The 45,150-nt window shown below is 65.0% G+C and carries 38 protein-coding genes; 22 read left to right on the forward strand and 16 right to left on the reverse strand.

From position 1 onward, the window contains the following. Window positions 1-435: 435 nt before the first annotated feature. From B1C78_RS10730 to B1C78_RS10745, 4 genes are all read left to right on the forward strand, one after another. Entirely contained in the window at window positions 436-1,182 is a 747-nt protein-coding gene (locus B1C78_RS10730; protein WP_245795400.1) for an outer membrane lipoprotein-sorting protein, read from the forward strand. Further along, entirely contained in the window at window positions 1,179-2,450 is a 1,272-nt protein-coding gene (locus tag B1C78_RS10735) for a hypothetical protein (RefSeq protein WP_077279163.1), read from the forward strand. The genes B1C78_RS10730 and B1C78_RS10735 overlap by 4 nt, the downstream gene beginning before the upstream one ends. A gap of 187 nt (window positions 2,451-2,637) precedes the next feature. Next, window positions 2,638-3,222: a LemA family protein gene (locus tag B1C78_RS10740; RefSeq protein ID WP_077279164.1), complete on the forward strand. Its 585-nt coding sequence runs from the start codon at window positions 2,638-2,640 to the stop codon at window positions 3,220-3,222. Window positions 3,223-3,228: 6 nt separating this feature from the next. Next, window positions 3,229-5,184, forward strand: a complete 1,956-nt coding sequence (locus B1C78_RS10745) for a M48 family metallopeptidase (RefSeq protein ID WP_077279165.1) — start codon at window positions 3,229-3,231, stop codon at window positions 5,182-5,184. Window positions 5,185-5,383: 199 nt separating this feature from the next. On the opposite strand, the gene B1C78_RS10750 is transcribed toward B1C78_RS10745, so the two are convergent. Genes B1C78_RS10750 through B1C78_RS10760 form a run of 3 tightly spaced genes read right to left on the reverse strand, consistent with a single transcriptional unit; the run spans window position 5,384 to window position 9,154 of the window. After that, entirely contained in the window at window positions 5,384-6,133 is a 750-nt protein-coding gene (locus B1C78_RS10750; RefSeq protein WP_077279166.1) for a sulfite exporter TauE/SafE family protein, read from the reverse strand. A 1-nt stretch (window position 6,134) separates the two neighbouring features. Continuing rightward, window positions 6,135-8,093: a TRAP transporter permease gene (locus B1C78_RS10755; protein WP_077279167.1), complete on the reverse strand. Its 1,959-nt coding sequence runs from the start codon at window positions 8,091-8,093 to the stop codon at window positions 6,135-6,137. 20 nt (window positions 8,094-8,113) lie between these two features. Next, on the reverse strand, window positions 8,114-9,154 hold the full coding sequence (locus B1C78_RS10760) for a TAXI family TRAP transporter solute-binding subunit (protein WP_077279168.1): 1,041 nt from the start codon (window positions 9,152-9,154) through the stop codon (window positions 8,114-8,116). Between the two features lie 256 nt (window positions 9,155-9,410). On the opposite strand from B1C78_RS10760, the gene B1C78_RS10765 reads away from it, so the two are divergent. From B1C78_RS10765 to B1C78_RS10790, 6 genes are all read left to right on the forward strand, one after another. Continuing rightward, window positions 9,411-10,157: a TetR/AcrR family transcriptional regulator gene (locus B1C78_RS10765; protein ID WP_077279169.1), complete on the forward strand. Its 747-nt coding sequence runs from the start codon at window positions 9,411-9,413 to the stop codon at window positions 10,155-10,157. After that, window positions 10,154-11,272, forward strand: coding sequence for an efflux RND transporter periplasmic adaptor subunit (locus tag B1C78_RS10770; protein ID WP_077279170.1), 1,119 nt, complete (start codon window positions 10,154-10,156; stop codon window positions 11,270-11,272). Before B1C78_RS10765 ends, B1C78_RS10770 begins: the two co-directional genes overlap by 4 nt. Window positions 11,273-11,283: 11 nt before the next feature. Next, complete coding sequence (locus B1C78_RS10775) at window positions 11,284-14,370, forward strand: efflux RND transporter permease subunit (protein ID WP_077279171.1); 3,087 nt, start codon at window positions 11,284-11,286, stop codon at window positions 14,368-14,370. A gap of 258 nt (window positions 14,371-14,628) precedes the next feature. Next, window positions 14,629-15,768: an acyl-CoA desaturase gene (locus tag B1C78_RS10780; RefSeq protein ID WP_077279172.1), complete on the forward strand. Its 1,140-nt coding sequence runs from the start codon at window positions 14,629-14,631 to the stop codon at window positions 15,766-15,768. Window positions 15,769-15,839: 71 nt separating this feature from the next. Then, window positions 15,840-16,862: a serine/threonine protein kinase gene (locus B1C78_RS10785; RefSeq protein ID WP_077279173.1), complete on the forward strand. Its 1,023-nt coding sequence runs from the start codon at window positions 15,840-15,842 to the stop codon at window positions 16,860-16,862. Window positions 16,863-17,161: 299 nt separating this feature from the next. Next, on the forward strand, window positions 17,162-18,139 hold the full coding sequence (locus B1C78_RS10790) for a quinone oxidoreductase family protein (RefSeq protein ID WP_077279174.1): 978 nt from the start codon (window positions 17,162-17,164) through the stop codon (window positions 18,137-18,139). 86 nt (window positions 18,140-18,225) lie between these two features. Here the strand turns inward: B1C78_RS10790 and B1C78_RS10795 are convergent, their stop codons facing one another. After that, entirely contained in the window at window positions 18,226-18,942 is a 717-nt protein-coding gene (locus tag B1C78_RS10795) for a hypothetical protein (RefSeq protein WP_077279175.1), read from the reverse strand. A 219-nt stretch (window positions 18,943-19,161) separates the two neighbouring features. On the opposite strand from B1C78_RS10795, the gene B1C78_RS10800 reads away from it, so the two are divergent. Together B1C78_RS10800 and B1C78_RS10805 are read left to right on the forward strand one after the other, a co-directional pair. Beyond that, window positions 19,162-20,058, forward strand: a complete 897-nt coding sequence (locus tag B1C78_RS10800; protein WP_077279176.1) for an alpha/beta fold hydrolase — start codon at window positions 19,162-19,164, stop codon at window positions 20,056-20,058. 114 nt (window positions 20,059-20,172) lie between these two features. Continuing rightward, the gene (locus B1C78_RS10805) at window positions 20,173-21,804 is read left to right on the forward strand and encodes a methyl-accepting chemotaxis protein (protein ID WP_077279177.1); all 1,632 of its coding nucleotides are present in this window, start codon (window positions 20,173-20,175) and stop codon (window positions 21,802-21,804) included. Here the strand turns inward: B1C78_RS10805 and B1C78_RS10810 are convergent, their stop codons facing one another. From B1C78_RS10810 to dnaE, 3 genes are all read right to left on the reverse strand, one after another. Next, the gene (locus B1C78_RS10810) at window positions 21,805-22,578 is read right to left on the reverse strand and encodes a DUF3750 domain-containing protein (protein ID WP_077279178.1); all 774 of its coding nucleotides are present in this window, start codon (window positions 22,576-22,578) and stop codon (window positions 21,805-21,807) included. A gap of 147 nt (window positions 22,579-22,725) precedes the next feature. Next, window positions 22,726-23,424: a helix-hairpin-helix domain-containing protein gene (locus B1C78_RS18005; RefSeq protein WP_342745162.1), complete on the reverse strand. Its 699-nt coding sequence runs from the start codon at window positions 23,422-23,424 to the stop codon at window positions 22,726-22,728. Next, the gene (gene dnaE, locus B1C78_RS10820) at window positions 23,327-26,167 is read right to left on the reverse strand and encodes a DNA polymerase III subunit alpha (RefSeq protein WP_077279180.1); all 2,841 of its coding nucleotides are present in this window, start codon (window positions 26,165-26,167) and stop codon (window positions 23,327-23,329) included. The genes B1C78_RS18005 and dnaE overlap by 98 nt, the downstream gene beginning before the upstream one ends. A 353-nt stretch (window positions 26,168-26,520) precedes the next feature. Between dnaE and B1C78_RS10825 the strand changes: the two genes are divergently transcribed. The 7 genes from B1C78_RS10825 to B1C78_RS10855 all read left to right on the forward strand — a co-directional run bounded on the left by B1C78_RS10825 (window position 26,521) and on the right by B1C78_RS10855 (window position 33,212). Further along, a complete protein-coding gene (locus tag B1C78_RS10825) occupies window positions 26,521-26,970 on the forward strand; it encodes a YaiI/YqxD family protein (protein ID WP_077279181.1) in 450 nt (149 codons plus the stop codon). A 294-nt stretch (window positions 26,971-27,264) separates the two neighbouring features. Next, the gene (locus B1C78_RS10830) at window positions 27,265-28,851 is read left to right on the forward strand and encodes a diguanylate cyclase domain-containing protein (protein WP_077279182.1); all 1,587 of its coding nucleotides are present in this window, start codon (window positions 27,265-27,267) and stop codon (window positions 28,849-28,851) included. A gap of 66 nt (window positions 28,852-28,917) precedes the next feature. Next, complete coding sequence (locus B1C78_RS10835; protein ID WP_077279183.1) at window positions 28,918-29,682, forward strand: sulfite exporter TauE/SafE family protein; 765 nt, start codon at window positions 28,918-28,920, stop codon at window positions 29,680-29,682. Between the two features lie 21 nt (window positions 29,683-29,703). Next, window positions 29,704-30,120 carry a DUF1499 domain-containing protein gene (locus tag B1C78_RS10840; RefSeq protein WP_077279184.1) on the forward strand — a complete coding sequence of 139 codons (417 nt, stop codon included), beginning with the start codon at window positions 29,704-29,706 and terminating at the stop codon, window positions 30,118-30,120. A gap of 370 nt (window positions 30,121-30,490) precedes the next feature. Continuing rightward, window positions 30,491-31,825, forward strand: a complete 1,335-nt coding sequence (locus tag B1C78_RS10845; RefSeq protein ID WP_077279185.1) for a DEAD/DEAH box helicase — start codon at window positions 30,491-30,493, stop codon at window positions 31,823-31,825. A 151-nt stretch (window positions 31,826-31,976) separates the two neighbouring features. Further along, window positions 31,977-32,390, forward strand: a complete 414-nt coding sequence (gene rnk, locus B1C78_RS10850; protein WP_077279186.1) for a nucleoside diphosphate kinase regulator — start codon at window positions 31,977-31,979, stop codon at window positions 32,388-32,390. 198 nt (window positions 32,391-32,588) lie between these two features. Further along, complete coding sequence (locus B1C78_RS10855) at window positions 32,589-33,212, forward strand: DJ-1/PfpI family protein (protein WP_077279187.1); 624 nt, start codon at window positions 32,589-32,591, stop codon at window positions 33,210-33,212. Between the two features lie 241 nt (window positions 33,213-33,453). On the opposite strand, the gene B1C78_RS10860 is transcribed toward B1C78_RS10855, so the two are convergent. From B1C78_RS10860 to B1C78_RS10880, 5 genes are all read right to left on the reverse strand, one after another. Next, the gene (locus B1C78_RS10860) at window positions 33,454-34,986 is read right to left on the reverse strand and encodes a Y-family DNA polymerase (protein WP_077279188.1); all 1,533 of its coding nucleotides are present in this window, start codon (window positions 34,984-34,986) and stop codon (window positions 33,454-33,456) included. Between the two features lie 253 nt (window positions 34,987-35,239). Beyond that, complete coding sequence (imuA, locus tag B1C78_RS10865) at window positions 35,240-35,905, reverse strand: translesion DNA synthesis-associated protein ImuA (RefSeq protein WP_077279189.1); 666 nt, start codon at window positions 35,903-35,905, stop codon at window positions 35,240-35,242. A gap of 6 nt (window positions 35,906-35,911) precedes the next feature. Then, entirely contained in the window at window positions 35,912-36,511 is a 600-nt protein-coding gene (lexA, locus tag B1C78_RS10870; protein ID WP_077279190.1) for a transcriptional repressor LexA, read from the reverse strand. Window positions 36,512-36,754: 243 nt separating this feature from the next. After that, window positions 36,755-37,489 carry a DUF4197 domain-containing protein gene (locus tag B1C78_RS10875; protein WP_245795401.1) on the reverse strand — a complete coding sequence of 245 codons (735 nt, stop codon included), beginning with the start codon at window positions 37,487-37,489 and terminating at the stop codon, window positions 36,755-36,757. A 186-nt stretch (window positions 37,490-37,675) separates the two neighbouring features. Beyond that, window positions 37,676-38,584 carry a LysR family transcriptional regulator gene (locus B1C78_RS10880; RefSeq protein WP_077279192.1) on the reverse strand — a complete coding sequence of 303 codons (909 nt, stop codon included), beginning with the start codon at window positions 38,582-38,584 and terminating at the stop codon, window positions 37,676-37,678. A 113-nt stretch (window positions 38,585-38,697) separates the two neighbouring features. Between B1C78_RS10880 and wrbA the strand changes: the two genes are divergently transcribed. From wrbA to B1C78_RS10895, 3 genes are all read left to right on the forward strand, one after another. Further along, window positions 38,698-39,321, forward strand: coding sequence for an NAD(P)H:quinone oxidoreductase (wrbA, locus tag B1C78_RS10885; RefSeq protein ID WP_077279193.1), 624 nt, complete (start codon window positions 38,698-38,700; stop codon window positions 39,319-39,321). A gap of 427 nt (window positions 39,322-39,748) precedes the next feature. Next, window positions 39,749-40,165 carry an alternative ribosome rescue aminoacyl-tRNA hydrolase ArfB gene (arfB, locus tag B1C78_RS10890; protein WP_077279194.1) on the forward strand — a complete coding sequence of 139 codons (417 nt, stop codon included), beginning with the start codon at window positions 39,749-39,751 and terminating at the stop codon, window positions 40,163-40,165. After that, window positions 40,162-41,964, forward strand: a complete 1,803-nt coding sequence (locus tag B1C78_RS10895; protein WP_077279195.1) for an ABCB family ABC transporter ATP-binding protein/permease — start codon at window positions 40,162-40,164, stop codon at window positions 41,962-41,964. Before arfB ends, B1C78_RS10895 begins: the two co-directional genes overlap by 4 nt. Window positions 41,965-41,996: 32 nt before the next feature. Here the strand turns inward: B1C78_RS10895 and B1C78_RS10900 are convergent, their stop codons facing one another. The 4 genes from B1C78_RS10900 to B1C78_RS17960 form a co-directional block, all read right to left on the reverse strand. Continuing rightward, on the reverse strand, window positions 41,997-42,767 hold the full coding sequence (locus B1C78_RS10900; RefSeq protein WP_077279196.1) for a hypothetical protein: 771 nt from the start codon (window positions 42,765-42,767) through the stop codon (window positions 41,997-41,999). A gap of 94 nt (window positions 42,768-42,861) precedes the next feature. Beyond that, on the reverse strand, window positions 42,862-43,188 hold the full coding sequence (locus tag B1C78_RS10905; RefSeq protein ID WP_077279197.1) for a high-potential iron-sulfur protein: 327 nt from the start codon (window positions 43,186-43,188) through the stop codon (window positions 42,862-42,864). Between the two features lie 208 nt (window positions 43,189-43,396). Next, entirely contained in the window at window positions 43,397-44,827 is a 1,431-nt protein-coding gene (locus B1C78_RS10910) for an RtcB family protein (RefSeq protein WP_077279198.1), read from the reverse strand. Window positions 44,828-45,000: 173 nt separating this feature from the next. Beyond that, window positions 45,001-45,150: archease (locus tag B1C78_RS17960; RefSeq protein WP_139349894.1), on the reverse strand; the 150-nt coding region annotated here is incomplete at its 5' end.

A 45,150-nucleotide genomic window follows, 5' to 3' on the forward strand; every position in this document is an offset into this window, starting at 1 on the left:
GCCTACGGACGCGAATCCTTCGCCTGCTCCCGCGATCCCGGGGAGACATGCGGGCTAGTGGGTGCCGCGGCGTGCTTCTTGAGGATCAGCCACAGAGGTCACAGAGGGCACAGAGAAAGAACAAGCGCCTTTTATCTCTGTGACCTCTGTGGCCAAATGCATTTGCCTTGCCGGCGGCGGGTCGATTCGGGAGTTGCAGATCCCCTAGGCCGGATAAGGCGCAGCCGCATCCGGCACATCATCGGCCGGGGGGCGGCTGCCCCTCGCTTATCCGCCCTACGAGGCGAATGGGGGCGCGGCGTGTTTCTTGAGGATCAGCCACAGAGGGCACAGAGGGCACAGAGAAAGAACAAGCGCCTTTTATCTCTGTGACCTCTGTGTCCTCTGTGGCCAAAGGCATTATTTCCTGACGGCCAGGACCAGTTCGGAGTGATCATGAAATCGATGTTCAGCGTTGCGTGGTTTCTTGTGCTGTGGATGCTCAGCGCCACACTGGCTGCGCAGGAGACGGAAGGGGACCAACTGCTGCGCGAGGTGGATCGGCGCATGCAGCCGGATTCCTTCGAGATGTATCGCAAGATCATCAACATCGAACCCGACGGGCGGCAGCGTGAGTTCGTGCTCTACAGTGTACGCAAGGGCGAGGACAAGATGGCGGCGGTGTTTCTGGACCCGCCCGGTGAGCGGGGCCGCAGCACCCTGCGCCTGGACGAGAACATGTGGCTGTACATCCCGGAGGTGGGACGGCCCATCCGCATCACCAGCCTGCAGTCGGTCACCGGCGGGGTGTTCAGCAATGCCGATATCCTGCGCCTGGACTTCAGCACCGAATACACGGCCACGCTTGAGGAGGAGGACGAAGAAGGCTACGTGCTGGACCTGAAGGCCCGCGGTCCGGCGGTGGCCTACGACCGGCTGCGCATGGAGGTGGACAGGGCCTCGCTCACGCCGGTCACCATCGAGGCCTACGCGGCGGGCGGGCTGCTCATCAAGACCCTGCGCTACAGCAACATCACCGATTTCGGTCACGGCATCGTACGTCCCGCGGTGCTGGAGACCGACAGTCCGCTGCGTCGGGGCTACCGTTCGGTGATGCTGTTCTCGGGCATCACCCCGCGGGAACTGCCGGACGAGGTGTTCACCCTGAGCTACATGCCCCGGATCGGGGAGTTGCGCCGGTGATCCATCGGTTCCTCCGGGTGCTGCTGCTCGCGGCACCCGCCGCGGCAACCGCGGAGTTCACCTTCGACTTCGACATCGCGCGCTACGAACGCCCGGCCTACGAGTTCAGCGGATATCTTCAGGGGACGGTGGAGCACCTGCGCCTGGACAGGGATTCCGCTCTGTATGCCCTGAACTTTCCCGACCGTGATCCGGGCAGCTTCGAACGCTACCGGGGCCTGGGCGAACTCTCGGCGCTGTACCGCCACGAGGACAGCACCCTGCGGGCCCGCATCCAGGCCGAGGCGGTGGATGACATCTTCGGAACCAGCAGCGACCTGAACGTCCACGAACTCTACGTGTCCACCCCGGCCGGGGAGCGCACCAGTCTCGAGATCGGCAAGCGCAGCCTGCGTTGGGGCACCGGCTACGCGTGGAGCCCCATCGGCTTTCTGGAACGCCCCAGGGATCCCACCGATCCGGAGCTGAGCCGCGAGGGCTTCTTTCTCGGCTCGGTGGAATACGTGCGCAGCTTCCCGCAGGGGCAACTGCGCACCGTCTCCTTCACGCCGGTCATTCTCCCGGTGACCGCGGACGTGAACGGCGATTTCGGCGAACGCGAGACCGTCAACGTCGCCGCCCGGCTGTACCTGCTCTACCGGGACACGGATATCCACGTGACCGCCCGCAGTGACGGCAGCCGACCGGGTGCGCTGGGCATCGGGTTCTCGCGCAACCCGGTGCCTCACATGGAGATCCACGGCGAACTGGCCTGGTACGACGGACGCACGCGCGCGCTGATCAGCGACGGGGGTCTCGAAACCGACGACACCCGCCCCGTGGACCTGTTGCTCGGCATGCGCTACCTGACCCGCGGGGAGACCACCTGGATCGTCGAGTACTACCGCAACGGCGCCGGTTACAGCCGGGACGAGATGCGGCGTTTTTTCGATCTGGCCAGCGCCTCTCGAGACGACCCGGCCCTGCGGCCCCGGGCCATAGCCGCCCGCCGCGAGGGTTACGGTGCGCCCCAGGCGATGCGCGACTACCTCTTCCTGCGGGTGCGCAAGAGCGAGCCCTGGGATGCCCTCTACTGGAGCCTGGGGGTCAACGCCATCGTCAATCTGCACGACGGCAGCGCCTCGACCATCCCCGAGGTGATGTACACGGGCTTTCGCAACACCGAGCTGCGGGGCCGGCTGGCCGTGCTTTCCGGAGGGCGCGATACCGAGTTCGGTGAGCGCCTCAACGACTGGCGGCTGGAGTTGCGCGCCCGCTATTTCTTCTGAGTCTCGAACACGGCAGCGGCTGTCGCTTCTCCGGAAGCGACACGCGCTGTGGTGGGTAGAGGTCCGGTCATCGCCGTATGTGTTTCGTCTGTCCGGCCCGGATCGCCGTGAAGTCAGGGAAACGAGACAGGGCGGGGTGCTTTATGTATCTTGTATGCGCCCTCAACTGCCCCCGGGGATAACAATAATGGAATGGGTCCTTCTGATTCTTGTCATCCTGCTGGTGATCTTCGTGGTGGTGATCTACAACCGCCTGGTCACCGCGCGCAACCGCTACAAGAATGCGTTTGCCCAGATCGACGTTCAACTCACCCGCCGTTACGACCTGATCCCGAACCTCGTCGAGGTGGCCGAGCGGTACATGAGTCATGAGAAGGACACGCTGGAGGCGGTGATCAAGGCCCGCAACCAGGCCCTGGGCAGTCTGAAGGAGGTGGCCGCGGACCCCGGCAATGCCGAGGCCATGCAGCGGCTGTCCTCGTCCGAGCAGGGGCTGTCCGGCGTGCTGGGCAGACTGTTCGCGCTGTCCGAGAACTACCCGGACCTGAAGGCGAATCAGAACATGATGCAGCTTTCGGAAGAACTGGTCAGCACCGAGAACCGGGTGGCATTTGCGCGTCAGGCCTTCAACGACGCGGTGATGAGTTACAACATCACGCGCGAGGTCTTCCCCAACAACCTCGTCGCCAACAACTTCGGCTTCCGCCCGGCGGCCCTGCTGGAGATCGATGCACCCGAGAAGCGCGAGGCGGTTCGGGTCGCCTTCCGGTAAGGGCGGATGAACTTCTTCGAGTACCAGGATCGTGCCCGGCGCCGGTCCCGATGGCTGCTGGTGCTGTTCCTGCTGGCCGTTGTGGCCATTCTCGTGGTGGTCAACCTCGCGGTGCTGTTGGCCCTGGGCGGTGCGGATCAGCTTCGCGAGCCCGCCACCCCCGGCCAGTTCCTTGCCCGGCATCTAGACGTCATCCTTTGGACAAGCCTGCTCACCGGCGGTGTGATCGGGCTTGCCAGCCTGTACCGCACCATGAGCCTTCGCCACGGCGGCGCGGTAATTGCCTGGGAGCTGGGCGGCACTCTGGTGGAGCCGGACACCAACGATCCCCTGCGCAGACGCCTGCGCAACGTGGTGGAGGAGATGGCCATCGCTTCCGGTGTGCCCGTGCCGGACATCTTCGTGCTGGAAAACGAGGGCGGGATCAATGCCTTTGCCGCGGGCTATTCCACCGGGGATGCCGCCATTGCCGTGACACAGGGTGCGCTCGAGACCCTGGACCGGCGGGAACTGCAGGGTGTCGTCGCCCACGAGTTCAGTCACATCCTCAACGGCGACATGCGGCTGAATATCCGCCTCATGGGCATCCTGTTCGGCATCCTGGTCATGGGCGTGATCGGCCGACAGTTCATGTACTACACCCATCATGTGTCCGTACGGCGCACCCGGGCCAATCAGGGCGCCGCCGCATTTCTGCTCATCGGCCTGGCGCTCATGCTGGTGGGCTACGTAGGACTGTTCTTCGGACGCTGGATCAAGGCCATGGTGTCACGCCAGCGGGAGTTCCTGGCGGACGCCTCGGCAGTGCAGTTCACCCGCGAACCGGAGGGCATTGCCGGCGCCCTGAAGAAGATCGGCGCCGCGGGCGGCTCGGTGCTTCGGGCCAATCCGGAGGAGGTGGCCCACATGCTCTTTGCCAATGGCGCCCTCGGCCAGCTGTTTGCCACGCATCCTCCGCTGCTGGACCGGATTCGCGCCATCGAACCGGGATTCGACCCGGACGAATACGGGGCCATCCGGGAGAAGCTGCGTCGTCACAGGGAAGCGCAACGGGCGGCCGCCGAGGAAGCGGCCCGGGAGGTCGCCGCCGGGGCCCCCGCACCCGGTGGCCTGGCCCTGGATGCCGACACCCTGATCGAGCAGATGGGTCATCCCGGGCTGGGCCAGGTGCTCGCCGCGGCGCTGCTGGTGGCGGCCATTCCCAGACCGCTGGAGCGCGCCGCCCATTCGCCCGAATGGGCGCCGGAACTGGTCTGTTACCTGCTGCTGGCGCCGCCGGGCGAAGTGCGCGAGCAACAGTTGCTCATGGTGGCCGAGGCACGGGGCGCCGACAGCGAGGCCCAGGTGCGCAAGCTCCTGGATATGGAGCCGCGGCTGGCACCGGAGTTGCGCATCCCGCTGCTGGAGATGGCCTTCCCCGCGCTCAAGCGGCGTCCGGATGGAGAAGTCGCGGAACTGCTCGCTCTGGTGGAGCGGCTGATCCACGCCGACGGCCGTGTCGAGGTGTTCGAGTATGCCCTGGCGCGCATGCTGGTCCGGCACCTGGAGGACGCCCGGGATCCGGTACGGGCCGCGACCACGGGCCGGCGGCGTCTGTCAGACGTACAGGCTCCGGCCCTGGCCCTGCTGGGTAGTTTCGCCCACCACGGTCACCCCGACGATCCGGAAGCAGCCCGCGCGGCGCTCAATGCCGGCCTTGGTGTGCTGGGGATGTCGCCGGTGTCACGTCTGCCCGAGGCAGAAGGCTGGCACGAGCGCATGGATGCCGCTCTGGAGCGCCTGGACACCCTCGACGGTATGGGCAAGCAGCAGCTGCTGCGGGCCCTGGTGGTGACTGTCACCCACGGCGGCAAGACGGTACCCGCCGAAGCCGAGCTGCTTCGGGCCGTGTGCGCGGTGTTACATATGCCCCTTCCTGTGTTGGATGCCGTACAGCAGAACGAGGCGATGGAAGAGAACTGATCGTCCTGGTTCATGTTGGGGTTGGTGGAACAGTGGCGAGTGGCAAGTCTCAAGTGGCAAGGGAAACCACCCCCACCCTGACCCTCCCCCATGAGGGGGAGGGGAACAAAAGAACATTCGTAGTTCGTTCCCCCTCCCCCGTGAAGCGGGGGAGGGCGGGGGTGGGGGCCTTCCCACTTCCCAATTCACCCTTCGCACTTCATTCCAGTATCAGCCGCACGATGATCGCCGCGATGATGAGCAGCGTGATGCGCTGGATCCAGACGGCGCCGCCGGGGCCGAGGGTCATGTGGGCGCCGATCCAGGCGCCGGCCATGCTGCCCACCGCCAGCACCAGGCCGAATCCCCAGTGCACGTTGCCGGTGGCGACGAAGATGCCGAGCGCCGGGATCATGTAGACCAGTACCACCAGCACCTTGAGGATGTTCACCTGCACCAGGTCGATGCCCAGCACCCGGTACAGCAATACGATGAACAGGATGCCGACGGCCACCTGGATGAACCCGCCGTAGAAACCGATCACGACCATGGCGACGATCACCGGCCAGCGCAGGTGGGAATCGTCCAGTTGCACCGTGTCACGACGGGCAGGCATGGGCATGAGCATCAGGATGGACGAACCCACCATCACCAGGATCAGGATCCAGCGGAACAGGTCATCGCCCACCAGCGTCGCCGTCCACGCGCCGACCAGTGCGCCGGCCACCGCCGGCACCGAGAGCTTGAGGCCCAGGCGCAGGTGGCGGTGGCCGGCGCTGCGGTATTTCCAGGTGGCGGTGATGTTCTGCAGGACGATGCCGACGCGGTTGGAGCCGTTGGCGGTGGTGCTGTCCAGGCCCATGAACATGAGCACCGGCAGGGTGATCATGGAGCCGCCCGCGGACATCACGTTCAGGAAGCCCGACAGGGCCCCCGCCGCCAGCAGCAGGACCACCTGTTCGAGTGTCATCTCAGGCCACGTGCCGGCGGTAACGCCAGAGACCGAAGGTCATCATCAGCAGAGTGATCGCAGCGTAAATGCCGGCGGTGGCGGTATCGGGATGGAATACGGCGGTACCCGCGAGCCCGGTCAGCACGATGCGAAGGGCCATGTCCACGGGGCGGGCAAAGATGAAACTGCCCTGCAGGGCGAAGCTGATGGCCAGGGTGCCGATCAGCACCAGTGCGAAGGCGGGCAGTTGCGCCATGCCCGGCTGCACCACCAGATCGGGGCGCGCAAAGACCGCACCCATCATGAGCATCAATGGCATGCAGATCAGCACGGCCACCAGCATGGTTTGGATGAACGATGCCTCGGCGATGCGTGATGTCACCGCCGCGGTCACCGACGTGGGCGGCGAAAGTTCACCGAAGACCGCTACGAAAAATGCGAAGAAATGCACCACCCAGGGATCGACTCCCGCACGGATCATGAACGGCGAGATGACGATGGCCAGGATGATGTAGGTGGGCGCCACCGGCAGGCCCATGCCGATGATGTAGCCGAATCCGAAGCCCACCAGCACCATGACGGCGAGGTTGATGCCCGCCCCCTCCATGAGCAGGATGCCCACCTTGGTGGGCACGCCGGTAATGGTGAAGGTGGCCGTCAGGATGCCCAGCGTGGCCAGCAGGATGGTCAGCTCCGCCGTGATGGTGGCGTAGGACTCGATCATGCGCAGGAACGGACGGGTCAGCCATTCGAGCGTGAAACGGCGCGCCATGAAGGTCCGTATCAGGAATGCGGCGGCCAGGAATACCAAGAGGTAGGTGAACACCGTCTGGGCCGCACTCATCGCGGGCTTGCGTTCCACGCCCATGAAGTAGATGAGCCCCGCCACCGCAATGAAGTAGGCGGCCACGTTGGCCCAGTCCATGAAGCGCATGGGTTCCGCCTTCGGCGTGACGGCGCGCTTGTAGTAACGTCCCGCCAGCAGCCAGACGGCAAAGGCCACCCCCAGGTAGTAGATGATGGCCGGGGCGAAACCCCGCGCCACCACGTCGAAGTAACTGGTGCCCAGGTAGTCGGCCATCAGAAAGGCGGCAATGCCCATGAGCGGGGGCATGAGCTGGCCGCCCAGCGACGAGGATGTCTCCACGGCCGCCGCCGTGACCCTGGGGAAGCCGGCCTTGATGAGCACCGGAATGGTCGCCGTGCCGGTGGTGGCCGCGTTGGCGGCGCCCGACCCGGAGACCGCCGCCACGCCGAAAGACCCGAGCACCGCCGCCTGTGGAAGCAGGCGGGGGGATTTCACGGCGACGCGTGTTGAACCCAGGAGGATGGAATCGATGCAGCCGAAGGCGCGCAGCACCGCCAGCACGAGGATGAATGAGCCGATGAGCGTCAGCCCGAGCTGCGGCAGGCGCTCGAACACCCCCGTGGACATTTCCACGCTGACGGAGCTGGCCACGCGGGTCCATGTCATGCCGGGGTGGTTGAACATCCCGGGCACCATGTAGCCGTAGACCGTGTAGAGGATCAGCAGGATGTTGAGAACGAACAGGACGAAGTACCGGCGTCGCGTGTATTCCATCACCAGCGCCGCCACCAGCCCCCCCACGACCAGGTCATGCATGTTCCAGGTGCCGAGACGATAGATGCGGATCTCGTCGAATTCCCTCACCAGGTAATGGATGGCGTACAGGCAGATGCCGCAGTACACCAGCGCAATGATGAAGGGGGCCACATGGCCGAGCTTCGGATAAAGCTCGCCTCTCCTGAGGTCGTTGAGAATGACGATGCAGATGGTGAGCGGAACACCCACCACGGCGAGCAGCGTGGGACCGCCCGCGCCGGTGATGTAATACCGCGAGAGGTGGAAAAAGAAGACCACCCCCGCGAGGTAGAAAAGGATCTCCGCCGCCAGCCTGAGCCGACGGGCCAGGGGCGACAGGTGCGGCTCAGCTATGCCGGCGGCGGGATCGCTCATGGGCCGGGGTCAACCGGCCTTTATCGGGATGCGATGCGGTCGTCCCAGGCGTCGTCCCAGGCACCCTTCTCTCGCAGATAGCGGGCAAGACCCGGGTGCACCTTCACGGAGTCCACAGAGGCGGCCACGCCGCGCTGCTGGATGTTCACCATGTCCTCGCTGATCTGGCGGAATGCCGAATCCGTGCGGGCCAGTTCCTCGGCATGCTCCTCGATGATGGTCAGCATCCGGTAGACGTCTTCCTCGGGGACCTCCAGGCCTACGTGAAAGCCGTAGAAGAAGGGCACCAGCAGCACCGTATCCGTACGCACGTCGCCGCGGAACACGTCGCCCGGCACCTCGACCACATCAAGGCCGGCCGCGCGCAGCTTTTCCACCTCTGCATCGCTGGGATTCAGGGCCGCCACGTCGGTGGCGATCATCGCCTCGTTGACCCAGGGTGCGGGGCTCGCCTCGCCGGTGCTGTAGATGATGAACGCATCGATGGAGCGCTCGGAGAGCGAGGAGGCCGACAGCCCGAGGTCCAGTTCAACATAGTTATGGCCCACCTCGAGGGTCTGCATGGCCCGCTCCAGCTGGGCACGCACATCCCAGGGGGCAGGGCCCGTGAAGACCGGCCGACCGCTCAGGTCGCCCCAACCGGCATACCGGTCGCGATCACCGGCGCGTACGCCGAGACCCACCTCCATGGTGTAGGCCCAGAAGGACTGGACCGGTTCACGCTGCATCTGGTCGCGGAAACCGCGGAATCGGCCGGTGTCGCCAGCGAGTTCCCGGAAGGCGATATCCGCCCCGTAGTAACCATCGAACTGGTTGGTGGCGTAGCCGCGCACGGTGGCCAGCGCACCCGGGGTGGGCAGCACGGTGATGGAGTAGTCGGGCATCTCCCGGTTGAGCATGGCCATCAGCGCGACCTTGGCGCGATGACCGGCGGAGCCCACGGCGGAGGTGGCCCAGCGGAGCTGGGTGACCTGCTGGGCATCGGCAGTACGGATTTCGGACAGGCCCAGCGGCACGGCAACCAGCAGGGCGGCGGCCAGCGCGGAGAGATAGCGTTTCATGGGTCTTTTCCTCTTTTTTGGCGGTTCATCCCGGAAGATGACCGGGACCGGCCGGATCGGGCCTGATGCGTCCCTGGCCGACCCGATGAGGCCGCGTTATGGGGTTTCTTATCCCAAGCATTAACTTAGCGCACCAGAGCCATTTTGTCCGCCGAAGACGGATCCCGGGAGCCCGGAGGTCGAGTGACGGTTGATTATGTTTTGAATCAGGTTCAAAATCCGACCTCTTTTCATTCTTCTCAAGTGGGTCAGCCTGATGGGTACCCGGGAACGCAAGCAGAAGGAATTCAGCCTTCGGGAGGCCCTTTTCCTGGAGGCCGCCGAGGCCATGGTGAGCGAGGAGGGCTTTCTGCATCTCCAGATGGCGCGTCTGGCGGAGGCCTGCGACTACGCCACCGGAACGCTCTATCAGCATTTCTCCTCCAAGGAGGACCTGCTGCTGGCCCTGGCGAACCGCCGCATGGAGGCCTTTGTGGACATCTTCCGCAAGGTGGGAGCGTGGCAGGGCGGCACGCCGCGGGAACGCATGTTCGCCATTGCCGTGGGCGATCTGGACTTCTCACGGCACCATCCCGAACACGCGAAACTGACCCAGTATGTCCACGCCGAGGCGGTATGGGAGAACACCTCCCCGGAGCGCCGCGAGCAGGCCATGTGCTGCACCGGGCCGGTGGGCGAGGTGGTGGCCGGCATCGTCCAGGAGGCCATTGATCGCGGCGATCTGGATGCGCAGGGTCTCTCCCCCCTTGAACTGGCCTGCGGCCCGTGGAGCGTCTGCGAGGGGATGCGGGCGCTGAGTCACGTGCAGGGCCTGTTCGAGTCCCTGAATATCCGTTCGCCGGAGCGGTTGTTCTTTCGCCAGGTCCAGGTCCACCTTAACGGCCTGAACTGGGCGCCGTTGGCGGATCCGGCGGACCACGCCGCCACGGATGCGCTGGTCGCTCGCGTGCGCCGGGAGGTGTTCGACGTGTCGGGCCCGGACGCCCGGGAGGTTCGGTCATGAACAGACGCATGATCGTCATGCTCATCGGCGTGAGCATCCTGTTCGGCGGCATCTTCGGTTACAAGGCGTTCGTCAGCGCCATGATCGATGAGTATTTCGACAGCACGCCGCCGCCCACCGCCACCATTACCGCGGCCGAGGTGAGCCGGATGACCTGGACGCCGAGGCTTGAGGCGGTGGGCAGTTTCTCCCCGGTGCAGGGCGCCATGCTCACCACCGAGGCCGCCGGCATCGTGCGGGAGATCCGCTTCGCCAGCGGTGATCGGGTCGAGGCAGGGGCGGAGCTTGTGGTGCTGGATTCCGAAACGGACCGCGCGCGCCTGCGCAGCCTGGAGGCCGCGAAACGCCTGGCCGACCTTGAACTGGAACGGGCCCGGCGTCTGGCGGCGCAGAACAGCATTTCCGAGGCGGAACTGACCCGGCGCGAAAGCGAGGCGGAGCAGGCCACGGCCGCCGTCAACGAGCAACGTGCCCGCATCGCGCAGAAGACCGTGCGTGCGCCGTTTGCCGGCGAACTGGGCATCCGGCAGGTGAACGTGGGTCAGTATCTCTCGCCGGGCGATCCGGTCGTGTCCCTGCAGTCGGTGGATCCCGTCTACGTGAACTTCAATCTGGCGGAGCGTTACGTGGCCGATGTGCGGCGCGGGCAGGCGCTGCGCGTGCGGGTGGATGCCCGGGACGCGGAGTTTCGCGGCACCATCAATGCCGTCGAGCCCTCGGTGCGCGACAGCACGCGGACGTTTGCCGTTCAGGCCACCGTGGACAATCCGGACGGGCTGCTGCGCGCCGGCATGTTCGGCCGTGTCAGCCTTGACATCGGCGAAGCCGAGGATGTGGTGGTGGCGCCCCTGTCCGCCATCAGCTTCAGCCCCTATGGCAACTCCGTGTTCGTGGTCAGCGAAGACGACGACGGACAGCTCAGGGTCAGCCGCCGCTTTGTCCAGACCGGCAGCCGTCGCGGCGACCTGATCCGTATCACGCAAGGTCTTGAACCCGGCGACAGGGTGGCCACCAGCGGCCTCCTGAAACTGCGCAATGACGCGGTGGTCAAGATCAGCGACGACGAGGCCGTGCAGCCGCGACAGGACCCCGACCCGCGTCCGGACAACACCTGAGGCCGGCCGGCATGCGATTCACAGACGTCTTCGTCCGCAAGCCCGTGCTGGCCACGGTGGTCAGCCTGTTCATTCTGCTGCTGGGCATTCGCGCCGGCTTCGACCTAAACGTGCGCCAGTTCCCGGAAGTCAAGAACGCCGTGGTCACCGTGTCCACCGCCTATATCGGCGCCGACGCCGACCTGGTGCAGGGCTTCATCACCACACCGCTGGAACGCGAGATCGCGGCGGCCGAGGGCATCGACTACATCGTCTCCACGAGCGTGGCGGGCGTCAGCAACATCCAGGCGCACCTGCGCCTGGACTACGACCCCAACGAGGCGCTGACCCAGATCTCGGCACAGGTGAACAAGGTACGCTCGGACCTCCCCGAGGAGGCCGAGGAGCCGGTGATCGAGCTGTCGGTCGGCCAGACCATCGCCGCCATGTACATGAGCTTCTATTCGGAGCTCCTGGACAACAACCAGATCACAGATTACCTGGTGCGGGTGGTGGAGCCGCAACTGTCCACCATCCCGGGCGTGCAGCGCGCGCAGATACTGGGCGACCGCACGTTTGCCATGCGCATCTGGCTGGACGCCGATCGCATGGCGGCCCTGGACGTGACCGGCGCCGACGTCAATCGCGCGCTGAGGGCCAACAACGTGCTCTCCGCCGTGGGCCGCACCAAGGGCCAGACGGTCACCATCGACCTGAAGGCGGCTACCGACCTGCACACGCCGGAGGAGTTCGAGCAGCTGGTGGTGCGTTCCGAGAACGGGGCCATCGTGCGCCTGGCCGATATCGCCGAGGTGGAACTGGGCTCCGAGAACTACGACATTTCGGTCAGCTTCAACGGACAGTCCGCCACCTTCATCGGCATCGAGGTGGCACCGGATGCCAACGCCCTGGACGTGATCGCCGAGGTGCGTCGCGTATGGGCAGCGGATATTGAGCCGCAGTTCCCCCAGGGCCTCAACGGAGACATCGTCTACGACTCCACGCTGTACATCGAGAGCGCCATCAACGAGGTGATTGTCACCATCTTCCTGGCGCTGGTCATCGTGGTGGGCGTGATCTACCTCTTCCTGGGTTCCGTGCGCAGCGTGATCATCCCGGCGCTGGCCGTGCCGCTGTCACTGATTGGCACCCTGTTCCTGATGCTGGTCATGGGCTTCACCATCAACCTGCTGACCCTGCTGGCGATGGTGCTGGCCATCGGCATCGTGGTGGACGACGCGATCATCATGGTGGAGAACATCCACCGCCACATCGAGGAGGGCATGAAGCCCCTGGCCGCGGCGATTCAGGGGGCCCGGGAACTGGCCTGGCCCATCGTCGCCATGTCCACCACCCTCGTGGCCGTATTCCTGCCCATCGGCTTTGTCGGCGGCATCACGGGGACGCTGTTCATCGAGTTCGCGTTCACACTGGCGGCGTCGGTCATCATCTCCGGCGTGGTGGCGCTCACCCTGTCCCCGATGCTCAGCTCACGTCTGCTCAAGGCGTCTTCCGAGGGCGGCAAGGGGAGGCTGGAGGCATGGCTGGATCGGCGCTTCGACGGTCTCAAGGGGCGCTACCAGCGCCGCCTGCACGGTGCGCTCAACGACCGGCACGTGGTGCTCACGTTCGGTCTGATCGTGCTCGTGTCCTGTTATTTCCTGTTCGTGACCAGCCCGGCGGAACTGGAACCGCCCGAGGACCAGGGCTTCGTGTTCTCCATTGCCGAAGCCGATGCGCCGACGACCCTGGATCAGCTGGAGCGGAATACAGGGGTGATGAACCGTTACCTGGACGAGATCCCGGAGGTGGAGAACATCTTCATCGTCAACGGCTTCGGGGGCGCCGGTATCGGCGCCGCCAATGCCGCCATTGCCGGATTCGTGCTGTCGCCCTGGGAGCAACGCACGCGTTCCACGCAGCAGGTGCTGGAAAATGATCTGCAGCCGCGTCTGGAGCAGATCCCCGGGCTGAACGTATTCGCCCTGGTGCCGCCGTCGCTCCCGGGCGGCGGGGGCGGGGCGCCCATCGAGTTCGTGATCCGTTCCACGGAGCCCGCCGCGAACATGCAGGAAGTGGCGCAGGAGATCGTCGGCCGGGCCATGGCCAGCGGACGTTTCATCTTTATCGATGGTGACCTGAAACTGGACAAGCCGCGCACCGAGATCCGCATCGACCGGGAGAAGGCGGCGCTCATGGGCGTGGACATGCAGACCCTGTCGCTGGACCTGGCGTCGCTGTTCTCCGGTGGACCTGCCGGGCGGTTCTCCCTGGAGAACCGGTCCTATCGCGTCATCCCCCAGCTGCAGCGCGTCGAGCGCCTGAACCCGGACCAGATCGAGGACCTGTACACGCGCAACCGGGCCGGGGAACTGGTCCCGCTGGCGACCCTGATCACCCTGGAGGATTCTGTCCAGCCGCAGCAGCTCAAGCGCTTTCAGCAGCTCAACAGCGTGACGCTCTCCGGTGTGCCGCGACCCGGCGTCACCCTGGGCGAGGCGCTGGACCTGCTGGACGGCATCAGCGCCGAGGTGCTGCCCCCCGGCTACAGCGTGGACTACGCGGGGCAGGCGCGTCAGTTCGTCACCGAGGGCGAGCAGCTGATCATCACGTTCTTCTTTGCGCTCATCGTGATCTATCTGGTCCTGGCGGCCCAGTTCGAGTCTTTCCGCAACTCGCTCATCATCATGATGACCGTGCCCATGTCCATTGCCGGCGCGCTGATCTTCGTGAGCCTGGGCTTGACGACGCTCAACATCTACACCCAGGTCGGCCTGCTGACGCTGATCGGTCTGATCGCCAAGCACGGCATCCTGATCGTGGAGTTCGCCAACAAGCTGCAGGAACAGGGTCGTTCCGTGCGCGAGGCCGTGGAGGAGGCCGCCGCCATTCGCCTGCGCCCCATTCTCATGACCACCGCGGCCACCGTCCTGGCGATGGTCCCGCTGCTGGTCTCCACCGGTCCCGGCGCCGGTGCGCGCTTTGCCATGGGCCTGGTGATCGCGTCCGGAATGACCCTCGGCACCCTGTTCACCCTGTTCGTGGTGCCGGCGGTCTACACCTACCTCGCCCGGGAGCGGTCCGCCGAGAGTCCCGTCGGTCAGCAGGCCGAGGCCTGACGGCACGGGTCAGGGCCCGTCGGTGGACGCAGAGGTCGCAGAGACGCGGAGCACGCAGAGCGCCAATGAGCTTTCTTCCTCAAGACTTCGCGTTCTCTGGGTCTGTGGGCCTTCGGCGCCCGGTCCCGAATCCCGCAAGACTCGCATGAACTGAGATGGCAACGATCCAGTACCGATTGGCGGCCGGGCATCGGCAGGGGCCTTGCCTCCCTGCTAGAATGTGACCCATTACCATCTACCGTACGCGAGCAGCCCCCCATGAGTACTTCTGAATCCGGGAAGACACGCCCCCGCCTGATCTGGACCACCACCCTGATGTTCAGCCTCACTGCCCTGGGGGCGGTCACCCTGGTCCCCTGGTACGGGCTGACCCACGGCTACAGCGCCAGTGCCTGGGTGGCCTTCGCCCTGTTCATGGTCTTTGCCAGCATGTCCATCACGGCGGGATACCACAGGCTCTGGGCGCATCGCACCTACGAGGCCCATCGGTCAGTGCGCCTGTTCATGGCGTTGTGGGGCGCGGCGGCCCTGCAGAACAGCATCCTGGTATGGGCGTCCGGACACCGCACCCATCACCGCCATGTGGACGACAACGATCGCGATCCCTATTCGGCAGGACGGGGCTTCTGGTTCTCCCACATCGGCTGGATGCTTCGGGATCATCCCAGCGGACAGGAGAACTTCAGCAACGCCCCGGACCTGCTGCGCGATCCCATCGTCATGTGGCAGCACCGCTGGTACGTGCCCATCGCCCTTGGTATGAACATCGTTCCGGCGGCGCTGCTGGGGCTCGTGTTTGGCAACGTGATCGAGATGCTGCTCCTGGCCGGTCTGTTGCGCTTGGTGCTGGGACATCATTTCACCTTTTTCATCAACTCCCTGGCCCACACCTGGGGACGGCGGCCATATACCGACGAGAACAGTGCCCGTGACAACGATGTCCTTGCCGTGCTGACCTTCGGAGAGGGCTACCACAACTTTCACCATAAGTTTCAGTACGACTATCGCAACGGCGTGCGCTGGTGGCAGTACGACCCGACCAAGTGGCTGATCGCGACCCTGAGCTGGCTGGGGCTCGCCGAGAACCTGAAGCGCGCCAGCAATTTCCAGATCCAGCAGGCCATGATCGCGATGCAGTTCCGCAAGGCGCGCGAGAAGCTGGCCCGGGCCGGTGGAAACGTGGAGAAGTGGAAAGCGCTGCTGGAACATGAGTACCAGCATTTCCTGTCGGTCCTCGAACAATGGAAGGCGCTCAAGAGCAGCCTGTACGCGGAGACGCGCCGCCATCTGGCCTACCACTGGGAACATGCCCTGGTGCGTACCCGGATCCGCGAGTTCGAATACCGGCTCAAGATGCAGCGCAAGCGGCTGGCCCTGCTGACGCTGCAGTTGTCCTGACGGATCGGGGTTGCGGCGCCGTGTCCTTCGCCGCGCAGACACATGGCCACTCGGGCTAGGGAGCACCGACGGTGAATACGGGTTTCCGGCCGCATGACACGGGTGAGGCAATCGAGGCGCCGGCGGCGCCTTTCGAGGGTCTGACACCCGATCGTATCCTCAATGTGCTGGAATCCGCCGGCCTCGCTTGTGACGGCCGATTGCTTGCACTCAACAGTTACGAGAATCGTGTCTACCAGGTCGGGCTGGAAGACGCGCCGCCGTGCGTGGTGAAGTTCTATCGGCCGGGGCGCTGGAGTGATGCCGCCATCCTCGAGGAACATCGCCTGGTGATGCAGCTGGCGGCGCGGGAGATTCCCGCGGTCCCGCCCGTGGATTTCCCCGGTCGTGGCACGCTCCTGACTGAAGGCAGGGAGCGCTTCTCTGTGTTCCCGCGTCGCGGAGGGCATGCGCCGGAACTCGATGACCCGCAGACGCTGACGAGACTCGGCAGCTACATCGGCCGGATTCACGCCGTCGGTGCCGTGGAGGACTATCGCCACAGGCCGGTCATCGATCTGGACACCTTCGGTGTGCAGGCACGCAACTACCTGCTGGATTACCGGATCGTGCCCGCCGAACTGGAGCCGGTGTATCGCGGCGTGGTGGACCAGGCCCTGGAGTCCGTCGCCCTGTGTTACCGTCGGGCCGGTCAGGTTCAGGGATTGCGTCTGCACGGGGACTGCCACGTCGGCAACATCCTCTGGACCGATGAAGGCGCGCATTTCGTCGATTTCGACGACAGCCGCATGGGCCCGGCCGTGCAGGACCTGTGGATGCTGCTGTCGGGCGATCCGGAGAGCATGGCGCTGCAGTGGGCCGCGATCCGCGAGGGCTATGAGGCATTCCGTGATTTCGAGCCACGGGAGCTGCACCTGGTCGAGGCCCTGCGCACCCTGCGCCTGATCCATTACTCGGCCTGGATCGCGCGCCGCTGGCACGATCCTGCATTTCCTCCGGCCTTTCCGTTCTTCGACAGTCCGCGCTACTGGGAAGACCGGGTACTGGAACTGCGCGAACAGATCGCGGCCATGGCGGAGCCGCCGTTGCTTTGAGCGGTTTTGCCACGAACGACAGGAGCAAAGGCAAAGGCATTACTCTCGCGAAGCCGCGAAGCACGCGAAGAAGAACGAAGATCATTGGACTTAAAGAAACGATCGCCAACATGCGGTGCATGAGTCTGGCCACTGGTGTCAGGGTTGGCAGTGTTCACGCCGACCTACCCGTTTCTTGAATTTCTTGGCGTGCTTCGCGGCTTTGCGAGAGATATTTTTCTTGTGCCGTTCCACTGCCCGTGCTTCGTGATTAAGCTAAGGATCTTGCACATACAACCCACCCGGAGGAGAAACAGCCCATGACCCATGCGATACGAGTCCATGAAACCGGTGGTCCGGAGGTGATGCGCTGGGAGTCCATTGAGGTGGGAGACCCCGGCCCGGGCGAGGTGCGTCTGCGCCAGACGGCGGTGGGGCTCAATTTCATCGACGTCTATTTCCGTACCGGCCTCTACCCGTTTCCGTCGCTGCCCGGGACGCCGGGCATGGAGGCGGCCGGGGTCGTGGAGGCCGTGGGGGAGGGCGTGACCACGCTGGCGGAAGGAGACCGGGTGGCCTATGCCACGCCGCCGCCGGGCGCCTACGCCGAGGCTCGCATCATGGCCGCCGAGCGGCTGGTGAAGCTGCCCGACAACATCGAGGAAAGGACCGCCGCCGCCATGATGCTTCGGGGCATGACGGCCCATTATCTCCTTCGGCGCATCCACCGCGTGGAGGCCGGTGACCGGATCCTCATCCACGCGGCAGCCGGCGGGGTGGGGCTGATCGTCTGCCAATGGGCGAAGCACCTGGGGGCGACCGTCATCGGCACCGTCGGCAGTGACGAGAAGGCGGAGATCGCCCGGGCGCATGGCTGCGACCATCCGATCGTCTACACCCGGGAGGACTTCGCTGCCCGGGTGCGCGAGATTACCGGTGGCGAGGGCGTGGCGGCCGTCTACGACTCGGTGGGCAAGGAGACCTTCATGGGTTCACTGGACTGCCTGCGTCCCAGGGGCATGATGGTCACCTTCGGCAATGCCTCGGGCCCCGTGCCGCCGTTCGAGCCGATCCTGCTGGCAAAGAAGGGATCGCTGTTCCTGACGCGCCCGACGCTGTTCCATTACACCTCCACCCCCGAGGATCTGGCCTGGGCCTCAGGCGACCTGTTCGAGGTGGTCGGCAGCGGCGCCGTGCGCATCGAGATCAACCAGACCTACGCCCTCAAAGACGCCGCACAGGCGCACAAGGATCTGGAGGGAAGAAAGACGACGGGCTCGTCGGTTCTGCTGCCCTGAGGGCAGCAGCACCGAAGGCTGAAGGATGAAGGTTGAAGGATGAATGGTTTCGTTCAACCTTCATCCTTCATCCTTCAACCTTTTCTTCACATAACCCCTTCGTTGCTCAGACAGCCCCGGAAAGCGGCGACCGACCCGTCGCCCTGCCGGTCCCAGCAGGTGACGATGCGATCGAAGCAGGCGTCGCGTTGGGCAGGATTGCCATTGGCGTTGCGACGGCATTGCAGGGCGGCTTCCTCGGACAGGGTGTCCACGGTGTGGTATGTGGCAGTCATGGGCCCTTCCTGGAGAATCCAGGGGATGGCGCGGTCGGCTCCCCGCAGGGAAAAGCGGGTCTTCTGCAGTTCACCGTCACCATCACGAAACTCGACCTCAAGGTTGCCGCCTGCGCGCATCTCGTCGAGCAGGCTGGGCGGCTCACCGCCGGCACTCTTTTCCCAGACCGGCCATTCCACGCGGTTGGCAAGCTCCGGCTCATGGCCGTTACGGGCGCTGGCAGGGATGCGAAGATCTCCGATCCGGTGTTCGCCCTTGTCCGCCACGCTCAGGCGCAGGGCGTGCCCCGCATGGGCCGCGGCGCCGGTGCGTTCGTTGAGGATCAGCACCCCTTCAATGGGCCCGTTGCCCTGCTGACCGAAGGCCAGCAGATGCCCTTCCTGGTTCCGGGTGTAGGCCGCGATCAGAACTTTACTGGAGTCGGGGTCCGCCTGGGACATGACGGTCCAGTGGCCGAACGGTATGGTTTCGGCCGCGTGAAGGGGTGCGGCCATAGCGAGCGCAAGCAGTGCGAGCAGATACTTCATCAGAAACCTCCCTTGGGTCGGCACTGAATCCTCTACAGTATAGATGAGATGTCGCCGAGACCGGTGACAGCCGCCCGACAATCGGCATTCAAGCCGGGATACGCGGGGCTGGAACCCACCCCGTGGCGCGACAGGACGCACGCGATCCGTTGTACCTTTCGAACGAGACGCCAGGAATTGGTTCATTATTGACCGCACACCGGTCGATACACATGAGCTATGGACGAAATCGATCACGGACCTTTGCGTTATTGCCCCGCCGACGACGGCGTCAGGCTGGCCTATCGCGCACAGCCGGGCCACGGAGCGGATGCCCCGGCCCTGGTGTTGGTGCACGGGCTTGCCAGCAACAGCACCCGGTTCAGCGAGTTTGCCGCCACCACCCGCTTGAGGGGCCGATGGACCCTGTTGCGCCCGGACCTGCGGGGACATGGAGGTTCCATGCATCGCGGCAGCCTCACCCGCGAACGGTGGTGTGCGGATCTTGTCGCCATCCTGGATGCCGAGGGACTGAAACGGGCGGTCTTCCTCGGGCACAGCTTGGGCGCCCAGGTGGTCATGGAACTCGCGGTGGCACACCCGGGCCGGGTTCAGGGCCTCATACTCATCGACCCGGTCTTCCCGGAGGCGCTGGGCGGCGTGATGGGGCGGGTGCGGCGGTTTGCCTTTCTGAACCGTATCGCCATTGTGGTGACCCGGGCCCTGGAGACTCTGGGGGTCGGCCGGAGGCAGTTTCCATACCGGGACCTGCACGCGCTGGACGTTCGCACCCGCGCCGCGCTGCGGGATAACCCTGCCGATGACATCTCCCGGCTGTACATGAAGCCCCGGGCGGACCTGCGTTTCCTGCCCCTGACGAACTACCTGCAGGACCTTCGGGAGGTGGTGCGTCCCGTTCCCGATCCCGCCCGCATCGGCACCCCGGTGCTCGTGCTTCGCTCGGGCGGAGCCACGGTCAGCGACCAGGATCGGATGCGCGACTGGATCGCCCGCTTTCCCCATGGGCAACAGGTGACCATCGACGCGGACCACTGGCTGCTGACCGAACATCCCCGGGCGGCCCGGGAGGCCATAGATGACTGGTGCGAGTCCCTCGTGAGGGAGAGGCGGGAATGATCCGATTCAAGAGATCCGGTTGGGTGCCGATACAGGCGTAACACATCGGCGGGTGATGCACAGTCGCTTGCGCGGGTGGCTCCAAAAAAACCGATAATCGGAGACGCTGGTCCCATGAAACTCAGGCTCACTGTCCGTACGAAACTCATTGCAACCGTGTTGCTGCCGGTCCTCGTCCTGCTGGCGCTGGCCTTCGTGTCCGTGCGCATGATGAGCAACATCGAGGCGGGCGTCGAAACCATCTACGAGGACAGGGTGGTGCCCCTGCAGCAGCTCAAGACCATCGCGGATGCCTACGCGGTGTTTGTGATCGATGCGGTGAACAAGGCCAACGAGGGGATGATGAGCGCTGAAGAGGCCCTGCAGGGCGTGCGCGAGGCCCGCAGGGAGATCCGGTTGCAGTGGGAATCCTACCTGTCCACGGAGCTGACGCAGGAAGAGTCGCGGTTGGTGGATGAGGCACGCACGCTGTTCCGGCCCGCCAATGCGGACCTCGATCGGCTGGAAGCTGCACTGTCCGGCCTGTCCGGCAACGTCCGGGGGCAGCTCGGTGACTTCAACGGTCCCCTGTACGACAGCATCGATCCCATCAGTTCCAAGATCACCGAGCTGGTGGATCTGCAGCTCAGGGTGGCCGGAGAGGAGCGGGCGCTGGCAGGTGCTATGTATCAGCGTTCGGTACGGCTGTTCAGCGGTGTCACGCTGATCGTGGTGCTGCTGGTCGCGCTGGCCGGCTGGTACACGTATCGGTCCGTGGCCGTGCCCATCGGCCGCATGCGAGAGACCATGATGCAGATGGCTGCTGATCATGACCTGTCCAGACGGGTCACGGTCAGCAACGATGACGAGATCGGTGCGAGCGCACACGCCCTGAACAGCATGCTGGACCAGTTCTCCACCACGCTTTCGGAATTGCGGGGCATGACCGAGCAACTGGCCTCCGCCGCAGAACAGCTGTCCGCGGTCAGCACCCAGAACAACACCAACCTGGACAACCAGCGTTCCCAGACCGAGCAGGTCGCGACGGCTATGAACGAGATGACGGCCACCGTACAGGAAGTGGCACGCAGCGCGGGCGACGCTGCGCAGTCCAGCCAGGAAGCGGATTCACAATCGCGCACCGGTGGCGACGTGGTGGCCTCGGTGGTGCGCTCCATCGGTCAGCTCTCCGGGGAAGTCAGCCGGGTCGCCGAGTCCGTGCAGGCCCTCGATCAGCAGAGCCAGCAGATCGGTTCGGTGCTCGACGTGATCCGGGGCATCGCCGAACAGACCAACCTGCTGGCACTGAACGCCGCCATCGAGGCCGCCAGGGCCGGTGAGCAGGGCAGGGGATTTGCCGTGGTGGCGGACGAGGTGCGTACACTGGCTTCGCGCACCCAGGCTTCGACGGCTGACATTCAGGCCATGATCGAAGCGCTGCAGGACGGCACGCGTGGCGCGGTGGCCGCCATGAACCAGGGGCGTGAGATGGCGGAATCCACGGCCGCGGACGCCCAGCGGGCAGGAGAGGCCCTGGAGAGTATCGTGGACGCGGTGGCCCGCATTCGCGACATGACCAGCCAGATTGCCAGCGCCGCGGAACAGCAGAACGCCGTAGCCGAGGAGATCAACCGCAACGTCACCACCATCAACGAGATCACCGGCGAGAGCGTTGCCGGTGCCAACCAGACCGCCGGCACAAGCCAGGAACTGGCCGGCATCGCGTCCCGCGCCAGGGAACTCGTGGCGGTATTCCGGCTGGCCTGATCACTCCCCGGCAGTGGCTTCGCGCAGGGAGTGCGCGGAGCGGCCGAAATGCACGTGTCCGATGCCCGGCAGCTTGATGCCGGGCGGGCGCGTCTCCAGGCCCAGCACCAGTCCCAGTAGGTTCACCTCGATGCCCTCCTCGGGTGCGGCCAGCACGCCGAGCAGCCCGTTGAGGGAAAGCTGCAAACCGGTCCCGCTCGGTGCCGCGCCGATCCCCGCGGGTCCCAGGTAATCCTTGCCCACCGCGATGGCCGGCAGGCGTGCCCGCAGCTCCGGCACCTGGCGCGTGATCCATGCGGTAAAGGTGTTGCTGTTGGGTCCGGGCCAGGCACGGTAGTGATCGGCCCAGGGATACTCGGGAACGAGTGCCTCAATGCGGGCGATGGCCTGTTCCGCCTGCGGTCCGCGCAGCTCGGCCAGCACGTAGGGGGTATTGCCGAACCAGTTGGCGTCCGGCACGCCGGGCCCCGAGCGCAGCCCGCTCCAGCGGGTTACCTGATGCAGGGTATAGGTGTCCGCGCCGGCTGGTTTGAGTGCGATCCAGGTATGTGCGGCGAATACGCCGCGCCAGTCAAACGCACGGGCCCCGTATACCTGTACCACCGCCTCGGGAGTCATGGCGGGGTCGGGTGCGAGGCCGGCACTGGAGCGATCGGCATGACGCCAGGAGCCCCCCAGGGGCACCTGATCGGACAGTGCCATGATGGCAGGTCCCGTGAGCAGCAGGACCAGCAGAAGCAGGGTCCCGGCGAACCATTTCAATGCGGATTTCATGGGTTTCAGATGCTTATAATCATTTTAAGAAGATACCCTATCTTACGGGATATAAATAAAAAAGATCTCTTGTATGCATTGACGTGGGGCGATCCATGAAGTTATGGACCCCGGGAGGGTCGAAGCGGTTCTCGCCGGGCGTCGTCCTCAGCAGAAATCCCGGGACGGCGTCATCAGCCGCCCCAGCCAGCCGCTGCGATCCACCAGCCGGCGGGCCACCAGATGCATCACGCCCTCCACCCGCTGCAATTCGCCGCGAATCTCCAGCAATCGTCCCTGGATCACCTCCCGGCGATAGCGTTGCACCAGTGTCGGCCAGACGATGGCGTTTACGGTGCCGGTCTCGTCTTCCAGGGTGAGGAACACGGTACCCCGGGCGGAGGCCGGGTGCTGGCGGGTGATGACCAGGCCGATGTGGCGCACGTGCCGGCCGTGGGGATGTGCCAGCAGATCCTGCGCGGTGACGCCGCCCGCACGGCGCAGCCGGGTGCGCAGCAGGGCCAGGGGATGTTCGCCCAGGGTCAGGCCGGTGGCGCGGTAATCGGCCACGCAGTCCTCGCCGGGCGCGGGGGCCGTCAGCAGCGGATCGGCCTCCACCGGATCGGCGTCGGCGAGCAGGGGCAGGGGGGACTCCACGCCCAGGGCCGCCCAGCGGGCCCGGTGGCGATGCCCGGTAAGCGTCTTCAGGGCACCGGCCTCCGCCAGAGCATCCAGTTGCCGGGTGTCCAGCGTCGCACGCCGGGCCAGATCATCCACGCTTCGGAAGGGGCGTTCTTGCCGGGCGGCGACAATGCGCTGTGCCGGCGCCTCGCCCAGGCCCTGGACCAGGCGCAGACCGAGACGCAGGGCGGGGGACCTTTGGGTTTTCTGCCACGCCTGGCCCCCTCCCCGGCCCTCCACGGGGGAGGGCCGGGGAGGGGGCCGCGGCAGGTGAATTGACCACCAGCGTGCAGTCCCGGTCGCTCTCGCACACATCCACCGGCAGCACGGTCACCCCGTGACGCTGCGCATCCTGCACCAGTTGCGAGGGACCGTAGAATCCCATGGGCTGGCTGTTGAGCAACGCGGCGGTGAAGGCGGCCGGTTCGTGGCGCTTGAGCCAGGCGGAGACGTAGGCAATGAGCGCAAAGCTGGCGGAATGGGACTCCGGGAAGCCGTATTCGCCGAAGCCCAGGATCTGCTGGTAGATCTGCTCGGCGAAAGTCTCCGGATAGCCCCGCTCGGCCATGCCCCGGAGCAGCCGTTCCCGGAAAAGATGCAGGGTGCCCTTGCGCCGCCAGGCGCCAATGGCCCGGCGCAGGCCGTCCGCCTCACCGGCGGAAAAGCCCGCTGCCACCATGGCCAGCTTGATCACCTGTTCCTGGAAGATGGGTATGCCCAGGGTGCGTTCCAGGACGCCACGCACGGCCTCGCTGGGATATTCCACCGGTTCCAGCCCCTGCCGGCGGCGCAGATAGGGATGCACCATCTGCCCCTGGATGGGGCCCGGGCGCACGATGGCGATCTCGATGACCAGGTCGTAAAAACAGCGGGGCTTGAGACGCGGCAGCATGCTCATCTGCGCCCGGGACTCGATCTGGAACACGCCCACCGTGTCGCCCCGGGCGATCATTTCGTAGGTGGCCGGATCCTCGGCGGGCACCGTGGCCATGTCCAGAGACATACCCCGGTAGCTGCGAATGAGATTGAAGGCCCGCCGCACAGCGGAGAGCATGCCGAGCGCCAGCACGTCGATCTTGAGCAGACCGAGGGCATCCAGGTCGTCCTTGTCCCACTGGATCACGGTGCGCTCGGCCATGGCGGCGTTCTCGATGGGCACCAGCTTCGAAAGCACGTCCCGGGCGATGACGAAGCCGCCCACGTGCTGGGACAGGTGCCGGGGGAAACCCACCAGTTGCTCCACCAGTGCCACCAGGCGCCTCAGCACCGGGCTGTCCGGATCCAGGCCCGCCTCGCGGATGCGCTCGGCGGCCATGCTTAGCCCGCATTTCTCACCACCGTTCGTAGCGAGGGCGTCGAGGTGCCGCTGTGGGGGGGTGCACGCAGTGGAAGACGGCGCAGGCGTAGCCGACACTACGTCAAGCCGGCTGGAGCGAGTACGCCCCCCCACAGCGCGCAGATCGGCGGCCGCAGTAGAAGGGTGGTGAGATATGCGGGCTATTTCCCACCAGGCGAGGTTTCCCGAGAGCCTCGTCACCTGATCCACAGACAGCCCCAGGGCCTTGCCCACGTCGCGGATGGCGCTGCGTCGGCGGTAGGTGATGAGTGTCGCGGCCAGTGCGGCCCGGTGGCGGCCGTATTTTTCATAGATGTACTGCATCACCTCCTCACGCCGCTCGTGTTCGAAATCCACGTCGATGTCCGGCGGCTCGTTGCGTTCCTTCGAGACGAAGCGCTCGAACAGCATCTCCGAGCGGGCGGGATCCACGGCGGTGATGCCGAGGCAATAGCACACGGCGGAATTGGCGGCGGAACCGCGGCCCTGGCAGAGGATCCCCCGGCCGCGGGCGAAGCGCACGATGTCGTACACAGTCAGGAAGTAAGGGGCGTAGTCCATCTCGCCGATGATGGCCAGTTCATGGGCCACCAGCTCCCGGATCTTCTGCGGCGCGCCGTTCGGCCAGCGCGCGGCCATGCCCTCGCGGGTGAGGCGTTCCAGATATGCCGTGGCCGACTCCCCGGGCGGCACGTCGTCCACCGGGTAGGTGTAGCGCAGTTCGTCCAGGGAAAACCGGCAGCGTCCTGCGACGGCCGCGGACTCGGCCATCCACTCGGGCCGGTACAGCCGCGCCAGGTCCTCCCGGGGGCGCAGGTGCCGCTCGCCGTTGGCGAACAGCCGCGACCCCGCCTCGCAAAGCGGCACCCGATGGCGGATGGCAGTGAGCACGTCCTGCAGGGCGCGGCGCTCGCGCAGGTGCATGTGCACCTCGCCGCTGGCGACAAGCGGCAGGCCGGTGCGGGCCGAGAGGGACTCCAGTTCGGTTCTGCGGGCGGCATCCGTGCCGTCACGATGCAGGCTGATGGCGATCCATGTGCGATCCGGGAAGACGGCCTTCAGAAAGGATGAAGGAGGAAGGATGAAGGATGAATGGCGGGGAGGGGACCACAGGGCCAGCAGGCCGGTTGCGTGGCGGGTCAGGTTGTCGCGGGTCAGGTGATATCGGCCCTTGGCGGCGTTGCGGCGACCCGCGGTGATCAGTTGCGAGAGGTTCTCGTAGCCCTCGAGGTTTTCCGCCAGCAGCACCAGATGCAGCGCATCCTCGGCGCATCCTTCCGGCACCCGTAGGTTGGGGTGAGCGCAGCGAACCCCAACAGGCCCATGCGGGGTCTGCCGCGAATGTTGGGGTTCGCTGCGCTCACCCCAACCTACGGTGGACAGGCGCACCTCGGTGCCGATGATCAGGTGCAGGCCGTGTTCCTTCGCCGCCTGGTGGGCGCGCACTGCGCCGGCCAGCGAGCACTCGTCGGTAATCGCCAGCGCCCGGTAGCCCAGCCCGGCGGCCCGTACCACCAGCTCCTCCGGGTGCGACGCCCCACGCAGGAAGCTGAAACTGGAGATACAGTGAAGCTCGGCGTAGTCGGGAGGCATGGCGGCGGGATGGACTCGAATACTGTTCTTATATACAGTATACGTACGGTGCCGCAACCACCAAGGTTCTTGTGTAACCACGAACCACACGACAGGATTCAAAACATCATTTCTCTCGCGAAGCCGCGAAGCACGCAAAGGAAATCCAAGAAATCTTTTTTGAAATGATCCTTCGGGGGTTCTTGGCGTGCTTCGCGGCTTTGCGAGAGTCATAAAACGTGGAACCATCCTGGCCCCCGTCAGATCGTTCTTGCAGGACCGTTGGTAGTGAAGCACCGCATTTCAGAAACCGTCACGTGCCTCGTGGTAAAAGAACTCCGGCGACAGACTTAGCCTCAAGAGAGAAGATCGATATGCAGATATGGGTGGATGCGGATGCCTGTCCGAAGGTGATCAGGGAGATCCTGTTCCGGGCGGCCGAGCGGGTGAAGGTGCCGGTGATCCTGGTGGCCAACAGCGCCATGCAGGCACCCCGCTCCCGATGGGTGCGCACCCTGCAGGTCTCCGCCGGTTTCGATGTGGCGGACAACGAGATCGTTCGCCGGCTGGAAGCGGGTGACCTGGTCATCACCGCGGACATCCCGCTGGCCTGGGAAGTGCTGGAGAAGGGCGGCCATGCGCTCAACCCCCGGGGGGAACGCTACACGCGGGACACCATCCGTGAGCGGCTGGGCATGCGTGACTTCATGGAAACCCTGCGGGCCAGCGGCGTGAATACGGGCGGCCCCGCCACCCTCAGCCAGAAGGACCGACAGGCGTTCGCCAATCAACTGGACCGGTTCCTGACTGCGGCGGGACGCTGATGGCCCCCGATAAACGCGTGCCAATATATAGAAGCAATATCATGAATATGCAGTAACCTATTATGCAAAAAAGAATAATCAGATTGAAACGATAGGCTGTTACTGTACTGATCAGGGCCGATACAGCGGTGGGTGGCGTCCGCGCACAACATCGTTGAGTCAGGTGTCGGTCAGCCTTACACTTTGTGACGACCATCACACACCCTTCATGCAGGGCTTCCCAACGGGGCGCGGCGATCGACAGCCGGTCCCAGGGTCGCCGACGGCGGGCTCGTGGGCAAACAAATACAACGCATGAGGCAGGCACTCGTCCAGTTGATCTTTTCCCGCCACCGGCGCCCCAGTGTCGCATTGGTGCGTCGCAGTGTGCTCGTGACGTTGTTTCTACTCGGCGTGTACGTGGCGCTGAGCCTCACCTACCTCACTTCGCTGCAATCCGCCATGACGGAGGTGTCCGAGGTCCATAACCGCAAGGTGGAGATCATCCATCAGATGTCCAATATCGTTCAGGCCCGCTCCCTGTACCTGTACACCGTGGCCCTGAACGAGGATCCCTGGTTTCGCGACGACCAGTACATGGCGTTCCGTGATGTTGCGGTGGATTTCATCGATCTGCGGGAGCGACTCCGGGCGCTGGGGCTCACGTCCAATGAGGCGCAGTTGCTGGACCAGGCACTGGGCATCATTCGCGTGACCGCGCCGCTGCAGGAGGACATCATGCAGCGCATCCTCGGTGGTGAGGACACGGCGAAGGTGCATGCCGACATCATCGAGAAGGACCTGCCCCTGGAGTTGGAGCTCCTGTCCCTGTTCGATGCACTCGGAGAGCAGGTTCGGGATCGCGCACACGAGGCGCGGCTCGCTTCCGAGAACCGGTATCACATGGCGTTGAGGGTCCTGTCCGTGGTGACCCTGCTGATTGTCCTGTCGATGCTACTCGGCGCGGCGCGTGTCGTGCAGCGGCTCGGTCTCATCGAAGGCTCCCTCCATCAGGAAAAGGAACTGGCCGTCGGCACCCTCAACAACATCGCCGATGGCGTGATCGTCACCGACGCCTCCGGAACGATCCTGTCCATGAACCGTCCGGCCGAGCAGATGACCGGCATAAGTGCGGGCGACGCGCAGGGGCGGCCCATCGAGTCCGTTTACCGGCCGGCACACCCTTCGGGCGAATCCTGTCTGTCGCCGAGCATGTTCGCTGCGCTGCTCAGCGGCCCGGCCAACCGGGCCTTCCGGCCCCAGCGCCTCGTCAATGCGTCCGGCGCAACGCACCACGTGGAGGAGACCGTCTCGCCCATCGTGGATGCGGCCGGAGAAGCGGTGCGGGTGAGTTACATCTTCCGTGATATCGGTGCCGACATGGCGCGCCTGGAGCAGATGTCCTGGGAGGCGAGTCACGATCACCTCACCGGCGCCCTGAACCGACGGGCCTTCGAGATGGAACTCCGGCAGGTTCTCGCGTCCGCGCGTCAGGGCGCCTCCCACACCCTGGTCTACCTCGACCTCGACGATTTCAAGGTGTTGAACGATACCTTCGGCCACCCGGCCGGAGACGCCTACCTCATCGAACTGGCCAGGACAATGAACAGCCGCATTCGCCGCCATGACAGGCTTGCCCGCCTGGGTGGCGACGAGTTCGTGGTGCTGCTGCGCGATTGCAGCGTCGAAGATGCCGATACCATCATCAGGGACCTGTTCGAAGGCATTTCAAGTATCGATTTTGTCTTCGACGGCCGGCGTGTACCCAATCCAGGCGCGAGTATCGGAGTGCTGGCCGTCTCCCCGGAACACCCCGATGCCGAAAGCATCATGCGCAAGGTGGACGAGGCCTGCTACCAGGCCAAGCGCACAGGCAAGAACCGGATCTGCGTCGCCCAATGACCTGAATCCGCGCCCGCGCGGGTGCTGATATGATCATATGATACGCGCCGCGCCGGGGACCGATCCTTGGAAGCCTACAGCCTGACCGAGATCGTGGTGGTGATCGCCGTGGCGGTCATCGCGGGCGTGGTACACGGAATCTTCGGTCTGGGTTATCCGCTGATCGCAACGCCGCTGCTGGCCCTGGTCACGGATGTGAAGACCGCCATCCTGCTGACACTGGCTCCCAACATCGCCGTCAATGCCTGGAGCATGCTCCGGGGCGGCAACTGGGGCGCGAGCCTCGGGCGTTTCTGGCATGTGGCGGCCTGGATGCTGGCCGGCTCCGTGCTCGGCACGCTGCTGCTGGTCTGGCTGGACCCCAATCCCTTTCGCCTTCTCCTGGCACTGACGGTGGTCTTCTACCTGGTCAGCGATCACATTTCGAGACTCGACTTCAGCATTATCCGCAGACACCCGACCCGCAGCGGCAGCGTCGCGGGGCTGACCGGCGGCCTGCTGGGCGGTACGGTCAACGTGGGCGGCCCGGTCCTCATGATCTATTTCCTGGAGATGCGAGTGGCGCCCCTGGTGGTGGTCCAGGCCATGAATCTCGCGTTCCTGGTGGGCAAGGGGGCCCAGGCCGCCACCTTCAGCATGCTGGGCATGATCGGCGTTCCGCTGTTGCTGCTGTCCATCCCGGTGGCGATCCTGGCCCTGGCGGGCCTGCGCGCCGGCATGTGGATACGGGAGCGGGTGAGCGCGGATGCCTACCGGTCGTGGCTTCGGGGCGCACTGTGGGTCCTCAGCGGCATGCTCGTCGTGCAGTTCCTGCTGCACCTGGGCGGTTGAACCGGTAACGAGGCGACGCGAATGAAGATGCTCTGGTGGTTGGTACCCCTGGCGTTGGTGCTTGGCGCGGTGTTCGTTCTGGGTCGCTGGCCCATGATCAACGATGTACTCACGGGACACACGCCCGAGTATCCCGACATACAGCCACAGCATCTGAGGGCTGAACCGGGGGCCGTGTTCGAGGCCGCGCTCACGGTGGCACGGGATGCCGGCTGGGAGATCGTGGAGACCGACGCGGCGAAGGGCCGGATCGAGGCGGTGGCCACCACCCGCTTTCTGCGCTTCCGGGATGACGTGACCATCCTCATCGAGCCGGCGGGACAGGGCGGCAGCCGCGTGGACATCCGTTCCCGCTCCCGCGTGGGACGCAGCGACCTCGGCGCCAATGCACGAAGGATCCGGTCGTTTCAGGAAAAGCTGCTGAAGTTGCAAACGTGAATCTGCACAACTGGAAATGATGTGGGAATTGGGAATTGGGAATTGGGAAGTGTGAATGGGGAAGTGGGAAGCGGGAAGGCCTCCTCCCTGGCCCTCCCCCGCAAGCGGGGGAGGGGATTGCGGGGCTAGGGAGCTGGGTTATCCCTCTACCTCAGGGAGAGGGCGTGGTGAGGGTGGTTTGGTTTTATTCCGGGTGGTCTTATTCCCACTTCCCCATTCACACTTCCCACTTTTCCTGTATACTGCGCCTCACCGAACGCCCCGCCCGTCAGCGTCCGCTTACCTGATCTTCTCAAACCCCGGATTTCGTCTTCCCGGATGGGCGCCCCTCCAAATGTGAGCGGCGGGTCGTCGTTGGAGTAACTCCTGAATGTCTTCTGTTTCCCGTTTTGCCGACCTCGGGTTGGCCGATCCCCTTTTGCGTGCCATTTCCGAAGCCGGTTATGAAACGCCCACGCCCATTCAGTCCCAGGCGATTCCGCTGGTGCTGGAAGGCCGGGACCTCCTGGCAGCGGCACAGACCGGCACGGGCAAGACCGCCGGTTTCACCCTGCCGATCCTGCACCTGCTGTCGTCGCGTTCCGCGCAGCGCTCCGGTGCGGGCCGTCCCCGCTGCCTGGTGCTGACCCCCACGCGGGAACTGGCCGCGCAGGTGCACGATTCCGTGCTGACCTACGGCAGGCACCTGAAGCTGCGTTCCACGGCCATCTTCGGGGGTGTCAATATCAATCCCCAGTTCCGTACGCTGCGCGGCCAGATCGACATCGTCGTCGCCACGCCCGGGCGCCTGCTCGATCACGTGGGCCAGAAGACGGTTGATCTCTCGGGTGTGGAGATCCTGGTGCTGGACGAGGCCGATCGCATGCTGGACATGGGCTTCATCCCGGACATCCGTCGCATCCTCGGGCTGCTGCCCGCCACACGCCAGAGCCTGTTGTTCTCGGCCACCTTCTCCGACGAGATCCGGGCCCTCGCGGGCGGCATGCTCAACGATCCCGCCCGGGTGGAGGTGGCTGCGCGCAACACCGCCTCGGAGCTGGTACAGCAGCACGTGCACCTGGTGCACACGCACCAGAAGCGCGACCTGCTTAGCCATCTGATCAGGGAAAACCGCTGGGACCAGGTGCTGGTGTTCACCCGCACCAAGCACGGCGCCAACAAGCTGGCCGAAAAGCTGTCGAAGGACGGCATCCCGGCCGCGGCCATTCACGGCAACAAGAGCCAGGCGCAGCGCACCAAGGCGCTGCACCAGTTCAAGTCGGGTCGGGTCCCGGTCCTGGTGGCCACGGACATCGCCGCCCGAGGCCTGGACATCGATCAGCTGCCCCAGGTGGTGAACTTCGAACTGCCCAACGTGCCCGAGGACTACGTGCACCGCATCGGCCGCACCGGACGGGCGGGCAGTGCCGGCGCCGCCCTGTCGCTGGTGGACGGAGAGGAGATGCGCCTGCTGTCGGGCATCGAGCGTCTGCTCCGCCGCCCCATCGAGCGGATCGAGACCGACGGCTTCGATGCGCCGCCGCCGGCCAATGATTCCCCGAATCGTTCCGCGCGCGGCTTCCGTCCCGCCGGCAACGGCGCACGCAGGAATCAGCCCCGTAACGGTCGCCCGCGCAGCGCGTCAAACGGCGCCGGTCGCCCGGGCCGGAGCAAGAACGGCAATGTACGCACGGGATCGGGCCAGGGCCGGGGCAACCGGATCTGAGATCCGGCACCATTGCCCTGCCAGTGCGTACGTGAGATAAAGTCACACATGACCTGACACGCGCAGGTCCCTGGATGACGGTTTGGACACAGGCGGCCCGCGCTCGCGCGGGCCGTTGTGCGTTTGCGGTTTTCGCAGGAGCCTTACAGCCATGACACAGCAACCCCCGATCACGGTCTCATCCCTGGACCTCGAACGCCTCGAGCAGCTGCTCGACGGGCTGCCGCGCGATGCCCAGGCCGCCCATCAGGCGCTGCGTGAGGAACTCAACCGCGCCAACGTGGTGGAGTCGGACAAGATCCCGCCCTCGGTGGTCACCATGAACTCGACCGTGCGTTTCCGCGTGGAACCTGAAGGCAACGAATTCGAGCGCACCCTCGTGTATCCGTCGGGTATGGACGGCAGCCCCGAGAGGATCTCCGTGCTGGCCCCTATCGGCAGCGCCCTGCTGGGCCTGTCCGTGGGCGACAGCATTGCCTGGCCCTCACCGCGGGGAGGCGACATGACCGTGCGCATCATGGAGATCCTCTACCAGCCGGAGGCGGCGGGCGAGATGCATCGTTGAGCGCTGGTGTCTGTGTATGTATCGGTGATTGACGCGGAGGTCGCAGAGACGCAGAGGACGCAAAGATTTTGTAACAAATGACTCTGCGCTCTCTGCGACCTCCGCGTCACGTCCGGAAATCAGGTTGTGGCACCGGCGTGCGTCATGCAGTAAAACCTTCGTGTCCCTCGTCACGTGCCTCTTGACTGTGGAACCTTCATGCAAACCAACGTCGGCATTCTGATCTTCGAGAATGTGGAGGTGCTGGATTTCTGCGGCCCTTACGAGGTGTTTGTCACCACGCGCCTTGACGAATCACGCAGGCGTGAAACCGAGGCGCCCTACAAGGTGAGTCTGCTTGCCGCCACGGCGGAGCCGGTCACCTGCTCCGGCGGGATGCGGGTGCTGCCCACCCATACGCTGGCGGATGCGCCGGCCCAGGACATCCTGGTGGTACCCGGCGGCTGGGGTGTGCGGGCACTGCTGGACGATGCGCCGCTGATGGAATGGTTGCGGGAACAGGCTGGACAGGTGAAGACCCTGGCGTCGGTGTGCACGGGTTCCCTGCTGCTGGCCTCCGCCGGTCTGCTGGACGGCAGGGAGGCCACCACCCATTGGCGATCGCTGCCGCTCATGAAGGAGCGCTTTCCGCAGGTGGGCGTTCACGAGGACGTGCACGTGGTGGAAGACGGCAACATCATCAGCTCCGCGGGCATCTCCGCCGGCATGGACCTGGCACTCAGGATCGTGGCCCGCGACCACGGCGACGAAGTCGCCGCCAACGCCGCCCGCAACATGGAATATCCGTGGCCTTCTGATAATCGGCGGCGGGTTGTTTTTTGAAGGTCAAAAGCTTTGACGCAGAGGCGCAAAGACGCAAAGGAACGCAAAGAAAATTCTTGAGCTATTGCTGTTAAGCCCCTTCCAACCGTGTTGCAAAGTTCAGGTGTCATGGCCTGAATAGGCCCCAATGCTTTCATCTCGCAAAGAACGCGAAGATCGCAGAGAAAACAGAAGAACAAAACGAATTTCTTTGCGTTCCTTTGCGTCTTTGCGCCTTCGCGTTGAAATTTTTTCAGTAGGGCTACCCGAACACCCCGCACAAGCGAACCGAGTCTGTGCCGTGTTCGCGGTAGAGCCACCAGCGTACGCCGTGGCGGTCTTCGGCGGTGTAGTAGTCACGGCGTTCTCCGCCGCCGTCCCACCAGCCGGTTTCGATGCGTTCCGGGCCGTGCACACGGCGAAGGGAAGGCGGGCAGGGCAGGGAATGTTCAAGCAGCCACAGGGGCCGCGGACCATATCCGGGGGGAGCAATACTCACCGATGCTGAATCGGCCGGGTCCGTACGCGCCCAGGCCCGGGCGGGGCGGTGATCGTCGCGCAGGGCGAGACCGAACACCGCATCCCGGCCCAGCCGGGCGCGCAGGCGGTCCAGCAGGGACTGCCGGGCATCCGCCTGCGCTTCGACATCCGGCAGCAGGGCGGTATCCCGGTGGGGCAGGGGCAGGAAGGCGCCGGCTTGCAGTTCCAGACCCGTCACGTCCGCATCGAGGCACTGCCGGGACAGGCGTTCCATGCACAGCGCCAGCAGATGATCCGGGTCGCGTCCGGGGGCCGCGAGGCCCAGGTTCACGTGCGTGGCCGGACGCCGGGCGTGGAGCAGTCGAAGGTCCAGGGACTGTACCGCCATGCCGCGTCCGCGCAGCACGCCCGCCAGTTCACGCAGCAGGCGCTGCAGGGGTGTGCGCAGCATGGCCTGGTCGTGCGTCTCCACGGGCAGCCACAGCCGGCGCTCGAAAGAGGGCGGCGGTTCGAAGCGCGGCCGCGGATCCGGCAGGTATCCCGTGAGGCGATCCAGGTAAGCCGGCAGCCACGCACCCAGGCGCCGGGCCAGCCCGTCCCGCGGCAGACGCCACAGGGCGCCGAGGGTGTTCACGCCCATGCCGCGCAGGCGCTGCACCACGGCCTCGGGCCACTCCAGCGCCTCCACCGGCAGTTCCCGGATCAGGGCAGCCAGGGTGTCCGTATCCCGGGCCGGTTCGGCAATGCCGGAGCGGGCCAGCAGGCGGGCCCCGAGGGGCGTGACTGCAAGCCCCGTACGGGCGTGATGGTCCAGTGTTTCGAGATCGGCGAGGATGCGCCGGCGCAGACGCTTCATGCCGCCGAACAGCCGCAGGCTGCGGCCCACCTCCAGCAGCAGCACGTGACCTTCCTCCACCGCCACGTGGTCCGTGTACTGCAACCCCCAAGCGGCGAGGGTATGCAAAGCGGCGTGCTCGGCCGCCGTGTCCCGCTGACGCACGCGCAGTTCCGCGCACAGCCCCAGTGCATCGCCCAGAGGCGTACCGGGGCGGATGCCCGAACCCCGCGCTCCCCGGCTGGCCGCATGCACCAGTTGACGGCCGCGCACCGTCTGGCACACCACCAGCGGCATGGGTGCCGCATCCTCCTGCGCGATCATTTCCAGAGCCAGATGGGGAAAGTACAGCGCCAGCCACAGGCTGCCGGGCCGGTTTCGCGCGCGGGGCAAAGGCGTATCGGCCGGTACAGCAACTCGCACCGGCGCCGGATCGAGCCCCGGCAGGCTGTGCTGTCTTGTTCGCGCAAGCGGTTTCATGGGGTGTTTGGGTGAAACTCAGAAAACCTCGACGCAGAGGCGCAAAGACGCAAAGGAACGCAAAGCAATTCGTTTTGTTCTCCTGTTTTCTCTGCGATCTTCGCGTTCTCTGCGAGATGAAAGCATTGGGGCCTGTCAGGCCATGACACCTGAACTTTGCAACATGGTTGGAAGAGACTTAATAACAAATAGCTCATGAATCTTCTTTGCGTTCCTTTGCGTCTTCGCGTCTTTGCGTCAAAGCTTTTGACTTTCATTTGCCGACCCCGCCCACAACCCGCGGCACCACAACCACCGAACCCCCCCAGCCGCGGCGGCGCTTGAGGATGCGGATATTCAGCCCGGCATCCGCCGGTGAGAGCAGCAGGCGCACCGTGGCCGGGGAGGCATGAGCAGCCTGGCGGGTCTCCCGGTAGAGGAAGCCGGTGGCGCGGCCTCGTTCCGCGGCCAGTTGCAGGCGGCGCAGGGCGCGGGTGTCCGCCCGGCCCGGCCAGGCCAGGGCCACGCCGCAGGCGCCGCTGCCGAGTGCCTGTTCCAGGGCCCACAGGGTTTCGGCATCGTCCTGCGTGGTGATCACCAGCACCCGCTCCAGACACACCCCGGCCTGTGCCAGGGCGGGGGCATAGGGAATGTGGGGCGGGGCGACGAAGGCGATGTGACAGCCCGCGTCCGTCTGTGCCGCCAGCAACGGCAACAACAGGGTGACTTCGCCGATACCGTGCAGGTCGGTGAGCAGTTCCACCAGAACGCCCCGGGGCCAGCCGCCGCCCAGGGCGTCATCCAGGGCGGCATGGCCCGTGGGCAGAGCGTCGCCACCCGGGAGTGGCGTGCCGCCACGCCAGATATCGCGGCGCCGGAGCAGGATGTCCAGGGACGCGTCGCCGCCGGTCGCATCCCGGGTGTCGGTATCCGCTTCCATGACGGCTTATTTCGGGCGGTTGCGAATCACGCCCACGCCGATGCCTTCGATCACCAGCGGCTCGTGGCGCAGGTCCACGGTGATGGGTTCGAACTCCGGGTTTTCCGGCAGCAGGGTCACCCGGTTGCCCCGGCGGCGGAAGCGCTTCACCGTCACTTCGTCCTCGAGGCGCGCCACCACGATCTGGCCGTTGCGCACCTCGGGCGTGCGGTGCACCGCCAGCAGGTCTCCGTCCAGGATGCCCGCGTCCTTCATGCTCATGCCTCGCACCCGCAGCAGGTAGTCCGGCGCCGGGGTGAACAGGCGCGGGTCGATACTGTAATGATCCTCGATGTGCTGCTCCGCCAGGATGGGTTGCCCCGCCGCCACCCGCCCCACCAGGGGCAGACCGCCGCCGTCGCGCAGCCGGATGCCCCGGGAAGCACCCGAACGCAGTTCGATCGCCCCCTTGCGTGCCAGGGCCTGAAGATGGGCCTGGGCGGCATTGGGGGAGCGAAACCCGAAGGCCCGCATGATCTCCTCCCGGGTAGGCGGCATGCCGCTCTCGCCCAGGGTGTCGCGGATGAATTGCAGAATCTCGGCCTGTCGGGGGGTGAGGGGGTCCATGGGAACACCATGACGGATAACTGTATTTAATTACAGTAGTCGGGATTCGGGGGGAAGGCAAGGATGAAGTTCGAAGTGGGAATTGGGAAGTGCGAACGAAAACCACCCTCACCCCGGCCCTCTCCCTGAGGGCGAGGGAGTGAAGACCCCCTCCCCCGCATCGCGGGGGAGGGCTGGGGAGGGGGCCTTCCCACTTCCCAATTCCCAATTCACACTTCCTACTTCATTCCCCCTTCCCAATTCTCACTTCGTACTTTCAAAAACCTTCCTCAGCAGTTCGGTGGTGCGCTTCGCCGGATCCCGGCGGATGGCGGCTTCCTCGATGGCCAGGTAGTGGAACACACCGTCCAGGGCACGGCTGACGACGTGGCCCGTGAGGTCGCTCTCGATCTCCGGCAGAAAGGGGATGCTGTGGTAGCGGCGCAGCAGATCGTCGTGGACCCGGACCGCGCCGGCTTCGGACAGGGTGTCGTCCACGATGGGGCGCATCTCGGCAGCCAGCGGTGTCGACATGCGCGACTGGAAATAGCGAGTGGCGGCATCGTCGGGGCCGCGCAGGATGCCCTCGGCATCCTCCAGGGTCATGTCCCGGATGGCGTCCAGGAACAGCGCCTTCGCCCGGGGCGCCGCCGCCTCGGCGGCCCGGTTCATGCGCACTTCCAGGTCATCCAGCATGCCGCTCATGCCCACCCGTGCCAGGGTGTCGCGCACCCGTTCTAGATCCCGGGGCAGCGGTATGCGGATGGCCGGATCCGCGAGAAATCCGTCCGTCCGCCCCACCTGGCTCACCACGTTGTCGGTGCCGACGCGAAGCGCCTCACGCAACCCGTCGGCGATCTCGGCACGGGTCAGCGATGAGGCGGTACGACCCCCTGTCAGGTCCCGCAACAGTTCCTGCCCCCGCTGCCACCAGTTGCCCTGGGCCTGTGTGGGGACCAGCAGGGCGAACGAAAGGATGAGCATCTGGCGTCGGTTCATCAGGGGCATCCGGGGATGGGTGTGCCGACAGTATGGGGTGAGAAGTAAGAAGTGTGAATTGGGAAGTGGGAAGGCCCCCTCCCCAACCCTCCCCCGCGATGCGGGGGAGGGGGTCTTCACTCCCTCGCCCTCAGGGAGAGGGCCGGGGTGAGGGTGGTTTTATTCCCACTTCCCAATTCACACTTCCTACTTCATGTCCCCCTTCCAATACGGCGGATCCCCGAAGCTCGCTGCCAGGTGATCCACCAGGGCCCGAACCTTGGCGGGCAGGTGGCGGTTCTGGGGGAACACCGCGTACACGGCGGACTCGGGAAGCTCGGCGTCCAGCCTGACCACCTGCAGATGTCCGTCCTCGAGCGCCTGCCACACGATGAAGTCCGGGATCACGGCGATCCCCAGGCCGGCGATGGCGGCGTCGCGCATGGCATCACCGTTGTTCACGCGCATGGCCACGTTGAAATGACCGGTCACCCAGCCGCCGTCACGCCTGAAACGCAGCTGGTCGTTGGGATGGACATTGGAGTAGAGAATGCCCCGGTGCCGTGACAGGTCCTCAACATGTGCCGGAAGTCCGTGGGCCCGGGCATATTCGGGGCTCGCCACCAGTACGTTGCGGGTCGAGACAAGACGCCGGGCCACCAGCGTGGAATCCGGCAACTGCCCGATGCGAATTGCCATGTCATAGCCTTCGCCCACCAGGTCTACCATGCGGTCATTCAGGTCCAGATCCAGCCGGATGCCCGGGTGTTCCCTGAGGAACGGGAAGAGTGCGGGCCCCAGGTGCAGCAGGCCGAAACTCATGGGGGCGGCCACCCGCAACGGTCCCCGGAGTTCGTGGCCTTCCTCGGCGAGCAGCGAGACCGCTTCGTCCAGTTCCCCGAGCATGCGTGCGCAGAAGCGGTGAAAGGTCTGGCCCTGTTCGGTGAGCGACAGGCGCCTTGACGAGCGCTGCATCAGGCGTGCGCCGACCGCGTCCTCCAGCTCCGAGAGCCTGTGGCTGACCACCGACTTGGCCACACCCAGGCGGCGCGCGGCGGCTGTGATGGAGCCGGCCTCCACGATGGCGACGAAGGTTCGTATGCCTTCCAGTTTCATGTCAAATGTACGGAAAGAGCGAACACAGGTTTCGATTCTGGGCGCTTATTTCACGATTTTGCAACACATAGACTGGGAGCGTATCCATGACAACCTGATCCGGAGGCACTCCCATGAGCACCAAGGTCCTGATTCTCTATTACTCCACGTGGGGTCACGTGGAGCAGATGGCCCGGGCCGTGGCCGAAGGCGTGCGCGAAGTCCAGGGTGCGGAGGCAGTTCTCAAGCGCGTGCCGGAACTCATGCCCGAGGATGTGGCGAAGAAGGCCGGCGCCAAGCTTGACCAGGATGCACCCGTGGCCGAACCGGCCGAACTGGCGGATTACGATGCCATCATCATCGGCACACCCACCCGCTACGGCCGGATGGCCGCACAGATGGCGAATTTCCTGGACCAGACCGGGCAACTGTGGTTTCAGGACAAGCTGGTGGGCAAGGTCGGCAGCGTGTTCGGCTCCACGGCCAGCCAGCATGGCGGGCAGGAGACGACCCTTGTCTCCACCATCGTCAACCTGCTGCACCTGGGCATGACCATCGTGGGCCTGCCGTACTCCGAGAAGCGCCAGCTCACCCTGGACGAGATCACCGGCGGCACCCCCTACGGCGCCACCACGCTCGCCGCCGGTGACGGCAGCCGCCAGCCCTCGGACAACGAACTGGCCATGGCCCGCACCCAGGGCCGCCACGTGGCGGAAGTGGCCACGGCACAGAGGCTGGGCAAGGCGCAGATGAGTTAGGCGTGAGGCGTTAGGGGTGCGGCGCGAGGAATGGGGGTGCCGTGTGAACCCACCAAACGCCTGACGCCTCACCCCTTACACCTCTCATTGCAGGAGAAGCGTATCTGTAGGTCGCCCTTCAGGGCGACAGCCGTGGTGAAGTCAGGCCCCGCTTGTCGGGCTGAAGCCCGACCTACAGGCAGGCGAGACAGGCCCGGAGACTCTAATCATTCGCGATCCCTGGTGCAATGTCCGGGGCTAGCTCGATAAGGCGCAGCCGCATCCGGCACACCGGGATGAGGCATGGCGGATGCGCTTCGCTTATCCGCCCTACGTCTCTGAGGCTGGGTTTGTCCCGTCTACCCGTCAGTAGCCTTGGTCTCCTAACCACTTGAGACCTGCCACTTCTTGCTAGACTGTGCGCTCGCGAAACCCAGTGCACGGTCCCATGCTCCCCATTTCCAACAAGGTCTCCATCCCGGAGAACGAGATCGACATCAGTGCCATCCGCGCCCAGGGGGCGGGCGGCCAGAACGTCAACAAGGTGGCCAGCGCCGTTCACCTGCGCTTCGATATCCCGGGTTCCTCTCTGCCCGATTTCTACAAGACGCGCCTGCTTGCATTGCGTGACCGGAGAATCACGTCCGACGGTGTGGTAGTGATCAAGGCGCAGCGCTTCCGGACACTGGAAAAGAACCGCGAGGATGCCCTGGCGCGCCTCGCGGAGCTCGTGCGCAGCGTCGCGGTGGTGCCAAAGGCCCGCAAGGCGACACGCCCGAGTCTGACGGCAAAGCGCAGGCGGGTGGATGAGAAGACGCGCCGGGGCCGGACGAAGGCGTTGCGCGGCAAGGTGCCGATTCAATGAGGACGCGCAGGGACAGCGAATACCGGGGCGGACCGGTCAACTGGCGCATCATCCTGAGCCTCATTCCGTTTCTCTTGGAGTTCCGGGGCAGGGTGTTCCTTGCTCTGGGCCTGCTGGCGCTGGCCAAGCTGGCGGGTGTCACGGTACCGGTGGCCCTCAAGTTCATCGTGGATCATTTCGAGACGCGGGAGGAGGCGCTGGTGGCGATCCCGCTGGCGCTGCTGCTCGGTTACGGTGCGCTGCGTTTTGCATCCGTATTCTTCGGCGAGCTTCGTGACGCAGTGTTTGCCCGCGTTGCGGAGCGTGCCATGCGTCGTGTCTCGTTGCGCGTGTTCGAACACCTGCATCAACTGGATCTCGGTTTCCATCTCTCCCGGCAGACCGGCGGATTGGCCCGGGACATTGAGCGCGGCACCACCGGGATCAGCTTCCTGCTGCGCTTCATGCTGTTCAACATCGTGCCGACGCTTCTGGAGATCGGCATGATCGCCGTGATCCTGCTCGTGGCCTTCGATGCCAGCTTTGCGCTGACGGTTCTCGCCGCGGTGGGCGTCTACGTGATGTTCTCCATCTACGTGACCGAATGGCGCAACCGTTTCGTGCGTGAAAGCAACATCATGGACAACCGCTCCAACACGCGCGCCATGGACAGCCTGCTCAATTACGAGACGGTCAAGTATTTCGGCAATGAGACCTACGAGGCGCGGGAATACGATCGCAACCTTGTTGCGTGGGAAGAGGCGCGCATGAAGAACCGCCTGTCGCTGGCCGGTCTGAACTCCGGACAGGCGTTCATCATCGCGGCCTCGATCACCGTGATGATGATCATGGCCGCCAGACAGGTGGCCGCAGGGCAGATGACCCTCGGCGACCTGGTCATGATCAACGCCTACATGATCCAGCTGTTCATGCCGCTGAACTTCCTGGGTTTCGTGTACCGTGAGATCCGCGAGGCGCTGACCAACATCGAGCGTCTGTTCAGGCTCATGTACCAGCCGGCGAAGGTCGTCGACGCGCCCGATGCGGTGGAACTGCAACCGGACGGTGGCGCGATCCGGTTCGAGCATGTCAGCTATGCCTATACCGACGACCGCCCCATCCTGAAAGACGTCAGTTTCGAGATTCCGGCGGGCGAGAAGCTGGCCATCGTGGGGCCGAGTGGTGCGGGCAAGTCCACCATCGCACGGCTGCTCTTCAGGTTCTACGACGTGACGGACGGAGAGATCACGATCAACGGGCAGGACATCCGCCGGGTGACCCAGGACAGCCTGCGACGGGCGATCGGTGTGGTGCCCCAGGATACGGTGCTGTTCAACGACACGATTCGCTACAACATCGCCTATGGTCGTCCGGATGCCACTGACGCGGAGATCGAAAGGGCAGTCAGCATGGCGCATCTCGACGGGTTTATCGCCTCCCTGCCACAGGGACTGGAGACCCAGGTGGGCGAACGGGGCCTGAAGCTCTCGGGGGGCGAGAAACAGCGCATCGCGATTGCCCGGGTGCTGCTCAAGGATCCACCCATTCTGGTACTGGACGAGGCCACGTCATCGCTGGATTCACGGGCGGAAAAGGCGATCCTGGAAGCCCTGAACGAGGTGGCCGAACGGCGCACCACCCTGGCGATCGCCCATCGATTGTCCACCATCGTGGATGCCGACCGGATCATTGTGCTGGATCAGGGGCGCATCGTGGAGGAGGGCAGTCATCCGCAGTTGCTGGCCCGCGGGGGCATGTACGCCCAGCTATGGACCCACCAGCTGCAGGAACAGGCGCGGTCGCTCGAAGCGCCTGCCTGAATTGCGTCCGGTGACAGGCGCTTCGGAAGATTTCAGTGGATCGTGCGCGGACGGCCCCACTGCTCATGGTACCGGGACACCACTTCGCGCACCTGCGCTGGATAGTCCAGCGCCTCCATCTGCTCCATGCCCTGGCGAAAGAACTCGGGTGCTTCCTCGGGCAGGTAATGGATCAGGGTATCGTAGGCATGTTCCATGAGTGCCGGCTGGTGGCTGCGCGTGGCGATGATGCTGAAGTTCAGCAGCAGAATGCGCCAGGGCCTCATGGGATCCGACTTCTCGACATCCTGTCTCAACTGCTCATCCACGTGTTCCACGATCTCTGCCGTCACCCGGAACAGCTCCTCGAGGATCGCCGGTTCACTGGTGCGATTCGCCCGGTCGGCGATGGCGGTGACCACCGGCTGTAGAATGCGCAACTCCCCGCCATTACGGGCAATCCAGACAGCCAGCGGAAACGTAAGCTCCCTGAGGGTTTCGGACTGGCGTTCCAGCCCGAGCTGTGCTGCGTGGACTGCGAGTTCGTTGAGCAACTGGACACCGAACTCACCCAGTTCCGTCAGCTCCCGTTCATCCAGGGTCGGCGGGGCGTCGGGTGCGTTTTCCAGGTCACCCTGGTGTTCCTCGATACGCCTGTATAACTCCAGCAGCTGCTCCATGGCATCCACCAGCATGGCGGGTGTCTGATGCTGTTCCGCTGCCGCACGGGGATCGGACAGATCCTCGTATGCCTCCACCACATCGCGCGATACCTGGGAGAAGGTTTCGTGCAGGTAGCTGACGTCGAATGGCGGAAGGTGCATGGCTCGAGTTCCGAATGCTTTGGGCGACCGGCCGCCTCAGTGCAATGTCCGGCTTAGGGCACACCGGCGCCGCACGCCGGTGTGCCTGCGAACGTCAGCCGCGGGGTACCCAGGCGGTGCACCAGCCGTTGGCTGATACCAGGTGGCCCGGGAAGGCCGAACACGGACCCCAGTCCGCGGCGTCCGGATCCGTGTAGAGCTGACAGTTGGCACACTTCTGGCCTTCCTCGTAATCCGCGTGGTCCACATCGGCTACGTCATGCCGATAATGCAGAGCCTGTGCCTGCGGATTGTCCTCGCTCAGGCGTTCCTTGGCGAACGCCGGAGAGAAAATCAGCGGGGCGGCCGGCACGGCTGCCAGGCTCGCGATACCTGCGCGCAGCAGGCGGCGACGCGTGAGGTTCGTTTTGCGATCATGCATGGCGATCCTCCTTTCGTGTGTCATGAGTGCACAACTACCCTAACAACTGTTTCGTCCGTCATTCAAAGATGCCCCGGCAAACTGAGATGCATTACCGGCGAAAATGTCCGGAACGCACCGGTTTCCCCAACAAAACCGCAAGGGCATCAGGGTAAAGGCTTGCCGACAAAACGGATTCGTGGGCTTCATGGTGAAAGGCACCCAAATCTCAGCCCTTCACACACACCAGGGGCTCAACGCGGGCCACAAGGCGGGCCAGTCCCGCGTCATGAGTGGCCTGCACCACCTGGCTCACGTCCTTGTAGGCACCCGGCGCCTCCTCGGCCACGCCGCGCAGGCTGGGGCTTCGGATCAGAATGCCGCGCGCGGCCAGTTCGTCCACCAGAGCACGACCACGCCATTGGCGCGTGGCCTGGTGTCGGCTCATGGCGCGCCCGGCGCCGTGACAGGCCGAGTTGAAGGACAGGCGCTCACCTTCATTCGTACCTGCCAGGATGTAGGAAGCCGTGCCCATGGAACCGCCGATGAGCACCGGCTGGCCCACGTCGCGCAGGCTCACTGGAAGCTCCGGGTGTCCAGGGCCGAAGGCACGGGTAGCGCCCTTTCGATGCACATAAAGCTCACGGGGTTGCCCGTCGATGCCGTGGGTCTCCACCTTGCAGGTGTTGTGGGAGACGTCGTAGAGCAGATCCAGGCGGGCCTCGGGCAGGACCTTCGCGAACACGCCCCGGGTGAGATGGGTGATGATCTGGCGATTGGCCAGTGCGCAGTTGATGGCCGAACGCATGGCGCCGAGATAACGCTGGCCCAGCTCCGAACGAATCGGCGCGCAGGCCAGTTCCCGGTCCGGAAGGTCGATGCCGTGGCGAGTGGCGGAGACCGCCATCTCGCGCAGGAACTCGGTGCCGATCTGATGCCCCAGGCCCCGGGAACCGCAATGGATGCTCACCACCACCTGTCCCTCGGTGAGGCCGAACACGTCTGCCACCCGGGGATCGTAGATCTGAGTAATGTGCTGTACCTCGAGGTAGTGGTTGCCGGAGCCCAAGGTGCCCATCTCGTTGCGTTGCCGCTTGCGGGCGTGTTCGGATACCGCTTGGGGCTCCGCGCCGCTCATGCGGCCGTGTTCCTCGATCCGGTCCAGATCGGCGGCCTCCCCGTAACCCTGTTCCACCGCCCACGCGGCGCCGCCCGCCAGCATCCTTGTCATCTGTTGGTCCCGCAGATGGATGCGCCCGGTGCTGCCCATGCCTGCCGGCACGGCGTCGAACAGGGCGTCGGCCAGAGCGGGCTTTACCGGCTCAATGCATTCGCGGGTCAGCCCCGTGTGCAGGGTGCGTACCCCGCAGGAGACGTCGAAGCCTACCCCGCCGGCGGACACCACACCGCCCTCGTCGGCGTCGAAGGCCGCCACTCCGCCGATGGGAAAACCGTAGCCCCAGTGGGCATCGGGCATGGCGTAACTGGCCTGCACAATGCCGGGCAGTGTGGCCACATTGCACGCCTGCTCGGCCACCTTGTCGTCCATCTCCGAAATCAGCGCCTCGGAGGCATAGATGATCGCGGGCACACGCATCTTTCCCGTGGGTTCCAGTTGCCAGGCGGTGTCGGAGAGTCGGGTGAAGCGATTCGGGTCCATCGGTTTATGCCTCAGAAATCAAGAGATGATTCTCTCGCAAAGACGCGAAGCTCGCGAAGGAAAGGCGAACTGAACAGCATGCAATCCTGAGCACCCGGCCTGAACGGCTTCTTCCTCAATATGCGGTACTTTGCGTGCTTCGCGCCTTCGCGAGAGAAATGCCCTACTGAAGCTCAGATATCCAGCACACACTGAGCGATCCAGTGTCCGTCCTCCTGCTGTTCCACCTTGAGCTGAGTGAAGGTCGCGCCCTTCACCTCCACCGCCGGCTGGTGACGGGTCACGTCCACCCGCTCGCCCCAGGCCCGGGCGGTCAGCCGTTC

The sequence above is a fragment of the Thioalkalivibrio denitrificans genome, from assembly GCF_002000365.1.
Taxonomy (GTDB): Bacteria; Pseudomonadota; Gammaproteobacteria; order Ectothiorhodospirales; family Ectothiorhodospiraceae; genus Thioalkalivibrio_A; species Thioalkalivibrio_A denitrificans.

What these genes read in the sequence shown, in the direction of transcription:
- B1C78_RS10900 (WP_077279196.1), bottom strand. Translation starts at nt 42,767, where the DNA reads ATGCACCTTCCGCCATTCGACGTCAGCTACCTGCACGAAACCTTCTCC.
- B1C78_RS10730 (WP_245795400.1), top strand. Translation starts at nt 436, where the DNA reads ATGAAATCGATGTTCAGCGTTGCGTGGTTTCTTGTGCTGTGGATGCTC.
- B1C78_RS10755 (WP_077279167.1), bottom strand. Translation starts at nt 8,093, where the DNA reads ATGAGCGATCCCGCCGCCGGCATAGCTGAGCCGCACCTGTCGCCCCTG.
- wrbA (WP_077279193.1), top strand. Translation starts at nt 38,698, where the DNA reads ATGAGCACCAAGGTCCTGATTCTCTATTACTCCACGTGGGGTCACGTG.
- B1C78_RS10860 (WP_077279188.1), bottom strand. Translation starts at nt 34,986, where the DNA reads ATGAAACCGCTTGCGCGAACAAGACAGCACAGCCTGCCGGGGCTCGAT.
- dnaE (WP_077279180.1), bottom strand. Translation starts at nt 26,167, where the DNA reads ATGCCTCCCGACTACGCCGAGCTTCACTGTATCTCCAGTTTCAGCTTC.
- B1C78_RS10840 (WP_077279184.1), top strand. Translation starts at nt 29,704, where the DNA reads ATGAAGATGCTCTGGTGGTTGGTACCCCTGGCGTTGGTGCTTGGCGCG.
- B1C78_RS10905 (WP_077279197.1), bottom strand. Translation starts at nt 43,188, where the DNA reads ATGCATGATCGCAAAACGAACCTCACGCGTCGCCGCCTGCTGCGCGCA.
- B1C78_RS10895 (WP_077279195.1), top strand. Translation starts at nt 40,162, where the DNA reads ATGAGGACGCGCAGGGACAGCGAATACCGGGGCGGACCGGTCAACTGG.
- B1C78_RS10910 (WP_077279198.1), bottom strand. Translation starts at nt 44,827, where the DNA reads ATGGACCCGAATCGCTTCACCCGACTCTCCGACACCGCCTGGCAACTG.
- B1C78_RS10810 (WP_077279178.1), bottom strand. Translation starts at nt 22,578, where the DNA reads ATGAAATCCGCATTGAAATGGTTCGCCGGGACCCTGCTTCTGCTGGTC.
- rnk (WP_077279186.1), top strand. Translation starts at nt 31,977, where the DNA reads ATGACACAGCAACCCCCGATCACGGTCTCATCCCTGGACCTCGAACGC.
- B1C78_RS10745 (WP_077279165.1), top strand. Translation starts at nt 3,229, where the DNA reads ATGAACTTCTTCGAGTACCAGGATCGTGCCCGGCGCCGGTCCCGATGG.
- B1C78_RS10830 (WP_077279182.1), top strand. Translation starts at nt 27,265, where the DNA reads ATGAGGCAGGCACTCGTCCAGTTGATCTTTTCCCGCCACCGGCGCCCC.
- B1C78_RS10780 (WP_077279172.1), top strand. Translation starts at nt 14,629, where the DNA reads ATGAGTACTTCTGAATCCGGGAAGACACGCCCCCGCCTGATCTGGACC.
- B1C78_RS10875 (WP_245795401.1), bottom strand. Translation starts at nt 37,489, where the DNA reads ATGAACCGACGCCAGATGCTCATCCTTTCGTTCGCCCTGCTGGTCCCC.
- lexA (WP_077279190.1), bottom strand. Translation starts at nt 36,511, where the DNA reads ATGGACCCCCTCACCCCCCGACAGGCCGAGATTCTGCAATTCATCCGC.
- B1C78_RS10880 (WP_077279192.1), bottom strand. Translation starts at nt 38,584, where the DNA reads ATGAAACTGGAAGGCATACGAACCTTCGTCGCCATCGTGGAGGCCGGC.
- B1C78_RS10845 (WP_077279185.1), top strand. Translation starts at nt 30,491, where the DNA reads ATGTCTTCTGTTTCCCGTTTTGCCGACCTCGGGTTGGCCGATCCCCTT.
- B1C78_RS10765 (WP_077279169.1), top strand. Translation starts at nt 9,411, where the DNA reads ATGGGTACCCGGGAACGCAAGCAGAAGGAATTCAGCCTTCGGGAGGCC.
- B1C78_RS10760 (WP_077279168.1), bottom strand. Translation starts at nt 9,154, where the DNA reads ATGAAACGCTATCTCTCCGCGCTGGCCGCCGCCCTGCTGGTTGCCGTG.
- B1C78_RS10855 (WP_077279187.1), top strand. Translation starts at nt 32,589, where the DNA reads ATGCAAACCAACGTCGGCATTCTGATCTTCGAGAATGTGGAGGTGCTG.
- B1C78_RS10825 (WP_077279181.1), top strand. Translation starts at nt 26,521, where the DNA reads ATGCAGATATGGGTGGATGCGGATGCCTGTCCGAAGGTGATCAGGGAG.
- B1C78_RS10770 (WP_077279170.1), top strand. Translation starts at nt 10,154, where the DNA reads ATGAACAGACGCATGATCGTCATGCTCATCGGCGTGAGCATCCTGTTC.
- B1C78_RS10790 (WP_077279174.1), top strand. Translation starts at nt 17,162, where the DNA reads ATGACCCATGCGATACGAGTCCATGAAACCGGTGGTCCGGAGGTGATG.
- B1C78_RS10805 (WP_077279177.1), top strand. Translation starts at nt 20,173, where the DNA reads ATGAAACTCAGGCTCACTGTCCGTACGAAACTCATTGCAACCGTGTTG.
- B1C78_RS10775 (WP_077279171.1), top strand. Translation starts at nt 11,284, where the DNA reads ATGCGATTCACAGACGTCTTCGTCCGCAAGCCCGTGCTGGCCACGGTG.
- arfB (WP_077279194.1), top strand. Translation starts at nt 39,749, where the DNA reads ATGCTCCCCATTTCCAACAAGGTCTCCATCCCGGAGAACGAGATCGAC.
- B1C78_RS10750 (WP_077279166.1), bottom strand. Translation starts at nt 6,133, where the DNA reads ATGACACTCGAACAGGTGGTCCTGCTGCTGGCGGCGGGGGCCCTGTCG.
- B1C78_RS10800 (WP_077279176.1), top strand. Translation starts at nt 19,162, where the DNA reads ATGGACGAAATCGATCACGGACCTTTGCGTTATTGCCCCGCCGACGAC.
- B1C78_RS10740 (WP_077279164.1), top strand. Translation starts at nt 2,638, where the DNA reads ATGGAATGGGTCCTTCTGATTCTTGTCATCCTGCTGGTGATCTTCGTG.
- imuA (WP_077279189.1), bottom strand. Translation starts at nt 35,905, where the DNA reads ATGGAAGCGGATACCGACACCCGGGATGCGACCGGCGGCGACGCGTCC.
- B1C78_RS10795 (WP_077279175.1), bottom strand. Translation starts at nt 18,942, where the DNA reads ATGAAGTATCTGCTCGCACTGCTTGCGCTCGCTATGGCCGCACCCCTT.